We start from the raw sequence: 57671 nt of genomic DNA on the forward strand, positions 1-57671 counted from the left end.
CCACCAAGTACACCAGAGAAATCGAAGAAGAAAATTCTCCCTTCAACAGGTAGTCAAAATTCATTCTTTGCATTACTTGCAGGTCTGTTCACCTTAAGTGGAGCTGCTTACTTGTTAAAGAAGAAGGTGTAATTCTATCATCAGATAGAACAATGAAAGTCCATTAGAGAAATCTAGTGGGCTTTTTCAGGCTCATTGTCAACTGTAGTGGGTGAATAGACCTAAGATCGAGAGAGGGACGAAGTTCTCTCTTTTTGCTTGTTTTCACTCTGAAGCGACAGGGAGTCTACCAAGAGGGTCAGAAGGGAGCCAATAAAAGAAAGAATAGCGATTAGCAGTCCAAAGCTTCTTCGTTCATGATACTCTAAAGAGGTAAGAACAAGGAAGGAGAAGGAAATGGAGTTTAAGGAGTTGTATGGGAAGGTAAGGGGGATTTTATAATAATGCTTTGTGTGAAAATTTCCTCTCACACTTCAAAAGTGAGTCCTTGTGGTTACATCCACCGTTAGACAGAGAGGAACTTTTCACCCAAATCAAAAGTTAGACTGGTATAATAATGATAGACCATAAGAAAGATTAAAAGGTATGACTCCTAGGGAATATCAGAAGTCATACCTTTTAACAGTTACTTTTTTATCTGTCCATTTTAGATGGGGATTGACACCAAGAGTTTTTTATTATACAGATTCAATTTTTATATAAAAAGAGTCTAAGACACTATTTTTCTCAGACTCAAATTGTTCTTATAATAAAAGCAATGGTAGGTGATTATACAAAGCATTACTTTGAGGTGGTGGGTAGGACTTAGCGAAGCCATCCTTTTCGAAATTTATACTAATAAATTATTGATATCTGTGTAGTCACGATTAAGCCCTTCTGCAACAGGTCGGCTAGTGAGATAACCTTTATAAGTAGTAACTCCTTGTTGTAGACCCAAATCATCTGCAATAGCTTGCTCAAAACCTTTGTCAGCCAAAGCTTCAATGTAAGGAAGTGTTACATTTGTCAGGGCAAGAGTTGATGTACGGGCAACAGCACCCGGGATATTGGCAACTGCATAATGAAGCACGCCATGTTTTTCATAGACAGGTTCATCGTGAGTGGTTACACGATCAGCAGTTGCAACAACTCCACCTTGGTCAACGGCTACATCCACAATAACAGATCCAGGTCGCATTTTACTGACCATTTCATCAGTAACGAGCTTGGGAGCTTTGGCACCAGGGATTAATACTGCTCCAATCACTACATCGGCCTCTTTGACACTTTCAGCAATATTGAAAGAATTAGACATAAGGGTCTGGATTTGGTGGCCAAAAAGGTCTTCGAGTTCAGATAGACGCTTAGCGCTGATATCAAGAATAGTGACCTGCGCTCCCAGTCCTAAAGCGATACGAGCTGCGTGTGTTCCAACAACGCCCCCTCCAATGATAGTGACTTTTCCTTTAGGAACACCTGGAACACCGCCTAGTAGTACACCAGAACCACCTTCTTGTTTGGTTAGAAAGTGAGCTCCAATCTGTACAGCCATACGTCCTGCCACTTCACTCATGGGCACAAGCAAGGGGAGATGCCCCTCTTGGTCACGAACGGTTTCGTAAGCAATCCCTGTTGTCTTGCCCCCAATCATCGCATCGGCTAATTCAGGCGCAGCAGCCATGTGCAGATAAGTGAAAAGCAAGAGGTCATCACGTAAGAAGCCATATTCAGCAGCTAAGGGTTCTTTGACTTTGACAACTAGATCAGCTGTCCAAGCTTCGGCTGCAGTTGTAACAATTGTCGCTCCCTGTGCTTTGTAGTCAGCGTCTGTAAATCCAGAACCAAGACCAGCTTTGGTTTCAACAAAAACCTGATGACCTTTTTGGACGAGACTGTGAACGCCAGCTGGTGTTAAAGCAACACGATTCTCATTGTTTTTAATTTCTTTTGGAATACCGATTAACATAGATTTACTCCTTTTTTGAGATGTTTTTATTGTATATGAAAACGTTTTAAAAATCAAGGCAAAATTAGAAAACATTGATTTCAGTGAGTATTTATGTTATGCTATGAGGCAACATAGGAGGTTCGTGCAAAATGGAAAGTATTTATCTAAAACTAGCTGAAAACCGAACTTTGGAAACAGAACGCTTGCTCTTGCGACCTGTGATATTAGATGATGCTGAAGATATGTTTGAATATTCCTCTGATGAAGAAAATACTCGCTATACTTTTTTACCTAACAAAGACTTGGAAGAAACTAAAAATGTTATTGCTCGTTTATTTATGGGGTGGCCGCTTGGAAATTGGGGAATTGAGTTAAAAGAAAATGGAAAACTGATTGGCGGCATTGACCTACACAAGCTGGATCCGGTCCTCAAAAAGGCAGCTATCGGCTATGTGGTTCATAAAAATTACTGGAATCAGGGCTTGACAACGGAAGCATTGAAAGAAATAATCCAGCTGTTTTTTGAAAGTTTGGATATGAATATGTTAGTAGCTCTCCATGATGTTGAAAATCCAGCTTCAGGGCGAGTTATGGAAAAGGCTGGTATGAAGTTTTCCCATATTGACCCATACGCAGCACTCGATGAGCACGAGGAAGGTCGAATTTCTCAGAGAGCATATTATCGTTTGACAAAGGAAGATTATTTTAAAAAATATTGATGTGAACGTGACATTTATAGGAAATTTTAATGGTGATTAGGTTCTTCTTGGGATGTTCTAACAAAAAGTTCTTTCTCTTATGATGAAAACATTTTTCAAATCTATTGACAAGAATCTGTCTGCATGATATAGTAGACAGGTACTGCTGATTTAGCTCAGTTGGCAGAGCGCATCCATGGTAAGGATGAGGTCGCCGGTTCGATCCCGGCAATTAGCATGATGAACAGGAAAAAGCCCAATTTTAATGGGCTTTTTTGCATTAATATTATCTAATTTATTTTGTATTTCTGTAGGTCACTCCTTTATTAGCTATTTCGTAATTTTTGTAACTAGTTGTGGAAATATACCTGTAACATATCTAAATTAGATTTTCACACTGACCATACCAACTATCTCCCCTCTTTTTGAGAGATATGATTGATGGACTGCTTGCGCAAATTAGTAACGGAAAAGATCGTCAGGTTCAATTTTTGCAATTAGCTAGATTTTACATACTTGCTGTATTCTTGGGAGACGTCTTGATTTACTTAGAGGATCGACTTTTAACACATTGCAGCAACAAAATAGCAGAGTATTTGAAAAATGAAGCATATTAAGTTGTACAAAAAAGATTGAGTCACATTTGAACATGTGAGCTTTGCATATGAGAAAGGCAAGACTATTCTGCATGATATTAGCTTTAAGGCAAAGCAAGGGGAGACGATTGCTTTGGTGGGACATACCGGCTCTGGAAAATCTTCTATCATGAACCTACTTTATCGTTTCTACGATCCTCAAAAAGGGAAAATCTATGTTGATCAACAAGATATTCAACAATATTCTCGGGAAAGTCTTCGTAGTCACATGGGAATTGTCTTGCAAGATCCTTATCTATTCACGGGAACGCTAGCAAGCAATGTAGCTATGAGTCATTCAGGCATCAATCGTGAAAAAGTTCTGGAAGCTTTAGAAAAGGTCGGTGCAGGGGAGGGGACTTGCTGGCTCGTTGTAAAAAAGGAATTGATGAACCTGTAAGGGATAAAGGGGCAGCATTTTCGAGCGGTGAACGGCAATTGATTTCATTTGCTCGAACTCTCTACGCTAATCCCAAAATTTTAATATTGGACGAAGCAACTTCCCATATTGATACAGAAACCGAAGAAATGATTCAAAAAGCAATGGCTGTGGTCAAGGAGGGGAGAACGACTTTTATCATTGCACACCGTTTATCCACCATTCAAGATGCAGACCAAATTTTGGTTATTTCTGAAGGAAAGATTGTGGAGAGAGGGCAACATGATACATTGGTAAAACAAAATGGCATCTATGCGCAAATGAGCCGCCTCCAGCAACAAGTATAAGTTTTGAAAGAAAAAATATGAAATAAAGAGCAGAACGAAATAGTAAATGATTTATAAATCAGGCATCCCTATCTGAAATATGGTATAATGAAGTGATACTAATAAAGTGGGTGTAATATGTATATAGAAATGGTCGACGAGACAGGGCAAGTTTCAGAAGAAATCATCAAGCAAACACATGATATACTGGAATTTGCTGCTAAAAAGATTGGCAAAGAAGAAAAAGAAATGGCAGTGACATTTGTTACCAACGAGCGCAGCCATGAGCTGAATTTGGAATATCGAAATACAGATCGTCCGACAGATGTTATCAGCTTGGAGTACAAGCCTGAGCTGGACATTGCCATTGACGAGGAGGATTTACTAGAAAATCCTGAGCTGGCGGAAATGTTAGAGGATTTTAATGCCTATATCGGAGAACTCTTTATTTCCATAGATAAGGCGCGTGAACAAGCAGAAGAATATGGTCACAGCTTTGAGCGGGAAATGGGCTTTCTTGCAGTACATGGTTTTCTGCATATCAATGGATACGATCACTATACGCCAGAAGAAGAGGCGGAAATGTTTGGCTTACAGGAAGAAATTTTGACTGCTTATGGACTTACAAGACAATAATACAAACAAACGCAAATGGAAAAATCGAGATGTGATTTCGAGTTTAGAATTTGCTCTGACAGGGATTTTTACGGCAATCAAAGAAGAGCGCAATATGCGCAATCATGCTGTTTCAGCAGTTGTAGTGGTCCTTGCAGGGTTGATTTTTCAGGTATCTGCGATAGAGTGGCTCTTTCTCTTTTTGAGTATTTTTCTAGTCATTTCTTTTGAGATTATGAATTCAGCTATTGAAAATGTGGTGGATTTAGCTAGTGATTATCACTTTTCCATGCGAGCTAAAAATGCCAAGGATATGGCAGCTGGAGCTGTTTTGGTTGTTTCCGGTTTTGCGGTTATAACAGGACTAATTATTTTCGTTCCGAAAATTTGGAATTTACTTTTTTAACATGAAAATCGGAGAATCCTTTCCGATTTTCTTATATTAGACTAATAAGGAATAAACGAGGTGAAAAATGACCTTTAAATCAGGATTTGTTGCTATTTTAGGACGTCCAAATGTTGGAAAGTCTACTTTTTTAAATCATGTTATGGGGCAAAAGATTGCTATCATGAGTGATAAGGCTCAGACGACTCGTAACAAGATTATGGGAATTTACACGACAGATCAGGAGCAGATTGTCTTTATTGATACGCCAGGGATTCATAAGCCAAAGACTGCCTTGGGCGACTTTATGGTGGAATCCGCTTACAGCACGTTGCGTGAAGTAGATACAGTTCTTTTTATGGTTTCTGCCGATGAAAAACGCGGTAAGGGTGATGATATGATTATGGAGCGTTTAAAAGTGGCTAAAGTTCCTGTTATTCTGGTCATCAATAAAATTGATAAAGTACACCCGGATCAGCTGCTGAGTCAGATTGATGATTACCGCAAGCAGATGGACTTTAAGGAAGTTGTGCCAATTTCTGCTCTTCAAGGCAATAATGTTTCGCATCTAGTTGATATTTTAAGTGAAAACTTAGAGGAAGGTTTCCAATATTTCCCAGCTGACCAGATTACCGACCACCCTGAGCGTTTTTTGGTTTCTGAGATGATTCGGGAAAAGGTTTTATTGCTGACACGTGAAGAAATTCCGCATTCGGTGGCGGTGGTCATTGACAGTATGAATCGGGATGAGGAGACTGACAAAGTGCGTATCCGCGCTACCATTATGGTGGAAAGAGACAGTCAAAAGGGCATTATCATCGGCAAAGGCGGCTCTATGCTTAAGAAAATCGGCTCTTTGGCACGCCGCGACATTGAACTCATGCTAGGTGATAAAGTCTTTCTTGAAACTTGGGTTAAAGTCAAGAAAAACTGGCGGGACAAAAAGCTAGACTTGGCAGATTTTGGATATAACAAAAAGGAGTATTAGAGGCTGAGGAAGATAAGATCATTATTTGTTGTAGAAAAAGGACAGCAAAATGATAAAAGTATTGTCCTTTTGCATGCGTCTGGTTCTAGCAGTCAGATGTGGGCACATCATATCACTGAGTTAAAAAATGCTTTTCACTGTATAGCTGTTGATTTGCCTGGACATGGTTTTAGCCGCGACATTGGGTGGACAAATTTTAATGATGTTACAGAAATGATTGCTGATATCATCAAAAACAGGGCTCACGGCAAGCCACACCTTGTTGGATTATCGTTGGGAGGCAGTCTCGTTCTTAAATTGTTGGAAAAACATGCTGATTTATTTGATAGAGCGATTGTTGATGGTGTTAGTCACCACCCTATAAAAGGCTACCGCAAAGTCATAGCTGGTGTTTACATCATGTCGCTGTTTAAAAACACGAAAATAGTTGCTAATTTGATGACCAAGATGATGCAGGATGATGGGGTCACTGAAGAGAGCTATCGTCGTTTTATAATGGATTTGCAAAGGGATTCTGCTAAATCATTTCGCCGAGCAATGTCACAGGCAAATCTGCTGAGGATTACTGCAAATTTCGACAATCCTGTTTTCTTTGTTTCGGGCGGTAAAGAATTTGAGACTATTCATGAATCTCATAAAGAATTTGCAAGAAAAAACAGACTGAGTGATTGTGCCTATTATCCAAATAAAGGGCATGCTTGGTTGTTTAGTGATATTGACACGCATATACAATTACTCCGTTACTTTTTCAAGACGGATCATTTCCAGATAAATTGAAAGATTTCTAAATATGGACTACATTTCCTATATCCGATCAAAGGTTGGGCATGACAAGGTTATTCTGACCTTTGCTGGCGGTATTTTAGCAGATGACGAGGGACGCGTGCTGTTACAACTACGCGGTGATAAGAAAACATGGGCTATTCCAGGCGGAGCAATGGAACTTGGTGAGTCCACTCTTGATACTGCTAAGCGTGAGTTTTTTGAAGAAACAGGCATTGAGGTAGAAGCTACTCGTTTTCTAAATGTTTACAGTAATTTCGAGGAAGTTTATCCGAATGGTGATGCGGTGCAGACGGTTGTTTTTATCTATGAGCTGACGGCTGTTTCACCAGTGAATATTGTAGATTTTCACAATGAAGAAACTCTACGCCTGCGTTTCTTTTCTAAGGAAGAAATTGAGAAATTAGAATCTGTGAGTAGTAAGCATCGCCTGATGTTAGCTGAGTATTTTGATGACAACTTTGCGATGGGGCATTGAGTTGAGATTGACATATAATCCGTGATTAATTTATTTTTTAAGGAGGTAGGGCAATGGAATTTGTAAATCTTTTAGTGGAAAATGTGGAACGAGCCGAGGAGCGTTTTTTGTCGGTGCTGACTAATTTATCTGTGGAAGAAGCGAATGCTTTTCCGGTTGCGGATACAGTTCCATCCATTAAATCTGTGACTTGGTTGACTTGGCATACGGCGCGGGAGCTGGATTTTCAGATTGCTGATTTAGCTAAGACCGAGCCAGTCTGGTTCTCTAAAGGTTGGAAGAAAAAGTTTGCCTTGGATTTGCCAGATGATACGGAAGATTGGCACCATACTCCTCAAGAAGCGCATAAAGTTGTGGTGACAGATATTGAGTTGCTCAAAGACTATCTGTCTGATGCGGTTGCGGCAACAATTGCTTATTTATTAGAGGTGAATGAAGACAGTTTGGACGATGTTGTTGATGAGAATTGGACTCCAGCAGTTAAGCGTGGGAATCGCTTAGTATCGATCATCGACGATGCTGCTATGCATTCAGGTCAGGCAATCTATGCTCGCCGCTTGTTAGAAAGAGAAGATTGAAAAAGGTAATGGTAGGGGAAGTTCGAGCGGTCGAAAAATCTCATCTAGCTGACTGGGCTTACTTTGCTCATTTAGCTTGGAAGACAGAGAAAAAGAAATTACTAGCAGCATTTTCTGAAGGAAAATTTCCTAATGAATTTTTATACTACTTAGAGGGAGAAGCCGTTGCTTGGATCAGCTTATCTATGCGTTCGGAGTATGTGGAAGGAGCAGAGCAACTTCCTATCGCATATATTGAAGGCATAGCGGTAGCACCTGCTTTTCAAAGAAATGGCATCGCTCATCAACTTCTAGAGTTTGCACAGTCGTGGGCGACAGAAAAAGGAGTGTACCAGCTAGCTTCAGATTGTGATATGGACAATGCAGTCAGTCAAGCTTTTCACAAGAGTGCGGGATTTGAAGAAATAAGTCGAACGGTGCATTACATGTTACATTTGGATAAGAAAGGATAAAGATTTTATGCCCGAATTACCAGAAGTAGAAACGGTACGCCGTGGTTTAGAGCGGCTGGTTAAAGGAAAAGAGATTGAAAAGGTAGATGTCCGTTATGCCAAGATGATTGGAACGGGGGCAGATCCTTTTGTCTTAGAATTACCGGGGCAAAGCATTGATGCTGTTGGGCGTCGGGGCAAGTATCTGATTTTTTATTTGACGAATTGGGTGCTGATTTCGCATTTGCGCATGGAAGGAAAGTATCTTTTCTATCCTGAAGAGGTCCAGTTGACGAAGCATTCTCATGTAATTTTTCATTTTACAGATGGCAGCAGCCTCGTTTATCAGGATGTTCGGAAATTTGGCACGATGGAGTTGTTGAGAAAAGAACAAATAACATCCTATTTTACTGAGCGAAAGCTAGGACCAGAACCGACTGAATCAGATTTTCATTTACTGCCATTTGAAACCGCTCTGAAAAAATCTAAGAAATTGATTAAACCTTACCTGTTGGATCAAACTTTAGTAGCTGGTCTTGGCAATATCTATGTAGATGAAGTATTATGGCGGGCGCAGATTCATCCGGCAAGAGCCGCTCAAAGTTTGACTGCTGGAGAAGCAGAGGAATTACGCAAGCAGATTATTGCAGTCTTGCAGTTAGGTATTGAAAAAGGCGGTTCAACCATTCGCACCTACCGCAATGCTTTGGGAGAAGACGGAACCATGCAGGATTTCCTGCAAGTCTATGGAAAAACAGGCCAACCTTGTACTAGATGCGGTCACGAAATTGAAAAAATCAAACTAGCTGGTCGTGGAACTCACCTTTGTCCACATTGTCAAAAAATGAGGTAGGACATGGCAAAAATAATCGGAATTACAGGCGGTATTGCTTCTGGCAAATCGACAGTCACAAATTGTCTCAGGCAAAAGGGCTATCAGGTCATTGATGCGGATCAGGTGGTCCATGAATTGCAGAAACCGGGAGGTCGACTTTATCAAGTTCTGTTGTCAGAATTTGGAACAGAAATTTTATTGGCAGACGGTCAATTGGATCGAAAAAAGCTAGGAGCTCTTCTCTTTAGTCGTCCCAATTTACTAGAGAAGTCCAGTCGCTTACAAAATAATATTATTCGAGAAGAATTAGCTTTAAAACGTGAGCAATTGGCAGCAACAGAAGAGCTTTTCTTTATGGATATTCCACTCTTATTTGAACAGGAATATGAAGATTGGTTTGACCAAGTTTGGCTAGTAGATGTGAGTAAAGATACTCAATTAGAACGTTTAATGACTCGAAATAATCTTAGTCAAGAAGAGGCTCAACGACGCATAGCAGCCCAACTTTCTTTGGCAGAAAAAAGACAAAGAGCTGAAATTGTGATTGACAATAATGGTGCGCTTTCGGCTACTTTAAAGCAGGTGCAGGCATTTTTAGACAAAGAAAGAAGATGATTTTATTAAGAATCAAGTGAATTGGAAACGGAATTTATGGATTGCTTGGCTGGGGAACTTTTTTATAGGTGCTAGCCTGTCACTAGTTGTTCCCTTTATGTCTTTGTATGTGGAAGAATTAGGTGCTAGAGGCTCCATGGTTGAATTTTATTCAGGTTTGGCGGTTTCGAGCACAGCTTTGACAGCAGCTCTTTTATCTCCTGTATGGGGAAGTTTAGCTGATAAATATGGCCGCAAGCCTATGATGATTCGAGCTGCTTTTGCAATGACTTTTACCATGGGAGGCTTGGCGTTTGTGCCAAATGTATTTTGGCTCATTGTATTGAGACTGTTAAATGGGGTGTTTTCTGGTTATGTACCAAATAGCACGGCATTGATTGCTAGTCAAGCGCCTAAAAAGCACTCTGGATATGCTTTGGGAACATTGTCAACAGGTGTCGTAGCGGGAACGCTGATGGGACCTCTTTTAGGAGGAATGATTGCTCAGAGTTTGGGAATGAGAAATGTCTTCCTTTTGGTTGGATTTTTCTTGTTTGTTGTTACTTTGTGGACCATTTTTGGGATAAAAGAAGATTTTCATCCTGTTTCTAAGGAAAAAGAAGTTTCGACCAAGCAACTATTTCAACGAATTCCTCAAAAATCAATCCTTTTTGGTTTGTTCATTACTAGCATGGTGATTCAGATGATTGGGCAGTCCATTTCCCCTATTTTGACACTTTATATTCGCTCTTTAGGGCAAAAAGAAAATCTGCTGCTAGTATCTGGTGCAATCGTTTCAGCTATGGGAGTTTCAAGTATATTTTCTTCTAGTTGGCTGGGAAAACTAGGAGATAAAATGGGAAATCACCGTTTGCTCTTGCTGGCTCTCTTATATAGTTTTGTAATTTATATTTTCTGTGCGAGGGCTGGTACGCCGCTTGAATTGGGAATTTATCGTTTCCTGTTTGGTCTGGGAACGGGGGCGCTTTTGCCTGGAGTTAGCTCTCTGCTAAATAAAATCACTCCCAAAGAAGGTATTTCCAGAATTTTTAGTTACAATCAAACATTCTTCTATATTGGAGGTGTTATTGGTCCTCTAATGGGCTCAATGATTTCTGTACATTTTGGCTATCATTGGGTTTTCTATAGTACAGCAGGCTTAGCATTATTGAATTTTTTCTTTTTATTATTTAGTTTTAGAAAGTATTTAGGAGTGAGAGAAATCAGTGCGGGTAAAGATTAATTTAAAATGTTCAAGTTGTGGCAGTCAGAATTATTTAACAAGCAAAAATATGAAGACTCATCCAGAGAAAGTTGAAGTCTTAAAGTATTGCCCTAAAGAGAGAAAAGTGACCCTACATCTTGAATCAAAATAAATTTTATGGTAAAATAGATGAGATTTTAAGGAGTTTGATATGTATAATTTATTATTAACCATTTTATTGATTTTATCAGTATTTATTTTAATTGCAATTTTTATGCAACCAACCAAAAATCAATCAAGTAACGTATTTGACTCAAGTGCAGGTGATTTGTTTGAACGACCAAAAGCAAGAGGCTTTGAAGCAGTTATGCAGCGTTTGACAGGAGTGATGGTTTTCTTTTGGTTGTTGATTGCACTAATGCTGACAATCTTATCTAGTAAATAAAATGGGCTCTGACTTTGTCTTTGCCTATTTTTTCTGCAGTAGATGAGAAAAGGTAACTTAAAGTTTAGAAAACATAAGAGAAAAGGAAAGAATGAAAGAAGAAATTTTAAGCTATTTAAGAGAGAAAAAAGAAGCTAGCATAGATGAACTGGCGCAGGGATTAGGAAAAGAAAAGGCAAAAGACTTTAGAAACCTAGTTAAAACGATTTCTGAAATGGAACGAAAGCGTCAGTTGAGCTTTAGCAATGCAGGCAAAATCCAGCTTCACAAAGAAAAGCAAATGCTTACCTTGAAAGGAACCTTTCATGCCCATAAAAATGGCTTTGGCTTTGTAACCTTAAATGAAGAAGAGGATGATCTTTTTATTGGTCACAATGATGTCAACTATGCGATTGATGGTGATACGGTAGAAGTTTCAATCACTAAGATTGCAGATCGCAGCAAGGTAACATCTGCTGAAGCGAAGGTTATTGATGTTTTGGAACACAGCTTAAAAACAGCAGTGGGTCAGCTTATCTTAGACGAAGAGAAGCCTAAGTATGCTGGCTATATTCGGTCAAAAAATCAGAAAATCAGTCAACCTATTTATATTAAGAAGCCTGCTTTGATTTTGGATGGAACAGAGATTTTAAAAGTAGAGATTGATAAATATCCAACTAAAAAGCATGACTTTTTTGTAGCTAATGTTTTAGATGTGGTCGGTCATAAGGATGATCCAGGAATTGATGTTCTGGAAGTTTTGGAGTCCATGGATATTGTGTCTGAGTTTCCAGAAAGAGTTTTGAAGGAAGCATCAACGATTCCAGAGGCGCTGTCTGAAAAAGATTTTGAAGGACGTTTAGATCTGCGTAATGAAATTACCTTTACCATTGACGGGGCGGATGCGAAAGATTTGGACGATGCAGTTCATATCAAGAAGCTGAAAAATGGACATTTTGAACTGGGAGTTCATATCGCAGATGTTTCTTACTATGTTAAAGAAGGATCTGAGTTAGATAAGGAAGCACTCAATCGAGCAACATCTGTTTATGTGACGGATCGAGTAGTACCTATGCTGCCTGAACGCCTATCAAACGGTATCTGTTCACTCAATCCTAATGTAGATCGGCTGACGCAATCGGCTATTATGGAGATTGACCAAAAAGGTCAAGTTGTCAAGCATACTATTACTCAAACAATCATTAAAACCACTTTTCGTATGACCTATAGCGATGTGAATGATATAATTACAGGAGACAAGGAAAAACGAGCAGCATTTAAAACAATTGTTCCAAGTATAGAGCAAATGACAGAGCTTCATACTATTTTAGAAATGATGCGATACAAACGAGGAGCTCTTAATTTTGATACGAAAGAAGCTAAAATTTTGGTCAACAAGACTGGGCGTCCAGTAGATATTGTTTTGCGGCAGCGTGGACTTGCGGAGCGTATGATTGAGTCCTTTATGCTAGTCGCCAATGAAACAGTAGCAGAGCATTTTGCTAGATTAAACCTGCCCTTTATCTATCGGATTCATGAAGAACCTAAAGCTGAGAAAGTGCAGAAGTTTATTGATTATGCTTCTACTTTTGGCGTTCGAGTTTACGGAACGGCTAATTCTATGAGCCAATCTGCCCTTCAGGATATTATGAAAGCAGTCCACGGTCAGCCTTATGAAGAAGTGCTGTCTATGATGCTTTTGCGCTCCATGCAGCAGGCTCGTTACTCAGAGCACAACCACGGTCATTATGGTTTGGCAGCCGAGTTTTATACGCACTTTACTAGTCCAATTCGCCGTTATCCAGACCTTTTGGTTCACCGTATGGTGCGCGATTATGGGCATTCTAAAGAAATAGCAGAGCATTTTGAACAAGTCATCCCAGATATTGCTAGTCAGTCATCCAGTCGGGAGCGGCGAGCTATTGAGGCTGAACGAGAAGTAGAAGCTATGAAAAAAGCTGAGTTTATGGAAGAGTTTGTCGGAGAAGAATTTGACGGTATCGTGTCTAGTGTTGTTAAATTTGGTCTTTTTGTTGAACTCCCCAATACAGTTGAAGGCTTGATTCATGTAACCAACTTGCCAGAATTTTTTCACTACAATGAACGTAATCTAACTTTGCAGGGCGAAAAGTCAGGTGTTGTTTTCCGTGTCGGTCAACAGATTCACATTAAGCTAGTTCGGGCTGATAAGGCTACGGGAGAGATTGACTTTGAATACCTACCTAGTGAATATGATGTGATTGAAAAGAGAAAGCAATCCAATCGTGATAGGCGTCAACAGTCGCATCAAGATAACAGAGGACGAAGAGACAAGTCTCCGAAAGGAAAAGTTTCTAGGGATAAGAAATCAAAGAAAAACAAGGGCAAGAAACCCTTTTATAAAGAAGTGGTAAAGAAAGGAAGCAAGAATGGCAAAGGGAGAAGGAAAGGTCGTAGCGCAAAATAAAAAAGCACGACACGACTATACCATTGTTGATACGATTGAAACGGGCATGGTTCTGACCGGAACTGAAATCAAAAGTGTGCGGGCTGCACGAATTAACCTGAAAGACGGCTTTGCTCAAGTCAAAAACGGAGAGGTCTGGCTCAGTAATGTTCACATCGCTCCCTATGAAGAGGGTAATATCTGGAATCAAGATCCTGAACGTAGGAGAAAATTGCTATTGCATAAAAAGCAAATCCAGAAATTAGAACAGGAAACGAAAGGAAATGGAATGACTTTGGTTCCCCTCAAAGTTTATCTTAAGGACGGTTATGCTAAGTTACTTTTAGGATTGGCTAAAGGGAAACACAACTATGACAAGCGCGAATCCATTAAACGTCGTGAGCAAAATAGAGACATTGCTCGGACGATGAAGGCTTATAATGTGAGATAATGTACAAGATATAAAAATCGGAAGTTGTTTCCGATTTTTTAGTAGTTCGAGGTAGTTGATTGGTCAATCTTTCACAAAAAACCTTTTCTAACATGGCAAAAGCTGAGAAATTTTTTCAACTTTTTTATTTGTTTTACGAATAAATAGATAAAGCAAATTTTCATTCAACTTAGGAGGAAAGATGTTAGAGACAATCATTGAAAAGATGAAAGAGTATAAAATTTTGATTGGTGTAAGTTTGATTGGTTTGATAATAGCAGGATTTTTTATGATAAATGGTCAATCTAGTAGACAATCAAATGTAGCAGAGCTTGCACAGGAAACAGTTACGAGTTCGGAGGCAGAATCAAAAGAAATTTCAACTGGAACAAAGAAAAACTCACAGAAAGAAAAAGCAGAGACTCAAACGAGTTCAAGTGAAGAATCAGAATTTTTAACTGTAGATGTCAAGGGTGCAGTCAAAAATCCAGGTATTTATCAACTGAAAAAGACTAGCCGTATCAATGATGCGATTCAAAAAGCAGGTGGTTTAACGACAGACGCTGACAGCAAGTCTATCAATTTGGCGCAAAAACTAACGGATGAAGCTGTTGTTTATGTGGCAACTGTGGGTGAGAATGCGGCAAGTGTTGCAAGTGGAACAGGACAATCTTCAACGTTAGGAACTAGTGAAGTCGCATCGCAAAAAGGAAATAAGGTCAACTTAAATACTGCCAATTTATCGGAATTGCAAACTGTTTCTGGTATTGGTCAAAAACGTGCGCAAGATATTTTAGATTATCGTGAGGCAAACGGGAAATTTAATTCAGTTGATGACCTGAAAAATGTATCAGGAGTTGGTGCTAAAACACTAGAAAAATTGAAAGAATATGTCACAGTGGATTAAAAGATTTCCGATTAAGCCAATTTACATAGCTTTTTTGCTTGTCTGGTTATATTTTGCAATCTATCAAAGTAGCTGGTTAGCATGGCTTGGTTTTATATTTCTAGGGATTCGTCTTTTTCGCTTTTATTCACCAAAAGAATGTTTCATGACCTTCATGATTCTAATTTGTTTTGCTGGTTTTTTCTTTATTCGTAGGGAAATAGCAGAGCAGAAGACGAAAGTAGAACCTTCTCCTATAAGACAAGTGGCAGTTCTACCTGACACGATTAAGGTAAATGGAGATTCGCTTTCTTTCCGTGGTAAAACAAATGGGCAGACTTATCAAGTTTACTACAAATTGAAATCAAAGGAAGAACAATTGGCTTTTCAAAATCTCTCTAGTTTGGTTACATTGACAGTTGAGGGAGAATTTGAAATCCCTGAGAAGAAGCGTAATTTTGATGGTTTTGATTACCAATCCTATTTAAGAACGCAAGGAATTTATCGAATTTTAAAAGTGGATACCATTTTATCTAGCCAAGATCGAATCAGCTTGCACCCCCTAGAGTGGCTCTCTAGTTGGCGAAGAAAGGCACTGGTATTTATCAAGAAGCATTTTCCAAATCCGATGAGTAATTACATGACAGGACTCTTATTTGGTGCCTTGGATACAGACTTCGATGAAATGAACAGTCTTTACTCTAGCTTGGGAATTATTCATTTATTTGCGCTGTCTGGCATGCAAGTTGGCTTTTTTATGGAGGGTTTTCGTAAGTTGCTGTTAAGGCTGGGCCTTACGCAGGAAACGGTTCATAAATGCCAATATCCATTTTCTTTCTTTTATGCGGGAATGACTGGATTTTCAGTATCCGTTGTACGGAGCTTAATTCAGAAATTATTATCGCAACATGGTATCACTAAGTTAGATAATTTTGCTTTAACGATGATGATATTGTCCTTGATTATGCCTTCCTTTCTTTTAACGGCAGGAGGAGTTCTCTCTTGCGCCTATGCTTTTGTTATTAGTGTGATAGATTTTGAAAGTCTGACTTCTTGGCGAAAGATTGTTGTAGAGAGCAGTGTCATTTCGCTTGGTGTTTTACCGATTCTAATCTTTTATTTTGGTGAATTTCAACCTTGGTCTATTTTGTTGACATTTGTTTTTTCACTGATTTTCGATACAATGATGCTGCCAGGCTTGACGTTGATTTTTCTTTCTTCGCCTTTGATAAAGCTAACTCAGGTCAATTTTCTATTTGAAGGGTTAGAAAATAGCATTCGTTGGATAGCAAGTGTCTTTGGCAGACCAATCGTTTTTGGGCAACCCAGTCCGCTTTTGCTGATTGTTATGCTACTTGTACTGGCTATTTTGTATGATATTAGAAAAAATAAAAAATGGGTAATATTTCTTAGTCTGCTTCTTTCATTACTCTTTTTCATAAATAAATTTCCTTTGCAAAATGAGATCACAATGGTCGATGTCGGACAGGGAGATAGTATTTTTCTGAGAGATTGGAAAGGACGAAATGTATTGATTGATGTTGGTGGACGTGAGGAAATTAGAACAAAAGAAGCTTGGCAAAAACGAGCAACTAGCTCAAATGCAGAGAAAACTTTGATTCCTTACTTAAAAAGTCGTGGTGTAGATACGATTGATACTTTAGTCTTAACAAATCCTAATCCAGATTATGCAGGAGATGTATTAGAAGTTGCTAAAAAATTTGCAATAAAGAAAATTTATATTGCCAGAAGTAGTCTAAGCAATGCAGATTTTCTAGAGAAATTAAGGAAAATAAACACATTCATTCATGTTGTAAAACAAGGCGACAAACTTCCTATTTTTGATCATCATTTGCAAGTTCTTTCGGGTGCTAGCAAGAACGACCATTCGGTCGTTTTATATGGTCAGTTTTTCCGTACAAGATTTTTATTTGCGAGCGACTTGAAAGAAGAGGGCGAAGCAAAGTTAATGCAGCATTATCCAAAGTTGAAAACAGATGTTTTGAAAGTCGGACAGCATGGAGCCAAGGACTCATCAAGTTCAAAATTTTTGCAACAAATAGAACCAACGGTTGCGCTCATTTCTGTCGGGAAAAATAATCAATCTAAGCAACCAAGTCAAGATACAATAGAGCGATTTGCACAATTGCCTGCTAAGGTCTATCGGACAGATGAACAAGGGGCAGTTAAATTTTCAGGGTGGACAAACTGGCGATTAGAGATGATCAAGTAATTGTTCTCTAAAAATTAATTTCCGTTGATTTATTAGGAAAAGTATGGTATTCTATTAAAAATTTAAAAATTAGGAGATTTATGATGTTTACCGCTTATAAAAAATTTTGGACTCACTATGCTGATTTTGAAGGAAAATCAACTAGATCTGACTATTGGTGGTCTGTTTTATGCAATGCTTTAATTACCCTTCCATTTGTGATAATAGCTTTTGGAGCGATTATGACAGCAATTTTCAGTGCTATTCAACAAGCAGCTTACTATGAAGGAGGGAGTGGTTTTGATCCAAGCGTCTTTATAGCTGGATTAGGTTCTACACTTTTCGTCTTTGTTTTATTGAGTTTATTTGGGATAGCAACTTTAATCCCAAATTTGGCGATTATTGTGCGTCGTTTGCGGGATGCTGGCTATCATTGGGCATTTATCTTTTTATATGCAGGTCCTATACTTTTGATGTGGGTTCCAATTTTAAATATTTTGGCTGCCGTTGCTATGTTACCATGTTCTATCGCTCTAATTGTCCTACTTTGTATGCCAACTAAAGTACAACCTATGGTTTACCAAGGACAATTTACAACGCAACAAGTACAACCTCAGCAACAACCTGTTCAAGCACAACAATTTACTCAACCACAAGAACAAGCAGTTGAACCTGAAATAACACCAACTCAACCTCAACAAGAATCTGCGATTACCACTGAAACTCCAGAACAAGTTGTTCAATCAGATGAGAAAGAGTTGGACTCAGCTATCTCTGAAGATAACTAAACTAGAAATGCTCCAATAATGTATTGGGGTGTTTTTTAGAAATGACGATTTTTTTAATAACATTTTTAGGATTTACTCCTAAATAAGCCAATCTTGCATCTCATTTATCTCATTAGAAAAATGACCTATTTAAGCCAATTTTTAGTCTTTATTTGGATCGTTGTTAAAATCAATGATAAGGCAAATGATAGCAATCGCAAAAATAAATAATCCAAATCCGATAATAGTTTTTATTATGATATTTGAAAAGTAAAATAAAGCAATAATCAAAAGTAAAAATACAATAAACCAAGACCACATAATAAACTTCCTTTCTGCCTTCATTATAACACAGGTGAATCTTTTTATATTATTTGAGATAATGTATATCGTCTGTAGAGAGTTATGTTAGATTTCTTTTGAATGTAGGTTTAAACGTTGAAAAGAAGTACTACTTTTCTTTCACTAAAGCAATTGATTTCTACACAAAAAGTCAGCTAAATGAAGGAAAATTTGGTATGATAAAGATAATTATGTAGCTAGGAGAATGACCATGGAAAATAAGGTACGCTATAATTGGGCAACTTTAGGTACAGGTGTGATTGCTAATGAATTGGCACAGGCTTTGCAGCAGCTAGGTGGAAAGCTCTATTCTGTTGCTAACCGAACACATCAGAAAGGCTTGGACTTTGCACAAAAATACGGTATTGAAAAAGTTTATGATCAGATTGATGACGTATTTAAGGACGAAAATGTGGATATTATTTACATTTCCACGCCACATAATACGCATATTGATTTTTTACGAAAAGCATTAAAAAACGGAAAACATGTTCTATGCGAGAAGTCCATTACGCTCAATTCAGAAGAATTGGAAGAAGCGGTTTTATTAGCCGAGCAAGAACACGTCGTTTTGGCAGAAGCGATGACGATTTACCACATGCCAATCTATCGACAATTGAACAACATCATTTTTAGTGGTCAATTGGGTGATTTAAAAATGATTCAAATGAACTTTGGTAGCTACAAAGAATACGATATGACCAATCGTTTCTTTAATCGTCAGCTTGCAGGCGGTGCACTGTTAGATATTGGCGTGTATGCCTTGTCATTTGTTCGGTGGTTTATGACATCTAGCCCTCATCAAGTCCTTTCGCAAGTAAAATTTGCACCAACAGGCGTTGACGAGCAAGCAGGGATTCTTCTAACGAATGCTGAAGGAGAAATGGCGACGTTGACCTTGAGTCTTCATGCTAAACAGCCCAAGCGTGGAACAATTGCTTATGATAAGGGCTACATTGAAATGTATGAATATCCTAGAGGGCAAAAGGCGGTTATTACTTATACTGAAGATGGGCATCAAGAAATCATTGAAACGGGAAAGACGAGCGAAGCTTTAATGTATGAAGTTCTTGATATGGAAGCAGCAGTAGCTGGTGACAAAAATGAGATGCATTTGGATTACAGCTGTGATGTCATGAAAATCATGACGGATTTGCGAAAAGAGTGGGGCATGGCTTATCCAGAGGAAGAAAAATAACGATACAGAACAGGAGAAACAATGGGACATTCAGCTTGGCATAGTTTGATTAAGCAGCAGTTGCCTGACGGCTATTTTGGTAAAATCAATTACTTTTTAAATCAAGTTTATTCATCAGGGACAATCTATCCACCACGTGAAAAAGTTTTTAATGCGATTCAGACGACGGATTTAGCAGATGTAAAAGTAGTGATTTTGGGGCAAGATCCCTATCATGGTCCGCGTCAAGCGCAGGGGCTGAGCTTTTCAGTACCAGATGATATTCCAGCACCGCCTTCTCTTCAAAATATTTTGAAAGAGTTAGCAGATGACATTGGCATCAAAGAATCTCATGATTTGACACCTTGGGCACGGCAAGGAGTCTTGCTGCTGAATGCAAGTTTGACCGTTCCTGCTGGGCAAGCAAATGGACATGCCGGTCAAATCTGGGAACCGTTTACGGATGCTGTGATTAAGGTTGTCAATGAAAAAGATACACCTGTTGTCTTTATACTCTGGGGCTCTTATGCACGCAAGAAAAAAGCCTTGATCACTAATCCTAGACATCTCATTTTAGAATCTCCTCATCCGAGTCCTCTCTCAGCTCATCGTGGATTTTTTGGTAGCAAACCTTTTTCTAAAACAAATGCCTTTCTAACGTCTCAAGGGATAGAACCGATAAATTGGTTATTGTAAGTAGTTTTATATAGTGGTATTTTTGAAAGGAGAAAAATGGTTAAATTAGCAACGATTTGCTACATTGACAACGGCAAAGAATTTTTATTGCTACATCGAAATAAAAAGCCTAATGATGTCCATGCTGGTAAGTGGATTGGTGTTGGGGGTAAGTTAGAGAAAGGTGAAACGCCGCAGGAGTGTGCTGTAAGAGAAATCTTAGAAGAAACAGGCTTGCGAGTCAATAAGCCAGTATTAAAAGGTATTATCACGTTTCCAGATTTTACACCTGATAATGATTGGTACACGTACGTATTTAAAGCGACAGAATTTGAGGGAGAATTAATTGACTGCGATGAAGGTACTTTGGAATGGGTGCCTTATGAACAAGTTTTGTCCAAACCGACTTGGGAAGGAGATCATACGTTTCTATCTTGGATTTTAGAAGATAAACCATTCTTCTCGGCTAAATTTTCCTATAAAGGGGATAAATTAGTGGAGAGTCATGTTGATTTTTATGGAGAATAAGGAGAAAAGTGCATGTTGTTAATTAAAAATGGTCGCGTTATGGATCCAAAATCTGGTTTTGATAAGGTTTGCGATGTCCTGGTTCAGGATAAAAAAATTCTTCAAATTGGTCAGGATTTGAAGGCAGAAAATGCTCAGGTGATTGATGCGACTGGATTGGTGGTGGCGCCAGGGCTGATTGATATTCATGTTCATTTTCGTGAACCTGGTCAGACGCATAAAGAAGACATTCATACGGGTGCTTTAGCTGCGGCAGCGGGTGGATTTACAACGGTTGTCATGATGGCAAATACCACTCCAACGATTTCAACAGTAGAGACGTTGAAAGAAGTAATAGAATCTGCCCATCGTGAAAACATTCATATTAAGTCTGTCGCGACCATTACAAAGAATTTTGATGGACAGCATTTGACAGATTTCAAAGCGCTTTTGGAAGCGGGAGCTATTGGTTTTTCAGATGACGGAATTCCATTAAAAAGTACAAAAGTGGTACGCGAAGCTTTGGAAGAAGCTGACAAAAATGGTACATTTATCTGCCTTCACGAAGAGGATCCAGAACTCAATGGTATCCTTGGATTTAATGAACAGATTGCCAAAGAACATTTTGGATTTTGCGGTGCGACTGGGGTCGCTGAATATAGTATGATTGCGCGTGACGTGATGATTGCTCACGCAACCAATACTCATATTCATATCCAGCATTTATCAAAAGCAGAAAGTGTGAAAGTCGTGGAATTCGCTCAGCGATTGGGCACTTACGTAACAGCAGAAGCAGCGCCCCAGCATTTTTCTAAGACAGAAGAGCTATTGTTGTTAAAAGGTAGCAATGCCAAAATGAACCCGCCACTTCGTTTGGAATCAGATCGTTTAGCTGTCATTGAAGGACTTAAGTCTGGAGTTATTTCAGTCATTGCGACAGACCATGCACCTCATCACGCTGATGAAAAGAATGCAAAAGACATCACCAAAGCACCGTCTGGTATGACAGGTCTAGAAACGTCACTTTCGCTTGGTTTGACTTATTTGGTGGAAGCAGGTCATTTGACACTCATGCAGTTGCTGGAAAAAATGACAATTAACCCAGCGCAACTCTATGATTTTGAAGCGGGTTATCTTGCTGAGAATGGTCCAGCCGATCTCACAATTTTCGATACAAATGCTGAACACATGATAACAGAAGATTTTGCCTCAAAAGCAGCTAATTCACCATTTATCGGCGAAAAATTAAAAGGCGTTGTTCACTATACGATCTGTGATGGGCAAATTGTCTATGGAAGCAAATCATCATAACAAGCATAAGGTTGGAAGTGTTTTTCAACCTTATTGTATTTTAAATTTCTTATAATTTTTAGAAAATTTTCTGTTTATTAGGATAAAAAATGATACAATAGAGAAGTTAAAATAGTCCCGAAAAGGTAGTCAAAGGTTAAATATTAACCATAGAGACTAGTGCTTTGTAACTTTTTAACGTAAGTCTGTTTACAGATTTTCAAGTAACTTCCTAGCAATAATAGAATTTTTAGGAGGGAATATTTCATTAAAAGGGGGACATGAATATGTCAGAACGTAAACTTTTCACGTCTGAATCTGTATCTGAAGGACATCCAGATAAGATTGCAGACCAAATTTCAGATGCTATTTTAGATGCTATCTTGGAGCAGGATCCAGAAGCTCATGTGGCTGCTGAGACAGCTGTCTATACAGGATCTGTCCATGTTTTTGGGGAAATCTCTACCAATGCTTATGTGGATATTAACCGCATAGTTCGCGATACAATTGCAGAGATTGGTTATACAAAAGCTGAATATGGTTTTTCAGCAGAAACAGTGGGGGTGCATCCGTCGCTTGTTGAGCAATCACCAGATATCGCTCAAGGGGTGAATGAAGCCCTTGAAATTCGTGGAAATACTGAACAAGATTCACTTGATTTGATTGGTGCTGGAGATCAGGGGCTTATGTTTGGTTTTGCCGTAGATGAAACACCTGAACTAATGCCGTTGCCCATTTCTCTCAGTCACAAATTAGTCCGTCGTTTAGCAGAGCTTCGCAAGTCTGGAGAAATTTCCTATCTTCGTCCGGATGCAAAATCTCAAGTAACGGTTGAATACGATGAAAATGACCAACCAGTGCGCGTGGATACTGTCGTTATTTCCACTCAACATGACCCAGAAATAAGCAATGAGCAGATTCATCAAGATGTGATTGAAAAGGTCATTAAAGAAGTAGTTCCAGCAGAGTATTTGGATGAAAAAAGTAAGTTTTTCATCAATCCAACCGGTCGCTTTGTTATTGGCGGACCTCAAGGAGATTCTGGTTTAACTGGACGTAAGATTATCGTTGATACATACGGCGGTTATGCACGCCATGGAGGTGGGGCTTTCTCTGGAAAAGATGCCACAAAAGTCGATCGTTCTGCTTCTTATGCAGCGCGTTATATTGCCAAGAATATTGTTGCAGCAGGATTAGCTAAGAAAGTAGAAGTTCAGCTAGCCTATGCTATCGGAGTTGCACATCCAGTATCAGTCCGCATTGATACTTTTGGTACAGGTGCAGTTTCAGAAAGCAAGCTTCAAGAAGCAGTTCGACAAATTTTTGATCTTCGTCCAGCGGGTATTATTCAAATGCTTGATTTGAAACGACCAATTTACCGTCAGACTGCTGCCTATGGGCACATGGGACGTACAGATATTGACCTGCCGTGGGAAAAACTTGATAAAGTAGATTCTTTGAAAGCAGTTGTTGCAAAATAAAGAAGAAGTTAGGATACAAGTCTCTTGTTTATAAATTTTTTATGAGGCATTTTATAATCAGCCGCAGTTACAATCTGACTTAAAACGTATTTGTTTGTGCCGATTATATTAGTGTTATCTGCAAACTCCAGCAGTTCCCTAGATTGTCGGATCTAGTTATCATTTTGAGGAGCGGGACAAAATTGATTTTTGTCTCGCTCTTTTTAGAATACCACCAAAATAAAAGAGTTTTGTAATCGTTATATAACAAGAATAACAAGTTAAAAGAGATTTCTTTAAAAGGATAGGATTTTCCCAGAAACTGTGTTATAATAAAGTGCAGTATATTTGATTAGAAATTCCTTGAAAGAGCTGAAAATGAAAAAAATTGTAATTAATGGTGGTCGCCCCTTAAAAGGAGAGGTGACTATTAGCGGTGCTAAAAATAGCGTAGTCGCTTTAATTCCGGCGACAATTTTATCTGATGAAATCGTGACATTGGACTGTGTGCCAGATATTTCCGATGTTGTGAGTTTGATTGACATTATGGAAGCTATGGGAGCTACTGTTGAGCGCCAAGATGATACGCTAAGAATTGATCCTCGTGGTATAAAAAATGTGCCCATGCCTTATGGTAAAATCAATAGCTTGCGTGCTTCTTATTACTTTTATGGCAGTTTGCTTGGACGCTATGGCGAAGCAACAGTTGGCTTGCCTGGTGGCTGTGATTTGGGACCTCGACCGATTGATTTGCATATCAAAGCTTTTGAAGCTATGGGGGCTACCATGACCTATGAGGGAAATTCCATGAACCTTTCGACAGGTGGCGAGCGGCTTCATGGAGCTAGTATTTACATGGATACAGTCAGTGTTGGAGCGACCATTAACACCATGCTTGCAGCAGTAAAAGCAAAAGGGCGCACCGTTATTGAAAATGCGGCTCGTGAGCCTGAGATCATTGATGTAGCGACACTTTTGAATAATATGGGGGCACACATTCGAGGAGCCGGTACTGACATTATTATCATTGAAGGTGTTGATCAGCTCCATGGAACTCGTCACCAAGTTATTCCAGATCGAATTGAAGCAGGAACTTATATCTCAATGGCTGCTGCAATTGGTGAAGGCGTGCAAATCAACAATGTCCTTTATGAACACTTAGAAGGCTTTATTGCGAAATTAGAAGAAATGGGAGTCCGCATGACCGTTTCTGAAGATAGCGTGTATGTCGAAAAGCAGCATAATTTGAAAGCAATCAACATTAAGACGGCTCCTTATCCAGGCTTTGCTACAGACTTGCAACAGCCTATTACGCCACTTTTGTTAACTGCTGAAGGACGTGGCTTAATTATTGATACGATTTATGAAAAGCGAGTAAATCATGTCCCTGAGTTAGCAAAAATGGCAGGAAAGATTTCAACGAGTACCAATCATATTGTTTATGAAGGGCCTAATCAATTGCAAGGTGCAGCGGTCAAAGCGACTGATTTGCGGGCAGGAGCAGCTCTTGTAATTGCAGGCTTGCTAGCTCATGGAAAAACCGAAATTACAAATGTAGAATTTATTTTACGAGGTTATTCAAATATTATTGAAAAGTTGACGAGTTTAGGAGCAGACATTCAGCTTGTCGAAGGATAGATTCGAAACAGCGTTGACATGATGAGGTGAAATAGCCCAGTTGGCGTACCAACTGGGTCTTATCTTTAGAGGTAAGATATGAATTTGTGGACAAAATTGGCAGAATTTGCCTTTATAGAAACAGAGCATTTAGTATTGCGTCCCTTTTCCTTTATGGATAGTGAAGATTTTTATAAAATTGCTTCCAATCCTGAAAATTTGCGTTTCATTTTCCCTGTGCAGGCTAATTTACAAGAAAGCCAACATGTATTGGCTAATTATTTCATGAAATATCCTCTTGGCATTTGGGCGATCTGTGATAAAGATTCTGGGCAAATGATTGGTTCTGTCAAATTTGAAAAGATAGACGAAATCAAGGGCGAAGCAGAGCTTGGTTATTTTCTTCGGCATGATTATTGGGGACATGGTCTGATGACTGAGTGCGTCAAAAATATTGTTTATTTGGCATTTACACAGTTTGATTTGAAGCGACTTTATATTGTAACTCATCTGGAAAACAAAGCTAGCCAAAAAGTTGCCGAGAAGACAGGCTTTTCTTGTAGGCGGCAGTTCAAGGGGAGCGACCGTTATACACGTAAAATGCGGGATTATTTAGAGTTTTGCTATGAAAAAGGAGACTTTCATGAGTAAACATCAAGAAATTATCGCTTATTTGGAAGAATTACCAGTAGGAAAGCGTGTTAGTGTACGCAGTATTTCCAATTATTTAGGAGTAAGCGAGGGGACTGCTTATCGTGCGATTAAAGAAGCCGAAAATCGTGGATTGGTAGAAACACGTCCTCGTAGCGGCACGATTCGCGTGAAATCTCCCAAAGTAGAGCTGGAGCACTTAACATTTAAAGAAATTGCTGAAATTACGAGATCAGAAGTATTAGCTGGTCAAGACGGGCTTGAAAAGGAATTCAGTAAATTCTCAATCGGGGCAATGACCGAGAAGAATCTCTTACGTTACTTAACAGAAGGAGGTCTCTTGATTATTGGAGACCGCACCCATATTCAGTTATTGGCTTTGAAGCATGAAAATGCTGTTTTAGTGACAGGTGGTTTGGACGTGAATCATGATGTCTTAAAATTGGCGAACCGCTTAAGCATTCCTGTTCTAAGATCCCAACATGATACCTTTACAGTTGCAACGATTATCAATCGTGCTCTGTCCAACATACAGATCAAAACAGATATTTTAACCGTGGAACAGGTTTATCGTGGTAGTCATGAGTATGGTTTCTTAAAAGATACAGATACCGTTCGTGATTTTATGGATTTGGTTCGGAAAAACCGTAGCAGTCGTTTTCCTGTTGTTAATCAGCATAATATGGTCGTTGGCGTGGTGACTATGCGTGATACTGGTGACAAGTCTCCTCACACTATTTTGGACAAAGTTATGACAAAAAATATCTATGCCGTTACTTTAAACACCAGCATTGCCAATGTTAGCCAGCGCATGATTACAGAAGACTTTGAAATGGTGCCAGTCATTCGGAGCAATCAAACTCTTCTTGGAGTCATTACGCGTCGCGATGTCATGGAAAAAATGAGTCGGGAACAAATCTCCAGCCTACCGACTTTTAGTGACCAAGTCTCTCAAAAACTTCGTCATATCAACAATGAATTTTCTTTTGTTGTGGAACCTTTTATGTTAGAAAGTAACGGTGTTTTATCTAACGGGATTCTAACAGAGATTTTAACGACAGCAACACATCAATACATGACATCTGGCAAGAAAAATATTATTATTGAGCAGATGATGATTTATTTCTTGCAAGCTGTTCAGATTGATGAAACTTTGACGCTTCGACCAAGAATTGTCCGACAAACACGGCATTCTGCTATTTTGGATTACGATATTTACCTAAAACTTCAACTGGTTGCAAAAGCAACAATTACAGTAAAAATAAATTAATACCTCAGATATTAAGGAGAAAGAATGATAACTTTAAAATCACAACGTGAAATTGATTTAATGGAAAAAAGCGGTGCATTTCTCGCCAGTATTCATATCGGTTTAAGGGATTTGATTAAGCCAGGTATTGACATGTGGGAAATTGAAGAGTATGTCCGCAGACGATGTAAGGAAGATAATGCTCTTCCGCTTCAAATTGGTGTAGAAGGGAGCATCATGGACTACCCTTATGCCACTTGCTGCTCATTGAATGATGAAGTGGCACATGCTTTTCCACGTCATCAAAAATTGGTTGAGGGTGACTTAATTAAAGTAGATATGGTTGTTGGCTTGGTTGATAAAGCAGAATTGGATGTTTCTAAACTCGATTTCAACAATGTAGAGCAGATGAAACACTATACAGAAAATTTCCGTGGAGGTGTTGCGGATTCTTGCTGGGCTTATGCAGTTGGTCAAGCAAGTGAAGAAGTGCACCAACTGATGGACGTGACAAAAGAATGCCTTTATCGTGGAATTGAAGCTGCTCAAGTTGGCAATCGAATTGGTGACATTGGTGCAGCGATTCAAGAGTATGCGGAAAGTCATGGCTATGGTGTCGTTCGTGACTTGGTAGGACACGGTGTTGGACCAACCATGCACGAAGAGCCAATGGTGCCTCATTACGGACGCGCTGGACGCGGATTGCGTCTTCGTGAAGGCATGGTTTTGACAATTGAGCCAATGATTTCAACAGGTACTTGGGAGATTGACACAGATTTTGAAACGGGTTGGGCTCACAAAACGCTGGACGGTGGACTTTCTTGTCAATACGAACATCAATTTGTGATTACCAAAGATGGTCCTGTTATCTTAACCAGCCAAGGAGAAGAAGGAACTTATTAAAAATAAGAATGGAAAGGGGCTTTTTGCTCTGTATTCTAGTAGGAGACGAGATGAAAAAGTTTGTTTCTAAGATTGGACAGAACCCGTTTTTACAATCCTTTTTTAAATTTTATCAAGCATCCGAGATTGATTTGACAAGCATTGCGGTGGCATATTATTTGCTGATTTCGATTTTTCCGTTGCTATTGATTGTTGTGAATATATTGCCTTATTTTCAAATTCCGATAGCAGAATTTTTGGAAGCAATGGAAGATGTTCTGCCTGAATCGCTGTATGAAGTCGTTGCAAAGGTTACCCGAAATTTGCTAACTCAGCCTTCTTCTGGCTTGTTGAGTTTTTCCATCCTTTCGGCTCTATGGGCATTTTCACAATCAATGTCATTTTTACAAAAAGCATTTAATAAAGCTTATGGTGTTGCAAAAGATAGAGGTCTGATATCACATAGATTATTTAGTTTAGTCATTAGCTTGGGGTTGCAATTTCTCTTTGCCTTGTCTCTTTTACTGACAATGTTTGGGAGAATGTCGCTTCGCTTGCTTCATAGCTTTTGGGAGTTTGATGATCAACTATATGCCAGTTTGCAAAGAATGACCCAGCCGACGATTTACACCTTGCTGTTTCTTTCTTTACTGATGCTTTATTACTTTTTACCCAATGTAAAAATCAGGAAAATCCGCTATGTTCTGCCAGGAACGATTTTTGTAGTTTTTACGATTGGGGTATTGTTAAATTTATTTTCTGTTTATTTGGACACTTATGTAAATCACTTAATGGATGTTCGATTTTTTAGTTCCATTTTTGTTGTCGTCGTCATGATTTGGTTTACCTTCATTGCCCAAATTATGATTATTGGGGCAATCTTAAATGCGAGTTACCAAGGATGTCACGAAAAAGAATTTGAAACGAGACACAAACAACTGACAACAAGACTTATAAAAAATAAAGAGAAGTTCAAATGAAACTTCTTTTTTTGTGGTTATTTTATTGCATTTGCAATAAAATGTGATATAATATTGCTTAAGGAGGCAATATGACGATTTTGCGAGAGATTGGTATCATCGCCCGAGCGTTGGATTCAATGGCGAATATTGAATTTCGCCATGTTGATTTGGCCAAAGGGCAGTATCTTTATTTGGTTCGTATCGTAGAAAATCCCGGTATTATTCAAGAAGAACTTTCGGATTTGCTGAAAGTTGATCGGTCAACCGTTGCTCGCTCCGTCAAAAAATTAGAGAGTAAAGGTTTGATTGAAAGAAGAAGTGCAGCTGGAAATTTAAAAAATAAAGAGCTTTTTGCGACAGACACAGGAAAAAAACTTTATCCGTTTATCTTAGCAGAGCACACTTATTCTGAGCAGCAGGCTTTGACAGGATTTTCAAAAGAAGATGCTCAATTGTTAGAAGACATGTTAGCAAAGGTGCGACAGAATATTACTGATGATTGGGAATTGGTTAAAAAAGGACAAAAAAGAAATTATTGAGAGGTGTAAAATGAAAGTCACAGTTGAAAATGAATTTTGGGAATTATTTCCTCAAGCACAAATTAGCATTATGGTTGTTAAAGGCTTGGATAATAGCGTTGACGAAAGCAAAGACCCTTATTTTAAATCTTTGTTAGATAAGGGAAGCAAGCGTGCAGAAGATTTTATCGTAGATGAAACCTTTACGCAAAATGACGTGATTCAAGAATGGCGTGGTGCTTTTAGTAAGTTTAAAACTAAAAAAGGTGCGCGTTCTTCTATTGAAGCTCTTTTAAAAAGGGTAAGTCAAGGTCGTGAGTTCAATCCAATCAATCCATTGGTGGATATTTATAATAGTGTATCACTTTCCTATGCTGTTCCTTGTGGTGGTGAAGATATTGCTAAGATTCAAGGAGGCTTGCATCTTGGAAAAGCGCAAGGAGGCGAACCTTTCTTTCCACTTGGTGCAGAGACAGACGCACCAGCTCTTCCAGAAGAGATTATCTATTATGATAATGAAGGAGCGGTTTGTCGCTGCTTTAACTGGCGGGAAGCGCAACGGACAATGCTGACTGAAGGCACAACGGACGCAGTACTAGTCATCGAGGCTATCAATGAAGACCAAGCCAAACGCGCGCAAGCAGCTATGCAGGAATTGCAACATTTGGTAGAAGATTATTTTGGAGTCAAAGGAGAAATTACTCATCTGACAATTGACAATCCAAGTGTAGAAATTTAAGAAAAAAGAGCCTTAAGGCTCCTTTGGATTTAAGACAAACCACCATTGAGGTAGGTTTGTCTTTTTAATTCGTTGATTTATTTTTAAATACAAAGATTTTGCTAAAAACATAATTAAGCACAATAATAACGATTTGAGCAAACAATGTTTCAATAGTGTTGACCGTTTTAATGTCATTGTGGACAAATTGACCGATAATGTTAGGAAATGTTGTGACAAAAATGAATGTGAGCCCCATGTCCAACAGAAAAGTGGAAAGTCGCGCAAGAGCAAATTTGACAAAACGAGCGCCCCAGCCTTTTCTTTCTTGCTTAAAAACAATCGTGTCATTTGTCGCAAAAGCAAAAAGGATTCCAGCGATATTGCCTATCACTGTAGAAAGTAATTCATTACTCGTGAAAGCATAACAAAGCATACGTGTAAGAACTGCAACAGCAGTTGTAGCAACACCAAAAAACAAATAGGATAAGATTTCGTTATTGAAAAAGCGTTTTATATAATTTTTCATAGATTTAGTCTATCATATTTGAAAAAAATATGCTATACTTGAAAAGCTGTATTCGTTTTGTCAATGCAGCCCTTGGTGCTTAGTTCCCTTTCGCCAAGCATATTACACGCGGTTTGGCCGCTAAAGGAGAAAACATGGAAAAAATTACTGTTCGTGATATGGCTCAGATTGCTCTTGTTGCTGCGATTTATGTTGCACTAACAATGACACCGCCCTTGAATGCTATTAGCTATGGTGCCTACCAATTTCGGATTTCTGAAATGATGAACTTTATGGCTTTTTATAAACCTAAGTACATCATCGGAGTCACCCTGGGTTGTATGATTGCAAATTTATTTAGCTTTGGAATCATCGATGTCTTTGTCGGTGGTGGCTCAACTTTGGTCTTTTTGAGCTTAGGTGTGTATTTCTTTAGAAAATACATGAATGAATACTTGTTTAATGGACTGATCAATAAAGCTTTCTTTTATTTTGCGATTTTCTTTTCACTTTCTATGGTGACCATTGCAGCTGAATTGTATCTTGTCGCTAAAGCACCGTTTTTCTTGACTTGGTTTACGACAGCGGTAGGAGAGTTTGCTTCACTCATTATTGGTGGAATCTTAATGGATAAGCTAAATAAACGGATTGATTTAGGAAGATAACATATCAACAAAACATGCCAAGGGATTTCTCAGCATGTTTTTTTATATTTCATGAATGACAGAAATGAGTCATTTCCAATGAGCAAGAAGCATAATCAATAGTAAAATCTATTGCAAGTTTGATGTTATTTGGCACCAAGTAATTGTTCTTTACAGTGAACGAGTTCGGTTATAAGGGCACAGTATGGCGTGTCTACACCATATTGTTGTCCCTTTCGTGCAATAGCTCCGTTGATATAATCAATTTCTGTCAAACGATTGTGCTCGTTCAAATCTTGATACATGGAAGGATAATGCAAGCCAATTGTATCGCGATTATAGCAGTTCTTTTCAATATAGTCCACGGTTTCTGTGACATTCAAGTCTACATTTTCGTGTTTTGCAACTGCTGCAAACTCACTCACAATCTTTTCAACGATAGCATGTGCAGGAGTAGTGTCTCCAAAGTCTGCCATATTAGCAAGCAAAAGGGTACACAAACTATTCATCGTTCCGTTGACACAGGCTTTTTTATAAATGGCATATAAAATATTTTCTGTATATTGCGCATTTAATCCAGCAGAATTCAAGGTTTCAATGACTTTATAAGCTACTTGTTCAGCTTTTGGATCTGCGACTAAATTCTTCAAAGCGATTGAGCCGTTTCCGAATAATTTTGCACGTCCAGGTTTTTCCATACCAGCAGTCCACATAGTGTTTCCAATCATAATTTGATTTCTTGGGACATATTTTTCAATGACTTCTTCGTGACCAATCCCATTTAATAGGCAGAGAACAGCTGTATCATCATGTATCAAAGGTTGAATATCTGCTAACATCGCTTCTAGCTGCATAGCTTTCGTAAATAGAATAATTAAGTCATTAGATAAACTTGGATCTACTTGACTTTGCAAATAGATGGGCAACTTGGCAACAACTTCTTCGCCGTTTAAGTTCGCTTGTAAACCATCTTTTTGAATAGCTGTGACATGTTCTTCCCAGCCATCTACTAAAGTCACTTTATGTCCTGCTCGATGCAACATCAGAGCAAAGCGGCTACCCATGGCACCGACACCTGCAATTGTAATATTCATACTAACAATTCTCCTAGCTTTTTTATTTATAGTATATTTTACTTCTTTTATGTATTTTAATCAATTAAATTTTTGAAATTTATCATATTTGATGTGATGAAGATTATTTTTCTGCTATTTTACATTTTTGTCTAATTTTTTGTAAAGAATATAGGTAAGAATGCTGTAGAAACGCATGAATTATGATAAAATAGAAATATGAAAGACAGAATGTTAGAACTGGTGAAGCTGCTCAATCAGTATGCTCATGAATATTATACCACCGATAATCCAAGCGTATCGGATAGTGAATATGATAAGTTGTATCATGAATTATTAGATTTAGAAAAGCAGTATCCAGAGTTCGTTCAGCCTGATAGCCCAACTCATCGTGTGGGAGGTAAGGTTTTAGAAGGTTTTGAAAAATACCAACACCAGTATCCGCTCTATAGTTTGCAGGATGCTTTTTCACGTGAAGAGTTAGATGCATTTGATACACGGATTCGGAAAGATTTTCCAGATATTAGCTATCTATGTGAACTAAAAATTGACGGCCTCTCTATTTCTCTCATGTATGAAAAGGGGATTTTAGTTGCAGGAGCGACTCGCGGAGACGGTTCTGTCGGGGAAAATATCACAGAAAATTTGAAAAGAGTGAAAGATATTCCTTTAAAGTTGCCAAGCGAAGTTGATATGACTGTTCGTGGTGAATGTTATATGCAACGCAGCTCTTTTGATGCGGTGAATCAGCTACGTCAGGAAAACGGAGAACCAGAATTTGCTAATCCGAGAAATGCAGCGGCAGGAACATTGCGTCAGTTGGATACGGCGATTGTTGCCAAGCGAAATCTTGCAACCTTTCTCTATCAAGAAGCCAGCCCGACAAGTGCGATGAGCCAAGAAGCTGTTTTAAATCAGTTATCTAAAAATGGATTCAGTGTGAATGAGCGGCATATTTTGGCACATTCGATGGATGAAGTGTGGCAGTTTATTGGACAAATCGCTCAAGAACGCGACCAGTTACCGTATGATATTGACGGTGTTGTAATCAAGGTAAATGATTTGGCGGTACAAGAAGAGCTTGGTTTTACCGTAAAAGCACCTAAATGGGCGATTGCTTACAAATTTCCAGCCGAGGAAAAAGAAGCGCAGCTTTTATCAGTTGACTGGACGGTTGGGCGGACTGGAGTTGTTACGCCGACAGCCAACTTGACGCCTGTGCAATTAGCGGGGACAACGGTCAGCCGAGCCACTTTGCACAATGTGGATTACATTGCTGAAAAGGACATTCGCAAAGGCGATACGGTCATCGTTTACAAAGCAGGCGACATCATTCCAGCTGTTTTGCAAGTGGTTGAAAGTAAGCGCCAATCAGAAGAGAAATTGGAGATTCCAAAGAATTGTCCAAGTTGCAACAGCGAGTTGATTCACTTTGAAGATGAGGTTGCTTTACGCTGTATCAATCCACGTTGTCCTGCACAAATCAAAGAAGGCTTGATTCATTTTGCTAGTCGCGATGCCATGAATATCACAGGTCTTGGTCCTGCTGTTGTAGAAAAGTTATTTGATCAGCAGTTGGTAAATGATGTGGCTGGCATTTATCGCTTGACTGTCGAAGATTTGCTGCAATTGGAAAATTTTAAGGAAAAATCAGCTAATAAGTTGTATACTGCTATTCAGGCTTCCAAGGAAAATTCTGCTGAGAAATTATTATTTGGCTTGGGCATTCGCCATGTTGGAAGTAAAGCCAGTCAGATTTTGTTGGAGCATTTTCATGATTTGGAGCAATTAGCAAAAGCAGAAAAAGAAGAAATTGCTGCGCTGGATAGTCTAGGAATGGTGATTGCTGAGAGTCTTTCCAGCTATTTCGCACAAGAAGGAACTCATATTTTATTGTCGGAATTAAAAGAAGCGGGATTAAATTTCACTTACCTTGGAGAAAAAGTGGCAGCAGGTGCAGCGCTTTCTGGATTGACCGTTGTTTTAACAGGAAAATTGGAGCGTCTCAATCGTTCAGAGGCGAAAAAGAAATTAGAAAGTTTGGGTGCAAAGGTGACGAGCTCGGTCTCTAAGAAAACAAGTCTAGTCGTTGCCGGAGCAGACGCAGGAAGTAAATTAACAAAAGCTCAAGAGTTAGGAATTGACATTCGTGATGAAGCTTGGCTTGAGAGCTTGTAGAGGTTTGTATGGAAACAGCTAGAAAAAGAGCACGATTGATTTATAATCCGACCTCTGGTCAGGAAATTATTAAAAAAAATATCGCAGAAGTTTTAGACGTTTTAGAAGATGTAGGCTATGAAACAAGTGCCTATCAGACGACGCCTGCTCCTTTGTCAGCTCAAACTGAAGCAGAGAGAGCAGCTAAAGCAGGATTTGATTTAATTGTTGCGGCTGGTGGAGATGGGACAATCAATGAAGTGGTCAATGGGGTAGCACCGTTGGAAAATCGACCTAAGTTAGCCTTTATTCCAACTGGTACGACCAATGATTATGCACGCGCTCTCAAAATTCCAATGGGAGATCCAGTAGCAGCTGCTCGGATTATTGAAAAAGATCAAACCATAAAAATGGATATTGGTCAGGCTTATGGGAAAAAATATTTTATTAACATTGCTGCAGCGGGAACTTTGACAGAATTAACATATAGTGTTCCAAGCGAAGTTAAATCTCGTCTGGGTTACCTTGCTTATGTCGCAAAAGGAGCAGAAATGCTGCCAAAATCTAAATTACGTAAGGTGCATATTGAACACGACCACGGTGTGTTTGAAGGCAAGGTTTCTTTAATCTTTGTTGCCTTAACCAATTCAATCGGTGGCTTTGAAAAATTAGCGCCAGATACAGTGTTAGATGATGGTAATTTTACCTTAATTTTGGTGAAAACTGCTCGGTTGTTTGATATGTTGGCGTTGATGATTCAAGCAATCAATGGTGGTCAACATGTGACAGATGTGAATGTAGAATATTTAAAAACAAGTAAGTTAAAGTTAGAAGTTTTAGACAAAAAAGCCCCATTCATGTTAAATCTGGATGGCGAATATGGTGGAGATACTCCTGTTGAATTGGAAGTTCTTCATAACCATTTAGAATTTTTTGCAAATATTGATGAGATTAGCGATAGTGCTTTGTCATTGGAGAATAAAGAATAATCAGGAGAATGTGATGTTAAACTATCGTGTCTTAATCCATTACCATAATCAATTAGGAAATTATGCAGCCTATAATATGTGGAAATGGCAAATGAATAAATGGGGAGAAGAGAGTGCTTTTTTCCAGTATGATGATTTTGGGATTCAAGGAACCTTGTCCTATACAAGCGAACAAGCTTTGAGTAATGTCCATGTCATTGTAAAAACAACCGATTGGTCTCACCAGTCGGTTGACTATTCCATTCAGTTGTTACCGCCTCATTTAGTGACTGAGGTTTGGATTATCGAAGGAGACAGTCAAGTTTATTATTCTAGGCAGGCTGCTATGACTAGTCCGTATTATGCAAAGCAAGATCCTCATGCTTTTGATATGGCATTAGATAACAAACGTTTTGATCAGCATTGGGGGTATCAAGGTTGGTTAGGGTGTCGGTATAATGGTGAACAAGCAGAATTCAAACTCTGGGCACCGACTGCAAAAAAAGTTCAGCTAGTAGTCTACAAGAATAGCACTAACAAAGCGAAAATCTGGAAGGTCTACGACTTACAAAGAGGAAAAGATTTTTCCAAAGATCATGCTAAAAATACAATCGGAATTTGGTCTCGAGTGATTTCAGATGACTTGGCAAATAAAGCCTATCAGTACCAGCTAGAGTTTGAACATCACAAAACAGTAACACGCGATCCGTATGCGGAAGCCGTAACGGAAGATGGAAAGCGTTCTGTCATTTTATCGCCTGCGGAGCGAAATCCAAAACATTTCCAAGTGAAACAAGGGCAGCAGGCAATTTGGCGTCTAAAGAATCCTTGTCAAGCTGTTATTTATGAGATGCATGTACGAGATTTGACGAAGTCTAGCAGTTCTGGCGTGTCTAAAAAACACCGAGGAACCTTTTTAGGGGCTTGTCAAAAAGGAACCAAAAATCAATCTGGCCAGGCGACGGGATTTGATTATATCCAATCTTTAGGTATCAATGTTGTACAATTGCAGCCCATCTCTGATCGACATAAAGAGTATGATCAAGACGGAAATGTAATGTATAATTGGGGCTATGACCCTCAAAATTACAATGCTCCTGAAACGAGTTTTTCAACAGATCCAGCAAACCCGTCTCAAGGAATGCGGGATTTAAAAACGATGATTCAGGCCTATCATGATGCGGGCATTTCCGTAGTGATAGATGTTGTATACAACCATATTTATTCGACTCATGATTCACCGTTTCAACAAGCAGTGCCTGATTATTACTATCGAATGAATCCAGACGGATCTTTCCAAAATGGAACAGGTGTGGGGAGCGAGACAGCCAGCGAGCATGAAATGTTTCGTAAATATATGATTGATTCTATCCTTTATTGGGTAAAAGAGTATAATATTGATGGTTTTCGTTTTGATTTAATGGGCATTCATGATATTGAAACGATGCGTCAAATTCGGGAAGCGTTAGATGAAATTGACCCGAGAATTCTCACATACGGTGAAGGTTGGGATATGGGGACAGGATTGCTTCCGCTTGACAAAGCCAAAAAAGATAATGCTTTTGAATTACCTAATATCGGATTTTTCAACGATACTGAACGTGATGCTATCAAAGGCGCAGAGGTTTATGGTGGTTTGAAAGCTGGCTTTGTAAGTGGTCAAGCGACAGAATCAATTGTTGCCAAGGCAATTCTAGGAAGTAGTGAACTAGGAACCTATCTGGAGCCAAAACAAGTCGTTAATTATGTAGAAGCGCATGATAATTACAATTTGCACGATTTGTTAGCTGAACTGCACCCAGATGATGATGAATTGACTCGTACTAAGCGGATTGAATTAGCAACTGCGATGAATCTCCTCTTGCAAGGCATGAGTTTTATGGAGTTGGGACAGGAATTTTCACGTAGCAAACTAGTGGCAACTGGAGCAAATGGAAATACCATTCAGGCAGATCATAAGCGCGCTATGAACAGTTATAACGCTCCTGACGCTGTCAATCAAGTAGACTGGGATTTATTAGCTCATCATCAAGAAAGTATCAACTATATCAAACAGATGATTCGTTTAAAAACGACAACAAAAGAATTTTCTTACCAGCATTATGATGACATTTACCAGCATGCCTTTGTACATTCAGCGCATTCCGGAAGTGGAATTGTCATTTTTGAAGTGAAAGATGATAATTATTACCTCGTAATTTTTAATGCAAGTGGTGATAGATACAATATTGAAGATATTGGAAATTTGAAACTTGTAGCTGGAAATAGTCGTCAAGTTAGCGATTCTTTTGTTGAGGATCTGACAGCTACAGTCTTTGAAGTCGTAGAATGGTAATATCAAAAGGTGTCAAGATTTTTTCTTGACACCTTTTCTTTCTTGTGATAAAATAGAGTATGTTGGGAATAGCTCTGCTATCCCTAAAAATAAAAAAAGAAAAGAGAAATTTTTAAAATGGCAGTTAAAATTCGTTTAACTCGTATGGGTTCTAAGAAAAAACCTTTCTACCGTATCAACGTAGCAGACTCACGTTCACCTCGTGACGGACGTTTTATCGAAACAGTTGGAACATACAATCCACTTGTTGCTGAAAACCAAGTAACTTTAAAAGAAGATCGTATTCTTGACTGGTTGTCAAAAGGTGCTCAACCTTCTGATACTGTTCGTAACATTCTTTCAAAAGCTGGTGTGATGAAGAAATTCCACGATTCTAAATACTCTAAATAATAGAAGTGCAGGTTGACTATGGATACGATTGAAAATCTTATTATTGCGATAGTGAAACCTTTGATTTCAAAACCAGATGCTTTAACTATCAAGATTGAAGATACACCAGAATTTTTGGAATATCATTTAGATCTTGACCCTAGTGATGTTGGACGTGTAATCGGTCGTAAAGGTCGCACGATCTCTGCGATAAGAACGATTGTTTATTCTGTCCCAACCGAAGATAAAAAAGTCAGAATTGTTATTGATGAAAAATAAAAATGGAGCCATTCAGGCTCTATTTTTTTGAAATCTATATAGAAAGCATGTTTGAATTTTATATTAAAAATCCCAATTCTTCTAATGCTTTTTCGACATAGTCTAAATCTTGTTGCGAATCAGCTTCTACTAGATGATAATGGACACCGTCTGTCAATTCAGATAAACCGCGAAAATTGGTCTCGTGAATTTGTTGGATGAAATGCTGAACATCTCTGCGACAAGTTAATTTCAGATAGGTTTGAATTTCCCCATAAACGGGATGCTCTACCATAATATTTTGAACTCGTCCACCGTTATCTACAATTGCCAGTAATTCCACTTCAATATCTTCAATCGTATGCTTAACTTTAAAAAGCTGGTGATAATATTTAGCAGTATCATTCGTTTTGTAAATATAGCCTCGATTTGTACTAATAATAGGGGCGCCATCTGCTCGTAAAACGGCAATGTCTTGTACAATGATTTGTCGAGTAACATGGAATTTCTCTGCTAAAATTTGTCCATTTAAGGGAGTTTCCGCAGTTTTTAAAAGCTGTAATAAATCTGTTCTTCTTTGTTTTATCATAAATTCATTGTAGAATAAATCTGTTAAATATTCAAGATTTAGCGGATTTTTTGTAGAGCTTTATAGATAAATTGTGCAATGATAAAATCAACGATACTATGAATAATAGTTCCAACTCCTACGAGGATGAAAAGCAGATAAAACATATTTGCTGGAAAAGAAGTTGAGGCGTAAAAGATGAGGCAAGCAAGGACTTCAGCAATCGCATGAACAAAAGCAAGGACAATATTAAGAATCCAAGTCTGGATTGGCTTATCTAAAGTTTTAGGATATTTTTTTAGATAAAGAGCGCCTACCAAGCCGAAGAATAGGTGTGACAGGGCGCGAAGAACGATAACAATGGGATAACCAGCTACTAAAAAACCAAAAGTAGAACCTAAAATAACAATCAAAGTCATTAACGGCGAGATAAACATGGCTAAGAAAATAGGAACGTGGCTTGCTAAAGTATAAGAAGCAGGTGGAATAATAATTTTTGCAGGCATAACCATTGGAATAACAATAGCTAGTGCAGTCAAGAGAGCTGTAAGAGTTATAAATTGATTTTTTGTTTTAGGTTTCATAATTTCCTCCTTTTAACTGTATATACATAAGTATAGTATACTGTTTTTGCAGATAATGTCAAGAGAAAATTTTGATAGAATAGGACAGAATTTCTAAACAATCTGTGTAATTTCTGTTAGAATGTCAGTAGTAGGAGAATATTATGATAGATGTAAAGAAACAACCGGAGTATATTTTCATTGATTCTTCCTTACGTTTGCGAAAGTATGATGGACAAGCTCATCTTGCCTTTTCTTGGTATCAAGACCCTGAGGTAATCCGCTTGATTGATGGTAGTCGAGATCCTTACACACTTCAACGAATCAAGAAAATGTATGACTATCTTACTCATCATGGAGAAGTGTATTTTATTGAAGTTTTGATAAATGCAGGTTGGCAGCCGATTGGTGATGTGAGTTTTTGGCAAGAGAACATGCCGATTGTGATTGGAGACTCAGTTTATCGTGGCCAGGGAATCGGAAGGACAGTTGTTCAGGTATTGGTTGAACGTGGACGCAAGTTGGGCTATAAGCGCTTGTATGTTCAAGAAATCTATGATGACAATGAAGCTTCTAAGAAGATGTTTGAGTCAGTAGGATTTTATCCTTTGGAAAAGACTGAAAATGGGCATCGCTATGCTTTGGATTTGATGCTTCCTTTGTCAGCTATTCAACCAAGTCAATTTTATCTTTCTGAAAAGAAATTAGAGCAGGTACAGATATGGTTCGATACAAAGGACATAAACGCCTTAAATCCTTTACCAATTAAGCGATTGAAAGGTAAAATCTTTTTCACTGATGGCCACAGCAGAGCATTTATAGCCTATCAATCTGGTTTTGAAGAGATTCCAGTTTATGCAGAAGAGGACGATTTGAATTGGGATTTCTATTACTATTGTCTTCAAACTTGTGAAGAAAAAGGAATTTTAACGATAAAAGATTTAGAAAATCGTATCTTGCCTGAGTCGGATTATAGGAAAAAATGGTTGGATTGGTGCCAGCGGTCGCGAAAGATTTTAAAGAATAAATAGTGATTATGTTATAATAAACAAGAAAACACTTTCACATAGAAGAGGTCAAAAATGATTTATGAATTTTGTGCAGAAAATGTGACTAATTTGGAAAAAGCCATGCAGGCTGGTGCTCGACGAATTGAACTTTGCGATAATCTAGCAGTTGGCGGAACAACGCCTAGTTACGGTGTCATAAAAGCAGCTGTTGAGCTAGCAAAACCTTACAATGTGACCGTTATGACGATGATTCGTCCACGCGGGGGAGACTTTGTATACAATGACTTGGAAATGGAAATCATGCTAGAAGACATTCAAATGGCGCGCAGCGCTGGGACACACGGACTTGTTTTTGGTGTTTTGACAACTGCTAATAAAATTGATTATCCAAAAATGGAAAAATTATTAAAAGCCTCGCAAGGGCTGGAAGTCGTCTTTCACATGGCTTTTGATGCCATTCCAAGAGAACATCAATTTAGTGAAATGGACTGGCTAATGGAACATAGCGTGAAACGGATTCTAACTCACGGTGGACTGGCAGAAGAGCCGATTCAAGAGCATTTTTCTTGGTTATATGAATTGATAAATCATGCAACTGGTCGGATTGATATTTTACCAGGAGGCGGTATTACGGTTGATAATCGTGATGAAATTGTTGCAAAGCTTGGGGTCAATCAACTTCATGGCACCAAAATTGTATCTTAGAAAGTGAAGATCATGTTAGACTTATTTGAAAAATACCAAGCAAATCCAGAAAAATTACAGGTATTTGGTTTTAAAAAAAGAGGAGAAGAGTTTGTTTATTCTCAGGAAATGATGAATGGTGATTTTCTGTTACAGCTAAAATTGCAGGGTGAGAAGCTGGACTACCAAGTGCTTGATCAAGAAACAGGTGATGAATATGTACAAGTCAAAATGGAGCAGATGATGGGTGAATTTGTTGGACAGGTTCGTGAAGCTTGTCAAGAGATTTTTCTGATGATTCGAACTAACTGTTTTGACGAAGTTGGTTTTCTTTATGAACAGAGCAGGCGCTTGCAGGAGTACGTAGCAAGAATCTATGACGGACGACTGGAATATCTCTGGGAAAATTCTTCAAAAAATAGCAATCTTCATGCTGGTGTTTTTCGACATCAGGATACTAAAAAATGGTATGGTATTTTTATGACGATAGACTGGTCGAAGTTTGAAAATGGCAAAACTGGTCAAATAGAAGTGCTGAATGTCAAAAACAATCAAGTGTCTGATTCACTTAAAAAAACAGGGATTTACCCAGCATTTCACATGAACAAAAAATATTGGCTGAGCCTGCCCTTGGATGATACTTTATCAGATACAGAACTTTTTTCCCTTTTGGATAAGAGCTTTGAATTGACCCAAAAGAGATGATGAACACAGTTAGGTTGCGCTAGCTGCGTTTTATTTTTACAGATAATGCAACAAAATAGTGTATAATGGTAATCAGTAATAGCAGAGGAGAGAGCATGAATCTTATTAGAAAATTGGGCTGGTTTTTCAAACTGGAGAAAAAACGTTATATTATCGGAATTCTAGCCTTGTCTTTGGTTAGTGTTTTTAATTTAATTCCTCCTAGAGTAATCGGCGTGGTGATTGACCGCATTGCTAGCCGAAATCTAACGTCAGACCAGTTGCTTTTAAATCTTTTACTTTTGGTTGCTTCAGCCTTTATTATGTATGGTCTGCGTTATCTTTGGCGTCTATATATTTTTGGTACAGCAAATCATTTGGGACGACTTTTGCGTTCTCAGCTTTTTGAGCACTTTACCCAAATGGCACCGTCTTTTTACCAAAAATATCGAACAGGAGATTTGATGGCGCATGCAACGAATGACATTAACGCAGTTGTAAGTGTGGCAGGTGGGGGTGTCATGTCGGCGGTAGACGCATCAATCACAGCACTGGTAACGCTGCTGACCATGTTTTTTGTTTTAGACTGGCGCTTGACTTTGATTGCTATTTTGCCATTGCCATTTCTTTCCTGGGGAACCAGTTTAATTGGACGAAAAAATCATGAGAGCTTTAAAGCGGCTCAGGAGGCCTTTTCTGACTTGAATAACAAGGTACAGGAAAGCGTTTCGGGGATTAAAGTGACGAAGTCTTTTGGCTATCAAAAAGCAGAAAGTTACTCTTTTGCTAGAACAAATCAGGATGTCTATGAGAAGAATATTTTAGCTGCTAAATACAATTCCCTCTTCGACCCTATGGTTCTGATTTTCATCGGCTTATCTTATGCGTTAACTTTGATTTTTGGGGGAATATTCATCTCTAGAGGGCAATTTACAGTCGGGGAATTAGTGACGTTTATTACTTATCTAGATATGCTGGTATGGCCTTTGCAGGCGATGGGCTATCTCTTCAACATCAGCCAGAGGGGAATGGTGTCTTATGAACGGATTGAGCGACTGTTGGCAGAAAAATCTGATGTCAAAGAGACCAACAATCCCGTTTCCCCTATACAAAATGGTCGTTTGCTCTATTATATTCAGCGTTTTTCTTATGAGAAAGCAGCCACTTTATCCAATATTCATTTTGCATTAGAAAAAGGGCAGACGCTAGGAATTGTTGGACAAACAGGTTCTGGCAAAACAACACTATTACGCCTGCTCATGCGAGAACGGGATATTCAAGAAGGTGCTATTTATCTGAATGATCATGATATTCGAGATTACAGCTTAAATGATTTGCGGAGTTTGATTGGTTACGTACCGCAAGAACAGATTCTTTTTGCAATGTCGATTGCGGACAATATTCGTTTTGCAAATCCAGACTTGTCAGATGACGAAGTGATTCAAGCTAGTAAACTTTGTGGTCTTTATGAGGATATTATTGCCATGCCAGAAGGCTTTCAGACGATTGTTGGTGAACGTGGAGTGTCACTTTCAGGGGGCCAAAAGCAACGTTTAGCGATGAGTCGTGCGCTCGTTCTGAAACCAGATATTTTAATCTTGGATGATTCTTTGTCTGCTGTTGATGCTAAAACAGAGCATTTGATTTTAGAAAACCTTAAGGGAGAAAGAGATGGTAAAACAACTATTATTACTGCTCACCGATTGTCAGCAGTTGTTCATGCAGATTTGATCTTAGTTATGGAAAATGGGCGCATTAAAGAGCGAGGCACACACCAAGAATTGCTGGCTCAAAACGGTTGGTATGCGCATACTTATCATAATCAGCAATTGGCAGAAAGTCTGAAGGAGGAGTGATTATGAAAAAAAAAGCAACTTTTCATCGCCTTCTGACTTATATGTGGCGTTATAAATGGGTGAGCATTTTGGCACTTGCTTTTATCTTTGCAACAACTTTGGTAACGACAGCTTTGCCACTTTTGGCTCGGTATTTCATTGACCATTTTATCAGTCGTCATCAGATTATGGCGGGATTTTATATTCTGATTCTCTATTATGCTCTCTTTCTGTTGAGGGTGCTATTTACTTTCTTAGGACAGTATTCTTTTGCCCGTGTGGCATATAGCATTGTTCGCGATCTGCGTCAGGAGAGTTTTGAAAATATTGAGCGGTTACGTATGGCTTATTTTGATCAAACGGCCGCAGGAGCGATTGTCTCCCGTTTGACGAATGATACACAAGCGGTAGCAGATATGTTTAGTAGCATCTTCTCAAGCTTTATAAGTTCCATTTTTATTCTTGTTGTAACAGTAGTGACGATGTGCACCTTGAATTGGCGCTTGACAGGACTTATTGTACTCTTTTTACCAGTCATGCTGGGCTCCATTTTACTTTATCAACGCTTATCTAATCGTTTGCTAAAACTCGTCCGAAGCAAACTGAGCGATTTGAATGTCAAACTTTCTGAAAGTATTGAGGGGATGCGAATTATTCAGGCGTTTGGTCAGGAAAAACGCCTAATAAATGAATTTGAAACGATTAACGGCGAGCATTTGGAGTATACAGTTCGCTATCTCAATATCAATAGCCTTTTTCTGCGTCCAGCTATGTCTTTGCTGAAAATTTTAGCTTATGCGGTTATTTTAGCCTACTTTGGCTTTACTTGGCAGGTTGCAGGAGTGACAGCAGGTGTCATGTATGCTTTTATCCAATATGTCAATCAACTTTTCAATCCTCTGATTGATTTGATGCAAAATTACTCTGTTTTGCAGACATCTATGGTGGCTGCAGACCGTGTTTTTGCAATCATAGACCGTAGAGACTATGAGCCCAATCAAGCTAATCTTCCATTGGAAATTACAGCTGGGAATATTGAATTTCGTCATGTTTCCTTTTCATACGACGGCAAGCGTGATGTTCTGAAAAATATTTCATTTTCAGTCAAGCAGGGGGAAACAATCGCCTTTGTCGGTTCGACTGGCTCAGGCAAGTCTTCAATCATCAATCTTTTTCTGCGATTTTATGAATTTGAAAGAGGAGAAATTTTAATTGATGATAAAAATATTAAGAATCACAGCCAAGCTGAACTGCGCCGGAATATTGGTTTAGTTCTTCAAGATCCTTTCCTCTATCACGGTACCATTGCTTCTAATATCCAAATGTATCAGGAAAATATGAGTCGAGAGGATATTGTAGAAGCTGCGAAGTTTGTGGATGCTCACGATTTTATTAGTCAGCTTCCTGCAGGTTATGACAGTCCTGTAACTGAGCGAGGTGCGACTTTTTCAAGTGGACAAAGGCAATTGCTAGCTTTTGCCAGAACAATCGCTACCAAGCCAAAAATCTTGATTTTGGATGAGGCAACCGCTAATATCGACTCAGAGACCGAAGAACTTATCCAAACTTCGCTGAAAAAAATGCGCCAAGGACGAACAACGATTGCCATTGCTCACCGGCTGTCTACCATTCAGGACGCTAACTGCATTTATGTCATGGAGCAGGGGCGTATCATTGAATCTGGCACACACGAAGAGCTTCTAGCGCTTAAGGGTACTTATTATAAAATGTATCAGTTGCAGGCTGGAATGATGGAAAAAGAGTAAAATCTTAAAAAAGGAGTTTCGGCTCCCTTTTTATAAATATTCATTTAAATGTTGTAAGACTTTTTCTAGATCCCCGTATTTAATTTTTGCATATTGATAAGGACAATCCTGTATATAGCTTGCTTCAAAAAAATCCAATGGCAGATTGCTATGTTTGAGGGAACTGACAGATTTAAGTCCACGTAAATCTAGTAAGATACCATCCCTATTGAGAAAGTAGGGAAGTTTGAGTTGATTTTGGCTTAAAAGTTTTCTAGCTCTCGTCAATTCTTTTTCTTGTTGATTGAGCAGAGAAAGACGATTTTTTTCAAACATGAGATTGTCAATATAAAGGGATAGAGCTTTCTGCATGATGAGATTGCTGTCGTAATCTACTGCTTTTTTGTAGGTAATAAAAGTAGACTGAATAGCTGGAGGAAATAGCAGAGCTGTTATCCGAAGGGCGGGGAAGAGACTAGTAGAAAATGACTTGATATAGATGACATGCTGGCTGTCGTCCAAGTAATGAAAGGTCAGTTCGCGTTTGCTGTCAAAGTCAGCCAAATAATCATCTTCTATGATATAAACATCATAAAGCCGAGCGAGACGAATGATTTCTTCCTTCTCCTTTCGACTGTAAGAATGCCCCAAGGGATAATGAAAGCGCGGGATAGTATAGAAGAATTTGATACGACCAGATTGAAAAATCCGCTCCAATTCTTCTAAATCAATCCCTTCTGGAGTTCGCTCAATTGTTTGATAAGGAAGTTGTTGCGCAGTTAGCAAATCGTTTATCCGATGGTAGGTCGGCTGTTCAACTAGAATTTCATATTTTTTATTTGGAAAGGTAATTTGCGAAAGAATATAAAGAGCTTGCTGGGTACCAGACGTCAGAACGAGCCTGTCAGCAGAGGTGTAGATAGCTGAATCCAGAAGCAGCTGCTGGACAGATTGTCGCAAGTCTTCCAGCCCTTCTTGCTGAGAATAGTAGTTAAAAAGATAATTCTCACGTCCAATCAACGTTTCATTGAGACAAAGTCGAAAGTCTTCATAAATTTGGTAGTGGTCATCTCTGACGGTTAAGTCTATGTCCTGCTGGTCTTCCAGACTATTTTCCAGCACATAGTAGCCACTTTTAGGAACCGCATAGATATACTTTTGATATTTCAATTCCATTAGCGCCTTTTGAGCTGTATCCTTGCTACAGCGATAGTATTCTGCCAGCTGACGGACAGAAGGAATCTTTTGTCCCTTGGACAATTTCCCACTTTTAATATCTTGGCTAATCTGATCTATGATACATTGATACTTAGGTTTTATCATCTTAACTGTCCCCATACAGAAGAATTTTTTCTCTATTGTAACGTATTTTGAAATCTTTTACAATCAGGAAATGATGTATGGTATTTGTTATTGACGGTAGCGATTGAAATATTTTTAAATATTAAAACATTTTGCTTATTATTATGTTATAATGTGTATGATAGCGCTTTAAATATGATTTGTAGCAAAATTTTTATAAAAGGAGAGCATCATGAACGGTTTGGTTTTAGGATTGGATATCGGTATTGCATCTGTCGGAGTAGGAATTTTAAATAAAGAAACAGGTGAAATTATTCACGCTAATTCGAGAATTTTTCCTGCTGCAACTGCCGATAGCAATGTAGAACGTCGTGGATTTAGACAAGGCAGAAGACTTGGTCGAAGGAAGAAACATCGCAGCGTTCGCTTAAACGACCTTTTTGAAGAATTCGGTTTTGTAACAGATTTTTCTGATGTCCCTTTAAACTTAAATCCTTATATTCTGCGTGTGAAAGGTTTGAGTGAGGAATTAACAATTGAAGAGTTGTTTATCGCGCTTAAAAACATTATTAAACGGCGTGGTATCAGCTATTTGGATGATGCTAGTGAAGATGGAGAAACAGCTTCCAGTGAATATGGAAAAGCAGTTGAAGAAAATAGAAAATTACTTACCGATAAGACTCCTGGACAAATTCAATTAGAACGCTTTGAAAAATATGGGCGGGTTCGTGGTGATTTCACTGTAGTTGAAAATGATGAAAATCATCGTCTTATTAATGTTTTTTCAACCTCTTCTTATAAAAAAGAAGCTGAAAGGATTTTGAAAAAACAACAGGAATATAATCAAGATATTTCAGATGAATTTATTCAAGACTATTTAACAATTTTGACCGGTAAACGCAAGTATTATCATGGTCCTGGAAATGAAAAGTCAAGAACGGACTACGGACGCTTTAGAAAAGATGGAACAACTTTAGAAAATATTTTCGGTATTTTAATTGGAAAATGTACTTTTTATCCTGATGAATATCGAGCAGCAAAGGCGTCATATACCGCGCAGGAATTTAATTTGCTCAACGACCTCAATAATTTAACAGTTCCAACTGAAACGAAAAAATTAAGACCAGAACAAAAGCGGCAGATTGTCGAGTATGCTCGAACTGCAAAAACTTTAGGAACTCCAACTTTACTGAAATATATTGCTAAGTTAGTAGATGGTTCTATTGATGACATAAAAGGATATCGGATTGATAAATCTGATAAACCGGAGATGCATACTTTTGACGCCTATCGTAAAATGAGAACACTAGAACTGGTGGATGTAGATATATTATCAAGAGAAACCTTGGATGATTTAGCGCACATTCTAACCTTGAACACAGAAAGTGAAGGTATTTTAGAAGCTCTTAACAGTAAAATGCCTGGTACATTTACCAAAGAGCAGATTGATGAGTTAATTCAGTTTAGGAAGAAAAACAGTGCGGTATTTGGAAAAGGTTGGCATAATTTTTCACTTAAGTTAATGAATGAATTGATTCCGGAGCTTTATGAGACTTCAGAGGAGCAAATGACTATTTTGACTCGTCTAGGTAAACAAAGAAGTAGAGAAATTTCAAAACGAACTAAATACATAGATGAAAAAGAATTAACAGATGAAATTTATAACCCTGTTGTTGCCAAATCTGTCCGTCAGGCTATTAAAATCATCAACTTAGCGACCAAAAAATATGGCATTTTTGATAATATTGTCATTGAAATGGCGCGTGAAAGCAATGAAGATGATGAGAAAAAAGCAATTCAAAACGCCCAAAAAGCCAATGAAGATGAAAAGAAAGCAGCAATGGAAAAAGCTGCTAATCTATACAATGGTAAAAAAGAGTTACCAGACAGTATTTTTCATGGACACAAAGAGTTAGCAACCAAAATTCGCCTTTGGCATCAACAGGGAGAACGCTGCCTTTATACAGGAAAGAACATCTCTATTCATGATTTAATTCATAATCCACATCATTATGAAATTGATCATATTCTGCCGCTTTCACTTTCTTTTGATGATGGCTTAGCCAATAAGGTTCTGGTGTTAGCAACAGCTAATCAGGAAAAGGGACAGAGAACACCATTCCAGGCTTTAGATAGTATGGATGATGCGTGGTCTTACAGAGAGTTCAAACAATATGTCCGGAATTCTAAAAGCTTAAGTAATAAGAAAAAAGACTATCTGCTGACCGAAGAAGATATCAGCAAGATTGAAGTAAAACAAAAATTCATTGAGCGCAATCTCGTGGACACACGTTACTCATCACGGGTAGTCCTAAATACTTTGCAGGAATTTTACAAAACAAATGATTTCGATACAAAAATTTCGGTTGTTCGTGGTCAATTTACATCACAACTGAGAAGAAAGTGGAAAATTGAAAAAAGTCGTGATACCTATCACCATCACGCAGTAGATGCTCTCATCATCGCGGCCTCCAGTCAGTTGAGACTCTGGAAAAAGCAGAATAATCCTTTGATTTCTTATAAAGAAGGGCAGCTTGTAGATCCTGAAACGGGAGAGATTCTTTCACTGACAGATGACGAATATAAGGAACTTGTTTTCAGACCACCATATGATTATTTTGTAGATACATTGAAGAGCAAATCGTTTGAAGACAGTATCTTGTTTTCTTATCAAGTGGATTCTAAATATAACCGAAAAATATCAGATGCTACAATCTATGGAACTAGAAAAGCTCAGTTGGGGAAAGATAAGCAGGAGGAAACTTATGTACTTGGAAAAATTAAGGATATCTATTCTCAAAAGGGCTATGAAGATTTTATCAAGAGATATAAGAAAGATAAAACTCAATTCTTGATGTATCACAAAGATCCACAGACCTTTGAAAAAGTTATTGAAGAAATTCTTAAAACCTATCCTGACAAAGAGTTAAACGAAAAGGGTAAAGAAATTCCCTGCAATCCTTTTGAAAAGTACAGACAAGAAAATGGACCTATTCGAAAATACAGTAAAAAAGGTAATGGTCCGGAGATTAAGAGCCTTAAGTATTATGATAATAAACTTGGCAATCACATTGATATTACTCCTGTAAACAGTCAGAACCAGGTTGTTTTGCAGTCCTTGAAGCCTTGGCGGACAGATGTTTATTTTAATCCCCAGACTTCCAAATATGAATTGATGGGATTGAAATACTCAGATTTAAGATTTGAAAAAGGGAGTGGAAACTACGGTATTTCACCTGAAAAATATAATAAAGTCAAAGCAAAAGAAGGGGTGGACGAGGATTCAGAATTTAAATTTACTTTATATAAGAACGATTTGATTTTGATAAAAGACACCGAAACTGGAGAGCAGCAGTTGTTTAGATATCTTTCAAGAAATGATGGAGGTTCAAACAAAGCTCAGATTAAACCGTATAAAAAGGCGGAATTTGAACCTAAAGAGAAACTGATGAGTATTTTAGGTAATGTTCCAAACAGTACCTCTCAATGCGTAAAAGCACTTAATAAAACTAACATCTCCATCTATAAAGTTAAAACAGATGTTCTTGGTAATAAATATTTTATTAAAAAAGAGGGTGATCAACCACAGCTCAATTTCAAGAAAAAAATTTAAAAAAAGAGTTGCAAACGCTTTTGCAATGTATTATAATAGTGACTGTAAGGGACGCCTTACACAGTTACTTAAATCTTGCAGAAGCTACAAAGATAAGGCTTCATGCCGAAATCAACACCCTGTCTATGACGGGGTGTTTTCGTGTTGTAAAGGAGTTTTTATGACGTGGAGAATTGTACATATCTGTCAAAGTGAAAAGATGAGACTAAAATTAGACAATTTGTTAATAAAGAAAATGGGGGAAGAGTATACAATCCCTTTAAGCGATATTTCAATCATAGTAGCTGAAGGTGGTGATACTGTCGTTACTCTTCGGTTGTTGAGTGCTTTAAGTAAGTATAATATCGCCTTAATTGTATGTGACAATGAACACTTACCAACGGGAATTTATCATTCTCAAAATGGGCATTTTCGGGCCTATAAACGACTGCAAGAACAGTTGCTCTGGTCTCAGGAACAAAAAGATAAGCTCTGGCAACTTGTTACCTATTTTAAAATCAATAATCAGCAGGATGTTTTGGCAATGTTTGAAAAGAATCTTGATTGTATCCAATTGTTAGCGGATTATAAGGATCATATTGAACTAGGAGATAAGACAAATCGAGAAGGACATGCCGCTAAGGTCTATTTCAATGAATTATTTGGCAAGAAGTTTATCCGTGTAACTCAGCGAGAATCAGATGTCATTAATGCGGGGTTGAATTACGGATACGCCATTATGCGAGCACAGATGGCAAGAATCGTTGCTGGATATGGACTAAATGCTTTAATTGGAATTTTTCATAAAAATGAATACAACCAGTTCAATCTGGTGGATGATTTAATGGAACCTTTCCGCCAAATTATTGATGTTTGGGTTTATGAACATTTGAGAGATGAAGAATATTTAAAATATGAATTCCGCTTGGCTTTAACAAATCTACTGAACGCAAAAATTAAATATGGCAAAGAAACCTGCTCGGTCACAGTTGCAATGGACAAATATGTAAAAGGTTTTATCAAATGTATTGCTGATAAAGATACAACAAAGTTTTACTGTCCAATAGTTTCTAGTTTGGAATGGAGTATGTAATGAGGTATGAAGCGATGAGATTATTATGTTTCTTTGACTTGCCAATGGAAACCAATCAGGAAAAACGAACCTATCGTAATTTTCGCAAAGAATTGATTGCCAATGGGTTTGAAATGCTGCAGTTTTCTGTATATTATCGAACTTGCCCAAACAGAAGTTTTGCCAGTAAATTTTATAAAAAGCTGAAACAAAGCAATTTACCAAGTGGCAATGTCCGTTTACTAGCTGTTACAGAAAAGCAATTTTCAGAAATGGTCTTGATTATCGGAGGGAAGACCAAGCAAGAAGAAGTAATAAGTGATAATAAGTTGGTGATTATATGAAAATGAATTTTACACATCCTTATAGAGAGAATTTATCTATTAATTTTGGCCCGTTTACTCAAATAGTGGGAGATAATCAGCAATTAAAATACTATATGTGGCAGCTCTTAATTTGGTATTTCAACGGTAAAAAGTATAATGTAGAAGACTTGAACCTTTTTGGACAAATGGAACCAGAAATTACCGAAGAGAATACGATTTTTAAAAGAACAGATTACAAGATTGTTTCTATTTCAGATATCCAAGATTTAATCGAGCAAATGGCTTATAAAAAAGGGACTGTAGCGTTTGATTTTTTGAAGTCAAAACTAGATAATCTTGAAATAATGGAACAGATAGATTATATCAATGATAAGCTGGATCAAATTTCAATGATTGTAAATAAACGTTTGAATTTTCAAATTGAAGATATACATTACCATACAGAAAGTCAGTATTTTACAACTGAGCAGCTGATTCTTAAGAATTTTTTACCTTATTTTGGGTTCAAAGATAAGAATATATCGTTTGAATTTGTCGAAAATGAAACGAAATTTATTATTTTTATGCAAATGCTAGAACAGTTGATTCAAGGCCAGACCAATCGTATTTTGCTCGTCCTTAGAAATATGGACGATTACTTAAGTTATTCCTCATTTGTAAAATGTTGTGAGCAATTACAGAGAATGGCCGACAATTACAGTAATTTTAGTGTCATTATTTTCCCGTCAAATGAAGGCTATCTTTATTTGAATCGCGAGAATATGGAATACGTCAATATTGTTTCTGATTTGGTTGAACATTTTTATGAATTTTCTTTTATGTATGAAAGGTTTAGTGGTCAATATCCTACTAATGACGTACCTACAGAAGATGATTTCATCGTCTCTTTGCAAAAGATTTCACCATATTTATTTAGTAAAGACGTGACACATATGAGTTTATCTATCCAAGATATAGTAACCTTAAAAATTATGAACAGTTTATACCATTATAACAAGAAAATTCATTTTGCTTATAATCCACCTACTCAATTATTAATTAATTTTTTAAAAACTTAAGATTGACAAGCTCATCAAAGGACTTTATAATCAATGTAAGGGTACAAAAATCAAAAAATTTTTTAATTTGAGGTTTTTGTACTCTCAAGATTTAAGTAACTGTAAAACTTAAGTCAATATCAGCATTAAATTGTCTAAGTTTTTGTACTCTCAAGATTTAAGTAACTGTAAAACTTGGACGAGTTGATAAAGAATTCTCCAAATGTTTTTGTACTCTCAAGATTTAAGTAACTGTAAAACTGGCTGTTGCTATTAACTTCTTTTGCTTTAGTTTTTGTACTCTCAAGATTTAAGTAACTGTAAAACTTGATTGTTAAATACATAAAAGATAAAAATGTTTTTGTACTCTCAAGATTTAAGTAACTGTAAAACAGGAACATTGAGCCAGCCCCAATCGTTTCGGTTTTTGTACTCTCAAGATTTAAGTAACTGTAAAACTTCTCCGCCTTGATAATCTACAGATTTGCTGTTTTTGTACTCTCAAGATTTAAGTAACTGTAAAACTCTTATAGCAAAGAAGAAGCCAAAGAAAAAGTTTTTGTACTCTCAAGATTTAAGTAACTGTAAAACTCCGGCAACTGCTTAACGACTTTCATTGTCGTTTTTGTACTCTCAAGATTTAAGTAACTGTAAAACATACGCGTTAATGAGACAGCTGCGTCTCTTGTTTTTGTACTCTCAAGATTTAAGTAACTGTAAAACCTTGCCCGTGGAATGTTGGGCAATGGTAGAGTTTTTGTACTCTCAAGATTTAAGTAACTGTAAAACAAGCGGTTGTTAATTTTGGCAAAACAGTCGGTTTTTGTACTCTCAAGATTTAAGTAACTGTAAAACATGTAGGCCAAAAAGAGGTTGCGGTCACAGGTTTTTGTACTCTCAAGATTTAAGTAACTGTAAAACAAAGCCCACTTTCTGGGTTATTAAGCCAGCGTTTTTGTACTCTCAAGATTTAAGTAACTGTAAAACCCGTGATCCAAGACCAATCCCTGCAGGTCGGTTTTTGTACTCTCAAGATTTAAGTAACTGTAAAACTGCGTTGCTTGCTTATCACCGTCTGCTTCTGTTTTTGTACTCTCAAGATTTAAGTAACTGTAAAACTGTTGAGTGTTGTTGCGATAGTTGTAGATTGTTTTTGTACTCTCAAGATTTAAGTAACTGTAAAACAAAGCCTTGAAAAGATTCTACGACAATTCTGTTTTTGTACTCTCAAGATTTAAGTAACTGTAAAACTAACGAGCTTGTCAAGAATGGCACAGTTGCGTTTTTGTACTCTCAAGATTTAAGTAACTGTAAAACGAAGCAATTAAAGATATTTCTGCTTCTGCCGTTTTTGTACTCTCAAGATTTAAGTAACTGTAAAACATCCTACAGTATATTTTGTGAAAGGCTATCGTTTTTGTACTCTCAAGATTTAAGTAACTGTAAAACAATAGAAAGGAGAATGATATGAAGCGTTTGGTTTTTGTACTCTCAAGATTTAAGTAACTGTAAAACGGTTTGACGTCATCTTTCGCTTTTCGTATTGTTTTTGTACTCTCAAGATTTAAGTAACTGTAAAACATCTCATCAATATTGTAAACAACACCTTGTGTTTTTGTACTCTCAAGATTTAAGTAACTGTAAAACAGCTCGGTAACGATTAACCTGTTTCCATTTGTTTTTGTACTCTCAAGATTTAAGTAACTGTAAAACCATACAAGCTGAATACAATTCTCATGATAGTTTTTGTACTCTCAAGATTTAAGTAACTGTAAAACGTAAGAACAAATAGAGATATAACTCCTATAGTTTTTGTACTCTCAAGATTTAAGTAACTGTAAAACTTGTAAAAAATAAAGGAGGACTTGAAGCCAGTTTTTGTACTCTCAAGATTTAAGTAACTGTAAAACGATAAGCAACAATTGCGCTAAATAATATAAGTTTTTGTACTCTCAAGATTTAAGTAACTGTAAAACGCTAAAGATGTTATCACTTCCAATTATTTTGTTTTTGTACTCTCAAGATTTAAGTAACTGTAAAACTCATACAATATTCTTTGAATACTGTCAACTGTTTTTGTACTCTCAAGATTTAAGTAACTGTAAAACACAAGTTTGGGAGTTAAAACCAATTTCTAAGTTTTTGTACTCTCAAGATTTAAGTAACTGTAAAACTCTTCCATTCATGGTTTAAATTTGACACAGGTTTTTGTACTCTCAAGATTTAAGTAACTGTAAAACAATTGCGTAAGCATGCAGTGCGTCACCAATGTTTTTGTACTCTCAAGATTTAAGTAACTGTAAAACATTTTTAAAGTTAGCCTGATTTAACCTGACGTTTTTGTACTCTCAAGATTTAAGTAACTGTAAAACGAATGATATTCTGCTTGCATATTAAAGTTAGTTTTTGTACTCTCAAGATTTAAGTAACTGTAAAACAAAATGTTTGATTTTCTTATAGCCCACGGTGTTTTTGTACTCTCAAGATTTAAGTAACTGTAAAACGGCAATTCATCAAACTGTGTAAATCCAAGTGTTTTTGTACTCTCAAGATTTAAGTAACTGTAAAACATTTTGATGTAAATGGTAGATTAATTCTTGGTTTTTGTACTCTCAAGATTTAAGTAACTGTAAAACTATTGTCCGATAAAATCTTCCTCTTTTGCAGTTTTTGTACTCTCAAGATTTAAGTAACTGTAAAACCAATGCCTTGAGTTCGGCATACTATGCGCTGTTTTTGTACTCTCAAGATTTAAGTAACTGTAAAACCGCTTTTTAATTTTATTAAACTACTTTGTAGTTTTTGTACTCTCAAGATTTAAGTAACTGTAAAACATATTGACAATATAGCTGCACACTCAATTAGTTTTTGTACTCTCAAGATTTAAGTAACTGTAAAACGTATTTTAGCTATTGTTTTTGGTGCATTAGGTTTTTGTACTCTCAAGATTTAAGTAACTGTAAAACCTTGCCCGTGGAATGTTGGGCAATGGTAGAGTTTTTGTACTCTCAAGATTTAAGTAACTGTAAAACACATGAGTGCGTGCTTGCCCTTTGCCGTCCGTTTTTGTACTCTCAAGATTTAAGTAACTGTAAAACAAAGGCGTCTCGAAGAAGTACAATCAAGTCGTTTTTGTACTCTCAAGATTTAAGTAACTGTAAAACAATGGATAAGGCATAGACACAATGTCGTTAGTTTTTGTACTCTCAAGATTTAAGTAACTGTAAAACAAATGATTGAGGCACGCTTGCCTTATACGCGTTTTTGTACTCTCAAGATTTAAGTAACTGTAAAACGCGTTCTCTGCTGGGAAAATCAAATCCACAGTTTTTGTACTCTCAAGATTTAAGTAACTGTAAAACTAGGCATTGATACCGCCAATTTGGATAATAGTTTTTGTACTCTCAAGATTTAAGTAACTGTAAAACTTGGGCGCAGTCGTTTCTGTACCAACTTTTGTTTTTGTACTCTCAAGATTTAAGTAACTGTAAAACTCTTTGTTATCATTAACTTATTTTCCTTTTGTTTTTGTACTCTCAAGATTTAAGTAACTGTAAAACGGGGGTATGTCTTGCAGATGGCAGCGTATAGTTTTTGTACTCTCAAGATTTAAGTAACTGTAAAACATAACTGGTTGGATAGTTGTTAGAATCCCGGTTTTTGTACTCTCAAGATTTAAGTAACTGTAAAACAATACAAAATATGCTGATAGGAGCTCTTCGGTTTTTGTACTCTCAAGATTTAAGTAACTGTAAAACCCCGTCTTTTTAACGCTGTTAATATTCAGCGTTTTTGTACTCTCAAGATTTAAGTAACTGTAAAACAAAATTGATACACGTTTATCGGAACTTGAAGTTTTTGTACTCTCAAGATTTAAGTAACTGTAAAACTAACTTAAATATAAGGAAGCGGACGGATAAGTTTTTGTACTCTCAAGATTTAAGTAACTGTAAAACCTGTAGTCGTTTTTCTTGGGACATCGAATCGTTTTTGTACTCTCAAGATTTAAGTAACTGTAAAACATCAAGCAAAGCTGATCGTCTCCTGCGCGGGTTTTTGTACTCTCAAGATTTAAGTAACTGTAAAACATAACGAGAAGACATCAACTGCAGAACTGCGTTTTTGTACTCTCAAGATTTAAGTAACTGTAAAACTTATTGACTTTTTGACTGGCACATTAGCTGGTTTTTGTACTCTCAAGATTTAAGTAACTGTAAAACGGCTATGAGGACTGTTATCAATCGCGCGGGTTTTTGTACTCTCAAGATTTAAGTAACTGTAAAACTAAATAAGCAAATAACTGCGTTACAAGAGGTTTTTGTACTCTCAAGATTTAAGTAACTGTAAAACAATTGATGTTGCAGACATTGACCTTGTAGAGTTTTTGTACTCTCAAGATTTAAGTAACTGTAAAACAGATTTGAAATTGCAGCGCATGATAGCAAGTTTTTGTACTCTCAAGATTTAAGTAACTGTAAAACAAAATCTCTTGACAAAACTTAAATAAAGTTGTTTTTGTACTCTCAAGATTTAAGTAACTGTAAAACTGCTGTACGTGTTTCTTATGGTGTAACACGGTTTTTGTACTCTCAAGATTTAAGTAACTGTAAAACTTAATGAACTTTATGATTTCATGATACACCGTTTTTGTACTCTCAAGATTTAAGTAACTGTAAAACCCATAAATCGCTTTGTACTGCTCATTGTCAGTTTTTGTACTCTCAAGATTTAAGTAACTGTAAAACATTTGACCGTTTAAATAGTCAATAACTGTGGTTTTTGTACTCTCAAGATTTAAGTAACTGTAAAACTTCTTTTTGATGATTCATTCTTCAAATCTGTTTTTGTACTCTCAAGATTTAAGTAACTGTAAAACTTGTAAATAATAAAGGA

The 57671-nt window shown here is 37.6% G+C and carries 52 protein-coding genes, 1 tRNA gene, 2 pseudogenes, 1 CRISPR repeat array and 1 riboswitch (1 of these 57 running past the window's edge); of the genes and pseudogenes, 48 read left to right on the forward strand and 7 right to left on the reverse strand.

Features of this window, described 5'->3' with window-relative positions:
- Nucleotides 1-132 (forward strand): LPXTG cell wall anchor domain-containing protein (locus ACOMA9_RS04650; protein WP_421424811.1); only part of this gene is annotated, 132 nt, incomplete at its 5' end.
- 697 nt (nucleotides 133-829) lie between these two features.
- On the opposite strand, the gene ald is transcribed toward ACOMA9_RS04650, so the two are convergent.
- Entirely contained in the window at nucleotides 830-1945 is a 1116-nt protein-coding gene (gene ald, locus ACOMA9_RS04655) for an alanine dehydrogenase (protein ID WP_151380451.1), read from the reverse strand.
- Nucleotides 1946-2076: 131 nt separating this feature from the next.
- Between ald and ACOMA9_RS04660 the strand changes: the two genes are divergently transcribed.
- From ACOMA9_RS04660 to ACOMA9_RS04755, 20 genes and pseudogenes are all read left to right on the forward strand, one after another.
- On the forward strand, nucleotides 2077-2646 hold the full coding sequence (locus ACOMA9_RS04660) for a GNAT family N-acetyltransferase (RefSeq protein ID WP_151380452.1): 570 nt from the start codon (nucleotides 2077-2079) through the stop codon (nucleotides 2644-2646).
- Between the two features lie 144 nt (nucleotides 2647-2790).
- Nucleotides 2791-2863: transfer RNA gene (locus ACOMA9_RS04665), tRNA-Thr, on the forward strand.
- Nucleotides 2864-3261: 398 nt separating this feature from the next.
- Nucleotides 3262-3986: pseudogene (locus ACOMA9_RS04670) on the forward strand (ABC transporter ATP-binding protein); the annotation flags it as partial.
- Nucleotides 3987-4103: 117 nt separating this feature from the next.
- Nucleotides 4104-4601 carry an rRNA maturation RNase YbeY gene (gene ybeY, locus ACOMA9_RS04675; protein ID WP_003032841.1) on the forward strand — a complete coding sequence of 166 codons (498 nt, stop codon included), beginning with the start codon at nucleotides 4104-4106 and terminating at the stop codon, nucleotides 4599-4601.
- The gene (locus ACOMA9_RS04680; protein WP_151380453.1) at nucleotides 4582-4986 is read left to right on the forward strand and encodes a diacylglycerol kinase family protein; all 405 of its coding nucleotides are present in this window, start codon (nucleotides 4582-4584) and stop codon (nucleotides 4984-4986) included. Before ybeY ends, ACOMA9_RS04680 begins: the two co-directional genes overlap by 20 nt.
- A gap of 67 nt (nucleotides 4987-5053) precedes the next feature.
- The gene (gene era, locus ACOMA9_RS04685; protein ID WP_247906646.1) at nucleotides 5054-5953 is read left to right on the forward strand and encodes a GTPase Era; all 900 of its coding nucleotides are present in this window, start codon (nucleotides 5054-5056) and stop codon (nucleotides 5951-5953) included.
- Nucleotides 5954-6022: 69 nt separating this feature from the next.
- Nucleotides 6023-6741 (forward strand): annotated as a pseudogene (locus ACOMA9_RS04690) (alpha/beta fold hydrolase).
- Nucleotides 6742-6743: 2 nt separating this feature from the next.
- Nucleotides 6744-7214, forward strand: coding sequence for an NUDIX hydrolase (locus ACOMA9_RS04695; RefSeq protein WP_151380454.1), 471 nt, complete (start codon nucleotides 6744-6746; stop codon nucleotides 7212-7214).
- A 53-nt stretch (nucleotides 7215-7267) separates the two neighbouring features.
- Complete coding sequence (locus tag ACOMA9_RS04700) at nucleotides 7268-7792, forward strand: mycothiol transferase (RefSeq protein WP_330945130.1); 525 nt, start codon at nucleotides 7268-7270, stop codon at nucleotides 7790-7792.
- Nucleotides 7793-7800: 8 nt separating this feature from the next.
- Nucleotides 7801-8244 (forward strand): GNAT family N-acetyltransferase, encoded by a 444-nt coding sequence (locus ACOMA9_RS04705; protein ID WP_151380462.1) that lies wholly within the window; start codon nucleotides 7801-7803, stop codon nucleotides 8242-8244.
- A 7-nt stretch (nucleotides 8245-8251) separates the two neighbouring features.
- Nucleotides 8252-9076, forward strand: coding sequence for a DNA-formamidopyrimidine glycosylase (gene mutM / locus ACOMA9_RS04710; RefSeq protein WP_003029866.1), 825 nt, complete (start codon nucleotides 8252-8254; stop codon nucleotides 9074-9076).
- Nucleotides 9077-9079: 3 nt separating this feature from the next.
- The gene (gene coaE / locus ACOMA9_RS04715) at nucleotides 9080-9673 is read left to right on the forward strand and encodes a dephospho-CoA kinase (protein WP_151380456.1); all 594 of its coding nucleotides are present in this window, start codon (nucleotides 9080-9082) and stop codon (nucleotides 9671-9673) included.
- 16 nt (nucleotides 9674-9689) lie between these two features.
- Nucleotides 9690-10895: a multidrug efflux MFS transporter gene (locus ACOMA9_RS04720; RefSeq protein ID WP_330945129.1), complete on the forward strand. Its 1206-nt coding sequence runs from the start codon at nucleotides 9690-9692 to the stop codon at nucleotides 10893-10895.
- The gene (gene rpmG / locus ACOMA9_RS04725) at nucleotides 10879-11028 is read left to right on the forward strand and encodes a 50S ribosomal protein L33 (RefSeq protein WP_003024746.1); all 150 of its coding nucleotides are present in this window, start codon (nucleotides 10879-10881) and stop codon (nucleotides 11026-11028) included. The genes ACOMA9_RS04720 and rpmG overlap by 17 nt, the downstream gene beginning before the upstream one ends.
- Before the next feature lie 39 nt (nucleotides 11029-11067).
- Nucleotides 11068-11301 (forward strand): preprotein translocase subunit SecG, encoded by a 234-nt coding sequence (secG, locus tag ACOMA9_RS04730; protein ID WP_151380457.1) that lies wholly within the window; start codon nucleotides 11068-11070, stop codon nucleotides 11299-11301.
- 91 nt (nucleotides 11302-11392) lie between these two features.
- Nucleotides 11393-13726 carry a ribonuclease R gene (gene rnr / locus ACOMA9_RS04735; RefSeq protein ID WP_421424773.1) on the forward strand — a complete coding sequence of 778 codons (2334 nt, stop codon included), beginning with the start codon at nucleotides 11393-11395 and terminating at the stop codon, nucleotides 13724-13726.
- Nucleotides 13689-14156 (forward strand): SsrA-binding protein SmpB, encoded by a 468-nt coding sequence (gene smpB / locus ACOMA9_RS04740; protein ID WP_247906643.1) that lies wholly within the window; start codon nucleotides 13689-13691, stop codon nucleotides 14154-14156. The genes rnr and smpB overlap by 38 nt, the downstream gene beginning before the upstream one ends.
- 181 nt (nucleotides 14157-14337) lie before the next feature.
- Entirely contained in the window at nucleotides 14338-15042 is a 705-nt protein-coding gene (locus ACOMA9_RS04745) for a helix-hairpin-helix domain-containing protein (protein ID WP_151380459.1), read from the forward strand.
- The gene (locus ACOMA9_RS04750) at nucleotides 15026-17254 is read left to right on the forward strand and encodes a DNA internalization-related competence protein ComEC/Rec2 (RefSeq protein ID WP_330945128.1); all 2229 of its coding nucleotides are present in this window, start codon (nucleotides 15026-15028) and stop codon (nucleotides 17252-17254) included. The genes ACOMA9_RS04745 and ACOMA9_RS04750 overlap by 17 nt, the downstream gene beginning before the upstream one ends.
- A gap of 83 nt (nucleotides 17255-17337) precedes the next feature.
- Nucleotides 17338-18021, forward strand: coding sequence for a DUF805 domain-containing protein (locus tag ACOMA9_RS04755; RefSeq protein ID WP_151380461.1), 684 nt, complete (start codon nucleotides 17338-17340; stop codon nucleotides 18019-18021).
- 141 nt (nucleotides 18022-18162) lie between these two features.
- On the opposite strand, the gene ACOMA9_RS04760 is transcribed toward ACOMA9_RS04755, so the two are convergent.
- Nucleotides 18163-18321, reverse strand: coding sequence for a hypothetical protein (locus ACOMA9_RS04760; protein WP_421424776.1), 159 nt, complete (start codon nucleotides 18319-18321; stop codon nucleotides 18163-18165).
- Between the two features lie 232 nt (nucleotides 18322-18553).
- On the opposite strand from ACOMA9_RS04760, the gene ACOMA9_RS04765 reads away from it, so the two are divergent.
- From ACOMA9_RS04765 to ACOMA9_RS04820, 12 genes are all read left to right on the forward strand, one after another.
- A complete protein-coding gene (locus ACOMA9_RS04765; RefSeq protein ID WP_330945127.1) occupies nucleotides 18554-19540 on the forward strand; it encodes a Gfo/Idh/MocA family protein in 987 nt (328 codons plus the stop codon).
- A 21-nt stretch (nucleotides 19541-19561) separates the two neighbouring features.
- Complete coding sequence (locus ACOMA9_RS04770) at nucleotides 19562-20215, forward strand: uracil-DNA glycosylase (protein ID WP_003029851.1); 654 nt, start codon at nucleotides 19562-19564, stop codon at nucleotides 20213-20215.
- A gap of 36 nt (nucleotides 20216-20251) precedes the next feature.
- Nucleotides 20252-20722: an NUDIX hydrolase gene (locus ACOMA9_RS04775; RefSeq protein ID WP_003043000.1), complete on the forward strand. Its 471-nt coding sequence runs from the start codon at nucleotides 20252-20254 to the stop codon at nucleotides 20720-20722.
- A gap of 12 nt (nucleotides 20723-20734) precedes the next feature.
- A complete protein-coding gene (locus tag ACOMA9_RS04780) occupies nucleotides 20735-22012 on the forward strand; it encodes a dihydroorotase (protein ID WP_247906641.1) in 1278 nt (425 codons plus the stop codon).
- A 266-nt stretch (nucleotides 22013-22278) separates the two neighbouring features.
- Nucleotides 22279-23472, forward strand: a complete 1194-nt coding sequence (gene metK, locus ACOMA9_RS04785; protein WP_330945126.1) for a methionine adenosyltransferase — start codon at nucleotides 22279-22281, stop codon at nucleotides 23470-23472.
- A gap of 357 nt (nucleotides 23473-23829) precedes the next feature.
- Nucleotides 23830-25089, forward strand: a complete 1260-nt coding sequence (locus ACOMA9_RS04790) for a UDP-N-acetylglucosamine 1-carboxyvinyltransferase (protein ID WP_247905599.1) — start codon at nucleotides 23830-23832, stop codon at nucleotides 25087-25089.
- Between the two features lie 78 nt (nucleotides 25090-25167).
- On the forward strand, nucleotides 25168-25719 hold the full coding sequence (locus ACOMA9_RS04795) for a GNAT family N-acetyltransferase (protein ID WP_151380306.1): 552 nt from the start codon (nucleotides 25168-25170) through the stop codon (nucleotides 25717-25719).
- A complete protein-coding gene (gene spxR, locus ACOMA9_RS04800) occupies nucleotides 25712-26989 on the forward strand; it encodes a CBS-HotDog domain-containing transcription factor SpxR (protein ID WP_330945125.1) in 1278 nt (425 codons plus the stop codon). Before ACOMA9_RS04795 ends, spxR begins: the two co-directional genes overlap by 8 nt.
- Nucleotides 26990-27013: 24 nt before the next feature.
- Nucleotides 27014-27871 carry a methionyl aminopeptidase gene (locus ACOMA9_RS04805; RefSeq protein ID WP_003029837.1) on the forward strand — a complete coding sequence of 286 codons (858 nt, stop codon included), beginning with the start codon at nucleotides 27014-27016 and terminating at the stop codon, nucleotides 27869-27871.
- Between the two features lie 50 nt (nucleotides 27872-27921).
- Nucleotides 27922-28830, forward strand: coding sequence for a YihY/virulence factor BrkB family protein (locus ACOMA9_RS04810; RefSeq protein WP_003042389.1), 909 nt, complete (start codon nucleotides 27922-27924; stop codon nucleotides 28828-28830).
- A gap of 71 nt (nucleotides 28831-28901) precedes the next feature.
- On the forward strand, nucleotides 28902-29351 hold the full coding sequence (locus ACOMA9_RS04815) for a MarR family winged helix-turn-helix transcriptional regulator (protein WP_204972333.1): 450 nt from the start codon (nucleotides 28902-28904) through the stop codon (nucleotides 29349-29351).
- Nucleotides 29352-29361: 10 nt separating this feature from the next.
- A complete protein-coding gene (locus ACOMA9_RS04820) occupies nucleotides 29362-30069 on the forward strand; it encodes a B3/B4 domain-containing protein (RefSeq protein WP_330945124.1) in 708 nt (235 codons plus the stop codon).
- 64 nt (nucleotides 30070-30133) lie between these two features.
- On the opposite strand, the gene ACOMA9_RS04825 is transcribed toward ACOMA9_RS04820, so the two are convergent.
- The gene (locus ACOMA9_RS04825; RefSeq protein WP_247905595.1) at nucleotides 30134-30577 is read right to left on the reverse strand and encodes a GtrA family protein; all 444 of its coding nucleotides are present in this window, start codon (nucleotides 30575-30577) and stop codon (nucleotides 30134-30136) included.
- Between the two features lie 28 nt (nucleotides 30578-30605).
- Nucleotides 30606-30714: riboswitch (PreQ1 riboswitch) on the forward strand.
- Here ACOMA9_RS04825 and ACOMA9_RS04830 point away from each other — a divergent pair.
- Nucleotides 30712-31221, forward strand: coding sequence for a QueT transporter family protein (locus ACOMA9_RS04830; RefSeq protein ID WP_106082784.1), 510 nt, complete (start codon nucleotides 30712-30714; stop codon nucleotides 31219-31221). (Overlaps the previous riboswitch by 3 nt.)
- Nucleotides 31222-31346: 125 nt before the next feature.
- Here ACOMA9_RS04830 and ACOMA9_RS04835 read toward each other — a convergent pair whose 3' ends face one another.
- Nucleotides 31347-32294 carry a 2-dehydropantoate 2-reductase gene (locus ACOMA9_RS04835; protein ID WP_195323071.1) on the reverse strand — a complete coding sequence of 316 codons (948 nt, stop codon included), beginning with the start codon at nucleotides 32292-32294 and terminating at the stop codon, nucleotides 31347-31349.
- A 198-nt stretch (nucleotides 32295-32492) separates the two neighbouring features.
- Between ACOMA9_RS04835 and ligA the strand changes: the two genes are divergently transcribed.
- The 5 genes from ligA to kphA all read left to right on the forward strand — a co-directional run bounded on the left by ligA (nucleotide 32493) and on the right by kphA (nucleotide 38381).
- Nucleotides 32493-34451 carry an NAD-dependent DNA ligase LigA gene (ligA, locus tag ACOMA9_RS04840; protein ID WP_421424781.1) on the forward strand — a complete coding sequence of 653 codons (1959 nt, stop codon included), beginning with the start codon at nucleotides 32493-32495 and terminating at the stop codon, nucleotides 34449-34451.
- An 8-nt stretch (nucleotides 34452-34459) separates the two neighbouring features.
- Complete coding sequence (locus ACOMA9_RS04845; RefSeq protein ID WP_151380301.1) at nucleotides 34460-35419, forward strand: diacylglycerol kinase family lipid kinase; 960 nt, start codon at nucleotides 34460-34462, stop codon at nucleotides 35417-35419.
- A gap of 13 nt (nucleotides 35420-35432) precedes the next feature.
- Nucleotides 35433-37733 (forward strand): type I pullulanase, encoded by a 2301-nt coding sequence (gene pulA, locus ACOMA9_RS04850; protein ID WP_330945122.1) that lies wholly within the window; start codon nucleotides 35433-35435, stop codon nucleotides 37731-37733.
- A gap of 117 nt (nucleotides 37734-37850) precedes the next feature.
- Nucleotides 37851-38123, forward strand: a complete 273-nt coding sequence (gene rpsP, locus ACOMA9_RS04855) for a 30S ribosomal protein S16 (protein WP_003024685.1) — start codon at nucleotides 37851-37853, stop codon at nucleotides 38121-38123.
- A gap of 18 nt (nucleotides 38124-38141) precedes the next feature.
- Nucleotides 38142-38381, forward strand: a complete 240-nt coding sequence (gene kphA / locus ACOMA9_RS04860) for an RNA-binding protein KphA (protein ID WP_330945121.1) — start codon at nucleotides 38142-38144, stop codon at nucleotides 38379-38381.
- A 58-nt stretch (nucleotides 38382-38439) separates the two neighbouring features.
- Here the strand turns inward: kphA and ACOMA9_RS04865 are convergent, their stop codons facing one another.
- Together ACOMA9_RS04865 and ACOMA9_RS04870 are read right to left on the reverse strand one after the other, a co-directional pair.
- Nucleotides 38440-38949, reverse strand: coding sequence for a transcription repressor NadR (locus ACOMA9_RS04865; RefSeq protein WP_003033213.1), 510 nt, complete (start codon nucleotides 38947-38949; stop codon nucleotides 38440-38442).
- 38 nt (nucleotides 38950-38987) lie between these two features.
- The gene (locus ACOMA9_RS04870) at nucleotides 38988-39512 is read right to left on the reverse strand and encodes an ECF transporter S component (protein ID WP_049513350.1); all 525 of its coding nucleotides are present in this window, start codon (nucleotides 39510-39512) and stop codon (nucleotides 38988-38990) included.
- Between the two features lie 143 nt (nucleotides 39513-39655).
- Here ACOMA9_RS04870 and ACOMA9_RS04875 point away from each other — a divergent pair, with 143 nt between their 5' ends.
- The 5 genes from ACOMA9_RS04875 (at nucleotide 39656) to ACOMA9_RS04895 (ending at nucleotide 45470) form a co-directional block, all read left to right on the forward strand.
- Nucleotides 39656-40522, forward strand: a complete 867-nt coding sequence (locus ACOMA9_RS04875; RefSeq protein ID WP_421424785.1) for a GNAT family N-acetyltransferase — start codon at nucleotides 39656-39658, stop codon at nucleotides 40520-40522.
- Between the two features lie 51 nt (nucleotides 40523-40573).
- Nucleotides 40574-41206, forward strand: a complete 633-nt coding sequence (locus tag ACOMA9_RS04880) for a copper homeostasis protein CutC (RefSeq protein WP_270736127.1) — start codon at nucleotides 40574-40576, stop codon at nucleotides 41204-41206.
- A gap of 12 nt (nucleotides 41207-41218) precedes the next feature.
- Nucleotides 41219-41890: an MmcQ/YjbR family DNA-binding protein gene (locus ACOMA9_RS04885; RefSeq protein ID WP_330945120.1), complete on the forward strand. Its 672-nt coding sequence runs from the start codon at nucleotides 41219-41221 to the stop codon at nucleotides 41888-41890.
- 95 nt (nucleotides 41891-41985) lie between these two features.
- Complete coding sequence (locus ACOMA9_RS04890; protein WP_330945119.1) at nucleotides 41986-43725, forward strand: ABC transporter ATP-binding protein; 1740 nt, start codon at nucleotides 41986-41988, stop codon at nucleotides 43723-43725.
- 2 nt (nucleotides 43726-43727) lie between these two features.
- Nucleotides 43728-45470, forward strand: coding sequence for an ABC transporter ATP-binding protein (locus ACOMA9_RS04895; RefSeq protein WP_330945118.1), 1743 nt, complete (start codon nucleotides 43728-43730; stop codon nucleotides 45468-45470).
- A 30-nt stretch (nucleotides 45471-45500) separates the two neighbouring features.
- Here the strand turns inward: ACOMA9_RS04895 and ACOMA9_RS04900 are convergent, their stop codons facing one another.
- Nucleotides 45501-46787, reverse strand: a complete 1287-nt coding sequence (locus ACOMA9_RS04900) for an aminotransferase-like domain-containing protein (RefSeq protein ID WP_330945117.1) — start codon at nucleotides 46785-46787, stop codon at nucleotides 45501-45503.
- Between the two features lie 196 nt (nucleotides 46788-46983).
- On the opposite strand from ACOMA9_RS04900, the gene cas9 reads away from it, so the two are divergent.
- The 4 genes from cas9 to csn2-St all read left to right on the forward strand — a co-directional run bounded on the left by cas9 (nucleotide 46984) and on the right by csn2-St (nucleotide 52799).
- A complete protein-coding gene (cas9, locus tag ACOMA9_RS04905; RefSeq protein WP_330945116.1) occupies nucleotides 46984-50364 on the forward strand; it encodes a type II CRISPR RNA-guided endonuclease Cas9 in 3381 nt (1126 codons plus the stop codon).
- 160 nt (nucleotides 50365-50524) lie between these two features.
- Nucleotides 50525-51436, forward strand: coding sequence for a type II CRISPR-associated endonuclease Cas1 (gene cas1 / locus ACOMA9_RS04910; protein ID WP_037619531.1), 912 nt, complete (start codon nucleotides 50525-50527; stop codon nucleotides 51434-51436).
- Entirely contained in the window at nucleotides 51436-51759 is a 324-nt protein-coding gene (cas2, locus tag ACOMA9_RS04915; protein WP_037590192.1) for a CRISPR-associated endonuclease Cas2, read from the forward strand. The genes cas1 and cas2 overlap by 1 nt, the downstream gene beginning before the upstream one ends.
- Nucleotides 51756-52799: a CRISPR-associated protein Csn2-St gene (gene csn2-St, locus ACOMA9_RS04920; protein WP_330945115.1), complete on the forward strand. Its 1044-nt coding sequence runs from the start codon at nucleotides 51756-51758 to the stop codon at nucleotides 52797-52799. The genes cas2 and csn2-St overlap by 4 nt, the downstream gene beginning before the upstream one ends.
- Before the next feature lie 72 nt (nucleotides 52800-52871).
- Nucleotides 52872-57671: a CRISPR direct-repeat array (repeat unit 36 nt; unit sequence GTTTTTGTACTCTCAAGATTTAAGTAACTGTAAAAC) (it continues 115 nt past the right edge of the window).

The organism is Streptococcus atopicus (assembly GCF_049166725.1).
Lineage (GTDB): Bacteria > Bacillota > Bacilli > Lactobacillales > Streptococcaceae > Streptococcus > Streptococcus hominis.

Coding starts and splice junctions, on each gene's coding strand:
- ald (WP_151380451.1), bottom strand. CDS start 1,945: ATGTTAATCGGTATTCCAAAAGAAATTAAAAACAATGAGAATCGTGTT.
- ACOMA9_RS04660 (WP_151380452.1), top strand. CDS start 2,077: ATGGAAAGTATTTATCTAAAACTAGCTGAAAACCGAACTTTGGAAACA.
- ybeY (WP_003032841.1), top strand. CDS start 4,104: ATGTATATAGAAATGGTCGACGAGACAGGGCAAGTTTCAGAAGAAATC.
- ACOMA9_RS04680 (WP_151380453.1), top strand. CDS start 4,582: ATGGACTTACAAGACAATAATACAAACAAACGCAAATGGAAAAATCGA.
- era (WP_247906646.1), top strand. CDS start 5,054: ATGACCTTTAAATCAGGATTTGTTGCTATTTTAGGACGTCCAAATGTT.
- ACOMA9_RS04695 (WP_151380454.1), top strand. CDS start 6,744: ATGGACTACATTTCCTATATCCGATCAAAGGTTGGGCATGACAAGGTT.
- ACOMA9_RS04700 (WP_330945130.1), top strand. CDS start 7,268: ATGGAATTTGTAAATCTTTTAGTGGAAAATGTGGAACGAGCCGAGGAG.
- ACOMA9_RS04705 (WP_151380462.1), top strand. CDS start 7,801: ATGGTAGGGGAAGTTCGAGCGGTCGAAAAATCTCATCTAGCTGACTGG.
- mutM (WP_003029866.1), top strand. CDS start 8,252: ATGCCCGAATTACCAGAAGTAGAAACGGTACGCCGTGGTTTAGAGCGG.
- coaE (WP_151380456.1), top strand. CDS start 9,080: ATGGCAAAAATAATCGGAATTACAGGCGGTATTGCTTCTGGCAAATCG.
- secG (WP_151380457.1), top strand. CDS start 11,068: ATGTATAATTTATTATTAACCATTTTATTGATTTTATCAGTATTTATT.
- rnr (WP_421424773.1), top strand. CDS start 11,393: ATGAAAGAAGAAATTTTAAGCTATTTAAGAGAGAAAAAAGAAGCTAGC.
- smpB (WP_247906643.1), top strand. CDS start 13,689: ATGGCAAAGGGAGAAGGAAAGGTCGTAGCGCAAAATAAAAAAGCACGA.
- ACOMA9_RS04745 (WP_151380459.1), top strand. CDS start 14,338: ATGTTAGAGACAATCATTGAAAAGATGAAAGAGTATAAAATTTTGATT.
- ACOMA9_RS04750 (WP_330945128.1), top strand. CDS start 15,026: ATGTCACAGTGGATTAAAAGATTTCCGATTAAGCCAATTTACATAGCT.
- ACOMA9_RS04755 (WP_151380461.1), top strand. CDS start 17,338: ATGTTTACCGCTTATAAAAAATTTTGGACTCACTATGCTGATTTTGAA.
- ACOMA9_RS04760 (WP_421424776.1), bottom strand. CDS start 18,321: ATGTGGTCTTGGTTTATTGTATTTTTACTTTTGATTATTGCTTTATTT.
- ACOMA9_RS04765 (WP_330945127.1), top strand. CDS start 18,554: ATGGAAAATAAGGTACGCTATAATTGGGCAACTTTAGGTACAGGTGTG.
- ACOMA9_RS04770 (WP_003029851.1), top strand. CDS start 19,562: ATGGGACATTCAGCTTGGCATAGTTTGATTAAGCAGCAGTTGCCTGAC.
- ACOMA9_RS04775 (WP_003043000.1), top strand. CDS start 20,252: ATGGTTAAATTAGCAACGATTTGCTACATTGACAACGGCAAAGAATTT.
- ACOMA9_RS04780 (WP_247906641.1), top strand. CDS start 20,735: ATGTTGTTAATTAAAAATGGTCGCGTTATGGATCCAAAATCTGGTTTT.
- metK (WP_330945126.1), top strand. CDS start 22,279: ATGTCAGAACGTAAACTTTTCACGTCTGAATCTGTATCTGAAGGACAT.
- ACOMA9_RS04790 (WP_247905599.1), top strand. CDS start 23,830: ATGAAAAAAATTGTAATTAATGGTGGTCGCCCCTTAAAAGGAGAGGTG.
- ACOMA9_RS04795 (WP_151380306.1), top strand. CDS start 25,168: ATGAATTTGTGGACAAAATTGGCAGAATTTGCCTTTATAGAAACAGAG.
- spxR (WP_330945125.1), top strand. CDS start 25,712: ATGAGTAAACATCAAGAAATTATCGCTTATTTGGAAGAATTACCAGTA.
- ACOMA9_RS04805 (WP_003029837.1), top strand. CDS start 27,014: ATGATAACTTTAAAATCACAACGTGAAATTGATTTAATGGAAAAAAGC.
- ACOMA9_RS04810 (WP_003042389.1), top strand. CDS start 27,922: ATGAAAAAGTTTGTTTCTAAGATTGGACAGAACCCGTTTTTACAATCC.
- ACOMA9_RS04815 (WP_204972333.1), top strand. CDS start 28,902: ATGACGATTTTGCGAGAGATTGGTATCATCGCCCGAGCGTTGGATTCA.
- ACOMA9_RS04820 (WP_330945124.1), top strand. CDS start 29,362: ATGAAAGTCACAGTTGAAAATGAATTTTGGGAATTATTTCCTCAAGCA.
- ACOMA9_RS04825 (WP_247905595.1), bottom strand. CDS start 30,577: ATGAAAAATTATATAAAACGCTTTTTCAATAACGAAATCTTATCCTAT.
- ACOMA9_RS04830 (WP_106082784.1), top strand. CDS start 30,712: ATGGAAAAAATTACTGTTCGTGATATGGCTCAGATTGCTCTTGTTGCT.
- ACOMA9_RS04835 (WP_195323071.1), bottom strand. CDS start 32,294: ATGAATATTACAATTGCAGGTGTCGGTGCCATGGGTAGCCGCTTTGCT.
- ligA (WP_421424781.1), top strand. CDS start 32,493: ATGAAAGACAGAATGTTAGAACTGGTGAAGCTGCTCAATCAGTATGCT.
- ACOMA9_RS04845 (WP_151380301.1), top strand. CDS start 34,460: ATGGAAACAGCTAGAAAAAGAGCACGATTGATTTATAATCCGACCTCT.
- pulA (WP_330945122.1), top strand. CDS start 35,433: ATGTTAAACTATCGTGTCTTAATCCATTACCATAATCAATTAGGAAAT.
- rpsP (WP_003024685.1), top strand. CDS start 37,851: ATGGCAGTTAAAATTCGTTTAACTCGTATGGGTTCTAAGAAAAAACCT.
- kphA (WP_330945121.1), top strand. CDS start 38,142: ATGGATACGATTGAAAATCTTATTATTGCGATAGTGAAACCTTTGATT.
- ACOMA9_RS04865 (WP_003033213.1), bottom strand. CDS start 38,949: ATGATAAAACAAAGAAGAACAGATTTATTACAGCTTTTAAAAACTGCG.
- ACOMA9_RS04870 (WP_049513350.1), bottom strand. CDS start 39,512: ATGAAACCTAAAACAAAAAATCAATTTATAACTCTTACAGCTCTCTTG.
- ACOMA9_RS04875 (WP_421424785.1), top strand. CDS start 39,656: ATGATAGATGTAAAGAAACAACCGGAGTATATTTTCATTGATTCTTCC.
- ACOMA9_RS04880 (WP_270736127.1), top strand. CDS start 40,574: ATGATTTATGAATTTTGTGCAGAAAATGTGACTAATTTGGAAAAAGCC.
- ACOMA9_RS04885 (WP_330945120.1), top strand. CDS start 41,219: ATGTTAGACTTATTTGAAAAATACCAAGCAAATCCAGAAAAATTACAG.
- ACOMA9_RS04890 (WP_330945119.1), top strand. CDS start 41,986: ATGAATCTTATTAGAAAATTGGGCTGGTTTTTCAAACTGGAGAAAAAA.
- ACOMA9_RS04895 (WP_330945118.1), top strand. CDS start 43,728: ATGAAAAAAAAAGCAACTTTTCATCGCCTTCTGACTTATATGTGGCGT.
- ACOMA9_RS04900 (WP_330945117.1), bottom strand. CDS start 46,787: ATGGGGACAGTTAAGATGATAAAACCTAAGTATCAATGTATCATAGAT.
- cas9 (WP_330945116.1), top strand. CDS start 46,984: ATGAACGGTTTGGTTTTAGGATTGGATATCGGTATTGCATCTGTCGGA.
- cas1 (WP_037619531.1), top strand. CDS start 50,525: ATGACGTGGAGAATTGTACATATCTGTCAAAGTGAAAAGATGAGACTA.
- cas2 (WP_037590192.1), top strand. CDS start 51,436: ATGAGGTATGAAGCGATGAGATTATTATGTTTCTTTGACTTGCCAATG.
- csn2-St (WP_330945115.1), top strand. CDS start 51,756: ATGAAAATGAATTTTACACATCCTTATAGAGAGAATTTATCTATTAAT.